General features: G+C 51.6%; 50 protein-coding genes, 1 tRNA gene and 2 pseudogenes (2 of these 53 cut by a window edge). 29 read left to right on the forward strand and 24 right to left on the reverse strand.

Translation table 11 applies throughout. From position 1 onward, the window contains the following. Positions 1-638, forward strand: the 3' end of a protein-coding gene (locus P0D43_RS03300) for a UvrD-helicase domain-containing protein (protein WP_394673231.1). 1,363 nt of this gene lie to the left of the window's left edge; only the last 638 of its 2,001 coding nucleotides appear in the window; its start codon lies beyond the left edge, outside the window; its stop codon occupies positions 636-638. Here P0D43_RS03300 and P0D43_RS03305 read toward each other — a convergent pair. The 3 genes from P0D43_RS03305 to P0D43_RS03315 all read right to left on the reverse strand — a co-directional run bounded on the left by P0D43_RS03305 (position 635) and on the right by P0D43_RS03315 (position 2,671). Further along, the gene (locus P0D43_RS03305; RefSeq protein ID WP_159569420.1) at positions 635-1,000 is read right to left on the reverse strand and encodes a response regulator; all 366 of its coding nucleotides are present in this window, start codon (positions 998-1,000) and stop codon (positions 635-637) included. The two genes, P0D43_RS03300 and P0D43_RS03305, sit on opposite strands and share 4 nt — an antisense overlap. A 38-nt stretch (positions 1,001-1,038) precedes the next feature. Further along, positions 1,039-1,701 (reverse strand): NAD(P)H-binding protein, encoded by a 663-nt coding sequence (locus P0D43_RS03310; RefSeq protein ID WP_394673232.1) that lies wholly within the window; start codon positions 1,699-1,701, stop codon positions 1,039-1,041. Positions 1,702-1,774: 73 nt separating this feature from the next. After that, a complete protein-coding gene (locus tag P0D43_RS03315; protein ID WP_394673233.1) occupies positions 1,775-2,671 on the reverse strand; it encodes an SDR family NAD(P)-dependent oxidoreductase in 897 nt (298 codons plus the stop codon). Positions 2,672-2,783: 112 nt separating this feature from the next. On the opposite strand from P0D43_RS03315, the gene P0D43_RS03320 reads away from it, so the two are divergent. Next, positions 2,784-3,461: a TetR/AcrR family transcriptional regulator gene (locus P0D43_RS03320; RefSeq protein ID WP_341237374.1), complete on the forward strand. Its 678-nt coding sequence runs from the start codon at positions 2,784-2,786 to the stop codon at positions 3,459-3,461. A gap of 65 nt (positions 3,462-3,526) precedes the next feature. Here P0D43_RS03320 and P0D43_RS03325 read toward each other — a convergent pair whose 3' ends face one another. Continuing rightward, on the reverse strand, positions 3,527-4,081 hold the full coding sequence (locus tag P0D43_RS03325) for a c-type cytochrome (RefSeq protein ID WP_394673234.1): 555 nt from the start codon (positions 4,079-4,081) through the stop codon (positions 3,527-3,529). 189 nt (positions 4,082-4,270) lie between these two features. Here P0D43_RS03325 and P0D43_RS03330 point away from each other — a divergent pair, with 189 nt between their 5' ends. From P0D43_RS03330 to P0D43_RS03340, 3 genes are read left to right on the forward strand one after another with little or no spacing between them, the layout of a single operon-like run. Beyond that, positions 4,271-4,831, forward strand: coding sequence for a cytochrome b (locus tag P0D43_RS03330; RefSeq protein WP_394673235.1), 561 nt, complete (start codon positions 4,271-4,273; stop codon positions 4,829-4,831). Positions 4,832-4,867: 36 nt separating this feature from the next. Next, positions 4,868-5,425, forward strand: coding sequence for a YceI family protein (locus P0D43_RS03335; RefSeq protein ID WP_394673236.1), 558 nt, complete (start codon positions 4,868-4,870; stop codon positions 5,423-5,425). 13 nt (positions 5,426-5,438) lie between these two features. Next, on the forward strand, positions 5,439-6,032 hold the full coding sequence (locus P0D43_RS03340) for a YceI family protein (protein WP_201301429.1): 594 nt from the start codon (positions 5,439-5,441) through the stop codon (positions 6,030-6,032). Positions 6,033-6,095: 63 nt separating this feature from the next. Here P0D43_RS03340 and P0D43_RS03345 read toward each other — a convergent pair whose 3' ends face one another. Further along, complete coding sequence (locus P0D43_RS03345; protein ID WP_394673697.1) at positions 6,096-7,094, reverse strand: TerC family protein; 999 nt, start codon at positions 7,092-7,094, stop codon at positions 6,096-6,098. A gap of 134 nt (positions 7,095-7,228) precedes the next feature. On the opposite strand from P0D43_RS03345, the gene P0D43_RS03350 reads away from it, so the two are divergent. Then, positions 7,229-8,113, forward strand: coding sequence for a LysR family transcriptional regulator (locus P0D43_RS03350; RefSeq protein WP_341237378.1), 885 nt, complete (start codon positions 7,229-7,231; stop codon positions 8,111-8,113). Between the two features lie 4 nt (positions 8,114-8,117). Here P0D43_RS03350 and P0D43_RS03355 read toward each other — a convergent pair whose 3' ends face one another. From P0D43_RS03355 to mmsA, 4 genes are all read right to left on the reverse strand, one after another. Then, positions 8,118-8,714, reverse strand: coding sequence for a CBS domain-containing protein (locus tag P0D43_RS03355; protein ID WP_159569442.1), 597 nt, complete (start codon positions 8,712-8,714; stop codon positions 8,118-8,120). Positions 8,715-8,990: 276 nt separating this feature from the next. After that, the gene (locus tag P0D43_RS03360) at positions 8,991-9,716 is read right to left on the reverse strand and encodes a triacylglycerol lipase (protein WP_159569444.1); all 726 of its coding nucleotides are present in this window, start codon (positions 9,714-9,716) and stop codon (positions 8,991-8,993) included. Between the two features lie 70 nt (positions 9,717-9,786). Continuing rightward, positions 9,787-11,976, reverse strand: a complete 2,190-nt coding sequence (locus P0D43_RS03365) for a cyclic nucleotide-binding domain-containing protein (protein ID WP_394673237.1) — start codon at positions 11,974-11,976, stop codon at positions 9,787-9,789. A 6-nt stretch (positions 11,977-11,982) separates the two neighbouring features. After that, a complete protein-coding gene (gene mmsA, locus P0D43_RS03370) occupies positions 11,983-13,167 on the reverse strand; it encodes a CoA-acylating methylmalonate-semialdehyde dehydrogenase (protein WP_394673698.1) in 1,185 nt (394 codons plus the stop codon). 162 nt (positions 13,168-13,329) lie between these two features. On the opposite strand from mmsA, the gene P0D43_RS03375 reads away from it, so the two are divergent. The 3 genes from P0D43_RS03375 (at position 13,330) to P0D43_RS03385 (ending at position 21,107) form a co-directional block, all read left to right on the forward strand. After that, positions 13,330-15,993 carry a penicillin acylase family protein gene (locus P0D43_RS03375; RefSeq protein WP_394673238.1) on the forward strand — a complete coding sequence of 888 codons (2,664 nt, stop codon included), beginning with the start codon at positions 13,330-13,332 and terminating at the stop codon, positions 15,991-15,993. Between the two features lie 130 nt (positions 15,994-16,123). After that, positions 16,124-19,495, forward strand: coding sequence for a CHASE domain-containing protein (locus tag P0D43_RS03380; RefSeq protein ID WP_394673239.1), 3,372 nt, complete (start codon positions 16,124-16,126; stop codon positions 19,493-19,495). 31 nt (positions 19,496-19,526) lie between these two features. Then, positions 19,527-21,107: an ATP-binding protein gene (locus P0D43_RS03385; RefSeq protein WP_394673240.1), complete on the forward strand. Its 1,581-nt coding sequence runs from the start codon at positions 19,527-19,529 to the stop codon at positions 21,105-21,107. A gap of 5 nt (positions 21,108-21,112) precedes the next feature. Here P0D43_RS03385 and P0D43_RS03390 read toward each other — a convergent pair whose 3' ends face one another. Both P0D43_RS03390 and P0D43_RS03395 read right to left on the reverse strand, forming a co-directional pair. Beyond that, positions 21,113-21,469, reverse strand: a complete 357-nt coding sequence (locus P0D43_RS03390) for an Hpt domain-containing protein (RefSeq protein WP_394673241.1) — start codon at positions 21,467-21,469, stop codon at positions 21,113-21,115. 34 nt (positions 21,470-21,503) lie between these two features. Beyond that, complete coding sequence (locus P0D43_RS03395) at positions 21,504-21,977, reverse strand: acyl-CoA thioesterase (RefSeq protein WP_341237392.1); 474 nt, start codon at positions 21,975-21,977, stop codon at positions 21,504-21,506. 77 nt (positions 21,978-22,054) lie between these two features. Here P0D43_RS03395 and P0D43_RS03400 point away from each other — a divergent pair, with 77 nt between their 5' ends. From P0D43_RS03400 to P0D43_RS03420, 5 genes are all read left to right on the forward strand, one after another. Next, on the forward strand, positions 22,055-22,864 hold the full coding sequence (locus P0D43_RS03400) for a YdcF family protein (protein WP_394673242.1): 810 nt from the start codon (positions 22,055-22,057) through the stop codon (positions 22,862-22,864). 14 nt (positions 22,865-22,878) lie between these two features. Further along, positions 22,879-23,880 carry an amino acid ABC transporter substrate-binding protein gene (locus P0D43_RS03405; protein ID WP_341237385.1) on the forward strand — a complete coding sequence of 334 codons (1,002 nt, stop codon included), beginning with the start codon at positions 22,879-22,881 and terminating at the stop codon, positions 23,878-23,880. A gap of 12 nt (positions 23,881-23,892) precedes the next feature. Beyond that, on the forward strand, positions 23,893-24,720 hold the full coding sequence (locus P0D43_RS03410; protein ID WP_341237386.1) for an ABC transporter permease subunit: 828 nt from the start codon (positions 23,893-23,895) through the stop codon (positions 24,718-24,720). After that, on the forward strand, positions 24,717-25,703 hold the full coding sequence (locus tag P0D43_RS03415) for an amino acid ABC transporter permease (protein ID WP_394673243.1): 987 nt from the start codon (positions 24,717-24,719) through the stop codon (positions 25,701-25,703). Before P0D43_RS03410 ends, P0D43_RS03415 begins: the two co-directional genes overlap by 4 nt. A gap of 112 nt (positions 25,704-25,815) precedes the next feature. Further along, positions 25,816-27,099: a triacylglycerol lipase gene (locus P0D43_RS03420; RefSeq protein ID WP_159569462.1), complete on the forward strand. Its 1,284-nt coding sequence runs from the start codon at positions 25,816-25,818 to the stop codon at positions 27,097-27,099. Positions 27,100-27,114: 15 nt separating this feature from the next. Here P0D43_RS03420 and P0D43_RS03425 read toward each other — a convergent pair whose 3' ends face one another. The 3 genes from P0D43_RS03425 to P0D43_RS03435 all read right to left on the reverse strand — a co-directional run bounded on the left by P0D43_RS03425 (position 27,115) and on the right by P0D43_RS03435 (position 31,485). After that, positions 27,115-27,681 (reverse strand): hypothetical protein, encoded by a 567-nt coding sequence (locus P0D43_RS03425; RefSeq protein WP_159569464.1) that lies wholly within the window; start codon positions 27,679-27,681, stop codon positions 27,115-27,117. A gap of 125 nt (positions 27,682-27,806) precedes the next feature. Beyond that, a complete protein-coding gene (locus P0D43_RS03430; RefSeq protein WP_159569466.1) occupies positions 27,807-30,659 on the reverse strand; it encodes a hybrid sensor histidine kinase/response regulator in 2,853 nt (950 codons plus the stop codon). A 49-nt stretch (positions 30,660-30,708) separates the two neighbouring features. Continuing rightward, positions 30,709-31,485, reverse strand: a complete 777-nt coding sequence (locus tag P0D43_RS03435) for a sulfite exporter TauE/SafE family protein (RefSeq protein WP_394673244.1) — start codon at positions 31,483-31,485, stop codon at positions 30,709-30,711. A gap of 119 nt (positions 31,486-31,604) precedes the next feature. On the opposite strand from P0D43_RS03435, the gene P0D43_RS03440 reads away from it, so the two are divergent. Beyond that, positions 31,605-32,513 (forward strand): LysR family transcriptional regulator, encoded by a 909-nt coding sequence (locus P0D43_RS03440; RefSeq protein ID WP_394673245.1) that lies wholly within the window; start codon positions 31,605-31,607, stop codon positions 32,511-32,513. Here the strand turns inward: P0D43_RS03440 and P0D43_RS03445 are convergent, their stop codons facing one another. Next, complete coding sequence (locus P0D43_RS03445; RefSeq protein WP_394673246.1) at positions 32,514-35,705, reverse strand: DUF748 domain-containing protein; 3,192 nt, start codon at positions 35,703-35,705, stop codon at positions 32,514-32,516. It lies immediately after the preceding gene. A gap of 50 nt (positions 35,706-35,755) precedes the next feature. Here P0D43_RS03445 and P0D43_RS03450 point away from each other — a divergent pair. Continuing rightward, a tRNA-Arg gene (locus tag P0D43_RS03450) sits at positions 35,756-35,831 on the forward strand. Positions 35,832-36,125: 294 nt separating this feature from the next. On the opposite strand, the gene P0D43_RS03455 is transcribed toward P0D43_RS03450, so the two are convergent. Next, entirely contained in the window at positions 36,126-36,368 is a 243-nt protein-coding gene (locus P0D43_RS03455) for a helix-turn-helix transcriptional regulator (RefSeq protein ID WP_159569474.1), read from the reverse strand. 213 nt (positions 36,369-36,581) lie between these two features. On the opposite strand from P0D43_RS03455, the gene P0D43_RS03460 reads away from it, so the two are divergent. The 9 genes and pseudogenes from P0D43_RS03460 to P0D43_RS03500 all read left to right on the forward strand — a co-directional run. Beyond that, the gene (locus P0D43_RS03460) at positions 36,582-36,788 is read left to right on the forward strand and encodes a hypothetical protein (RefSeq protein ID WP_159569741.1); all 207 of its coding nucleotides are present in this window, start codon (positions 36,582-36,584) and stop codon (positions 36,786-36,788) included. A gap of 9 nt (positions 36,789-36,797) precedes the next feature. After that, positions 36,798-38,279 carry an Arm DNA-binding domain-containing protein gene (locus tag P0D43_RS03465; RefSeq protein WP_394673247.1) on the forward strand — a complete coding sequence of 494 codons (1,482 nt, stop codon included), beginning with the start codon at positions 36,798-36,800 and terminating at the stop codon, positions 38,277-38,279. Between the two features lie 2 nt (positions 38,280-38,281). Continuing rightward, complete coding sequence (locus tag P0D43_RS03470; protein WP_159569478.1) at positions 38,282-39,436, forward strand: hypothetical protein; 1,155 nt, start codon at positions 38,282-38,284, stop codon at positions 39,434-39,436. Beyond that, positions 39,433-40,962, forward strand: a complete 1,530-nt coding sequence (locus P0D43_RS03475) for an AAA family ATPase (protein ID WP_394673248.1) — start codon at positions 39,433-39,435, stop codon at positions 40,960-40,962. The genes P0D43_RS03470 and P0D43_RS03475 overlap by 4 nt, the downstream gene beginning before the upstream one ends. Positions 40,963-40,965: 3 nt before the next feature. Beyond that, complete coding sequence (locus P0D43_RS03480) at positions 40,966-41,334, forward strand: hypothetical protein (protein ID WP_159569482.1); 369 nt, start codon at positions 40,966-40,968, stop codon at positions 41,332-41,334. A 4-nt stretch (positions 41,335-41,338) separates the two neighbouring features. Next, entirely contained in the window at positions 41,339-41,911 is a 573-nt protein-coding gene (locus P0D43_RS03485; protein WP_159569484.1) for a 3'-5' exonuclease, read from the forward strand. Positions 41,912-42,005: 94 nt separating this feature from the next. Then, positions 42,006-42,170, forward strand: coding sequence for an MbcA/ParS/Xre antitoxin family protein (locus P0D43_RS03490; RefSeq protein ID WP_371717161.1), 165 nt, complete (start codon positions 42,006-42,008; stop codon positions 42,168-42,170). Between the two features lie 78 nt (positions 42,171-42,248). Then, positions 42,249-42,698 (forward strand): annotated as a pseudogene (locus tag P0D43_RS03495) (cytochrome d ubiquinol oxidase subunit II); the annotation flags it as partial. Positions 42,699-42,824: 126 nt separating this feature from the next. After that, a pseudogene (locus P0D43_RS03500) lies at positions 42,825-43,277 on the forward strand (integrase core domain-containing protein); the annotation flags it as partial. A 265-nt stretch (positions 43,278-43,542) separates the two neighbouring features. On the opposite strand, the gene P0D43_RS03505 reads toward P0D43_RS03500, so the two are convergent. Beyond that, positions 43,543-45,171 carry a pilus assembly protein TadG-related protein gene (locus P0D43_RS03505; protein ID WP_159569489.1) on the reverse strand — a complete coding sequence of 543 codons (1,629 nt, stop codon included), beginning with the start codon at positions 45,169-45,171 and terminating at the stop codon, positions 43,543-43,545. After that, positions 45,164-45,634, reverse strand: coding sequence for a TadE/TadG family type IV pilus assembly protein (locus P0D43_RS03510; RefSeq protein ID WP_159569491.1), 471 nt, complete (start codon positions 45,632-45,634; stop codon positions 45,164-45,166). Before P0D43_RS03510 ends, P0D43_RS03505 begins: the two co-directional genes overlap by 8 nt. 555 nt (positions 45,635-46,189) lie before the next feature. Here P0D43_RS03510 and P0D43_RS03515 point away from each other — a divergent pair. Beyond that, positions 46,190-47,668, forward strand: coding sequence for an OmpP1/FadL family transporter (locus P0D43_RS03515; protein WP_236550829.1), 1,479 nt, complete (start codon positions 46,190-46,192; stop codon positions 47,666-47,668). A gap of 539 nt (positions 47,669-48,207) precedes the next feature. Here P0D43_RS03515 and tnpC read toward each other — a convergent pair. From tnpC to P0D43_RS03535, 4 genes are all read right to left on the reverse strand, one after another. Then, the gene (gene tnpC / locus P0D43_RS03520) at positions 48,208-49,830 is read right to left on the reverse strand and encodes an IS66 family transposase (RefSeq protein ID WP_201301507.1); all 1,623 of its coding nucleotides are present in this window, start codon (positions 49,828-49,830) and stop codon (positions 48,208-48,210) included. A 59-nt stretch (positions 49,831-49,889) separates the two neighbouring features. Continuing rightward, the gene (gene tnpB / locus P0D43_RS03525; protein ID WP_256366127.1) at positions 49,890-50,204 is read right to left on the reverse strand and encodes an IS66 family insertion sequence element accessory protein TnpB; all 315 of its coding nucleotides are present in this window, start codon (positions 50,202-50,204) and stop codon (positions 49,890-49,892) included. 20 nt (positions 50,205-50,224) lie between these two features. Then, positions 50,225-50,587 (reverse strand): transposase, encoded by a 363-nt coding sequence (locus P0D43_RS03530; RefSeq protein WP_159572444.1) that lies wholly within the window; start codon positions 50,585-50,587, stop codon positions 50,225-50,227. 194 nt (positions 50,588-50,781) lie between these two features. After that, on the reverse strand, positions 50,782-51,774 hold the full coding sequence (locus P0D43_RS03535; protein WP_159567877.1) for an AraC family transcriptional regulator: 993 nt from the start codon (positions 51,772-51,774) through the stop codon (positions 50,782-50,784). A gap of 133 nt (positions 51,775-51,907) precedes the next feature. Here P0D43_RS03535 and P0D43_RS03540 point away from each other — a divergent pair, with 133 nt between their 5' ends. From P0D43_RS03540 to P0D43_RS03550, 3 genes are all read left to right on the forward strand, one after another. Further along, entirely contained in the window at positions 51,908-52,966 is a 1,059-nt protein-coding gene (locus tag P0D43_RS03540) for a putative solute-binding protein (RefSeq protein WP_159567878.1), read from the forward strand. Between the two features lie 137 nt (positions 52,967-53,103). Further along, a complete protein-coding gene (locus P0D43_RS03545; protein WP_236550757.1) occupies positions 53,104-54,591 on the forward strand; it encodes an OmpP1/FadL family transporter in 1,488 nt (495 codons plus the stop codon). Between the two features lie 15 nt (positions 54,592-54,606). Continuing rightward, positions 54,607-55,641 (forward strand): hypothetical protein, encoded by a 1,035-nt coding sequence (locus P0D43_RS03550; RefSeq protein WP_159567879.1) that lies wholly within the window; start codon positions 54,607-54,609, stop codon positions 55,639-55,641. A gap of 75 nt (positions 55,642-55,716) precedes the next feature. Here the strand turns inward: P0D43_RS03550 and P0D43_RS03555 are convergent, their stop codons facing one another. Both P0D43_RS03555 and P0D43_RS03560 read right to left on the reverse strand, forming a co-directional pair. Next, a complete protein-coding gene (locus P0D43_RS03555) occupies positions 55,717-56,736 on the reverse strand; it encodes an AraC family transcriptional regulator (RefSeq protein WP_394673249.1) in 1,020 nt (339 codons plus the stop codon). Beyond that, positions 56,720-57,671, reverse strand: partial view of an aldehyde dehydrogenase family protein gene (locus tag P0D43_RS03560; RefSeq protein ID WP_236550758.1) — the 3' portion only. The gene runs 827 nt beyond the window's last position; only the last 952 of its 1,779 coding nucleotides appear in the window; its start codon lies off the right edge, out of view — the gene reads right to left on this strand; it ends in the stop codon at positions 56,720-56,722. The genes P0D43_RS03555 and P0D43_RS03560 overlap by 17 nt, the downstream gene beginning before the upstream one ends.

Consider the following 57,671-nt stretch of genomic DNA (forward strand, 5'->3'; position numbering starts at 1 on the left):
TCGGCACCTTCATCAACAAGCTGGAGTACCGCGCCCAGCGTGAACCTGCGCGCGATTTGCTCAATGAGTTGTTGAGCACCATCAAGTACGAAGAGTGGCTTTACGAGCAGCAAGACGAACGTGGCGCACAAAGCAAATGGCAAAACGTGCTCGATTTCGTGAAGTGGATGGGCGACAAGGGCGAGGAAGAAGGTTCGACCTTGCTGGACCTGACACAGAAAGTGGCTTTGATGACCATGCTGGATCGGCAAGACGATGGCACCCGGCCCGATGCCGTGCAGCTAAGCACCCTGCACGCAGCCAAAGGGCTGGAATTTCCGCATGTGTTTTTGCTGGGTTGTGAGGAAAGTATTTTGCCCAGTTTTGGCGACGGCGAAGGGCGCGAACTGACCGACGACAGGCTGGAAGAAGAGCGCCGCCTGATGTATGTGGGTGTGACCCGTGCACAGCGCAGCCTGAATATTACCTGGTGCAGAAAGCGCAAGAAGGCGCGTGAATTGGTGAGTTGTTTTCCGTCGCGGTTTATCAAGGAACTGCAACTGGAAACCGACAAAGACCTGCCCGATGACACACCCAAGATGACCCCGAAAGACCGTTTGAGTGCGTTGAAAGGGTTGCTGACAAAGGTCGGCGCTTAGTTTGCACCCAGCGCAGAATTTGCTTTCTGGATCAGCGCCTCGGGGGTAACCGGTTTCAGCAACCACCCCGCAAGGTTGAGGGCTTTGGCCTGTTTAATCATTTCTTTGTCGGAATACGACGTAATCACCACAATGGGTACCATGGCTCCGGTTTTTCGAATCCGGTTGCACAACTCAAGACCGTCCATACCGGGCATGTCGATGTCAGTGATGATCAGGTCGGGTGCGCCGTTTTCTACGATCTCTCGTATGCCTTCCTGAGCCGATGCCGCAGTGCGCACAACATGACCCGCTTGGGTCAAAATATGTGCGCAAACTTTTCGAATGGTGTTGGCATCGTCAATTAGAAGAATATTGGGCATGGTGTGATTTGGTTTGATGGTGATTTATTTTTTTACCATCATACCGTGCCAGATTGAAAAATCTCGGATTCCAGTACTTTTGTGCCCGGTTCGGCGTTTAGCGCTTCTATCAGCATTGTGCGTGCAAGCATGTCGACTTTCACACTGCGCAGGCGTTTGGGCAATAGCGGGTTGAGCATGCGACTGGCGATCAAACCAATTTCTTCACCCAGACGAAATTCCTCGCGCTGACCATTGAGCAGACCAGGGCGCGCAATCACAACACTTGGAATGTCCGCGTTTCGAACTGCCTGTTCCGCTTCCCCCTTGGTGCGCAAGTACAGGCCTTTCGCTTTGGGATTGGCCATCATGGCTGAGTTCAGTACGAAGCAGGGCACGGCATGCTGGGCGGCGAGTGCCGCAAATTGAGCCACCAGGGTGTAATCCACAAAACGGAATTGCTCCGCTGTTTTGGCCGCTTTGATGGTGGTGCCCAAGGTGCAGATGACTGCATCGGCTTGCCACCAAGGAGCCTCTTCAGGAATGGCGTTGAAGTCGATGACCTGGTTGAGTAACTTGGGGTGCGGTGTAATGGGTTTGCGGGTTAACGCAACCACCTTGCCTACATTCGGGTGCGCCAGCGCCTGCGCCAGCACGCTGTGACCTACAACACCGGTGGCTCCCACCAATAGCAGGGTTTTCTGAATGTTCGTCGAACTCAAATCAAGTCCCCAATAAAAAAACGCGGCAGTCTTAAGACTAACCGCGTTTTAATGTCAAAGTCCAAAGGCGTTGTTATGCGCTTTGGGTTTCCTTTTCAGCGGCCTTGCGTTTTTTGCGGGCAATTTGCTTGTCGCGCATTTTTTTCATTTGACTCACGATAATGGCTTGATAGCTTTCGGGCAATGTGCGCACCATGGCGTCCATGGCCACTGCGTCGGGGCCAACCAACACGCGGCGCTTGTTGCCTTTTACCGCCTTCAGGATAATATCGGCCGCCTTTTCAGCAGTGGTGATGAAGAATTTCTCAAAGAACTCTTTGCCCTGCTCGGAATCGGCACCGGTGAACTGTTCAATTTCAGGCGATGCGACGCTTTTGCGGGCAATGGCAGTTTTGATGCCGCCTGGGTGAACGCTGGTGGCCGATACGCCGCAATTCATCATGTCCAGTTCCTGGCGCAGGCTTTCTGTAAAACCACGAACAGCAAACTTGGTGGCGTTGTAGGTGCTTTGTGTGGGCTGTGCACACAGACCAAACAGGCTGCTGGTGTTGATAATGTGGCCGTTGCCAGATGCCTTCAGGTGTGGCAAAAATGCCTTGGTGCCGTACACGACGCCCCAGAAGTTGATGCCCATGATCCACTCGAATTTGTCGTAATCGATGTGTTCAACCGGCGTGGCGTAAGCGACGCCCGCGTTGTTGAAAATCAGGTTCACTTTGCCGTGGTCTTTGGCCGTTTGATCGGCCCAGGCATACATGGCTTCGCGGTTGGACACGTCGAGTTGCTGGCTGGTAACCTTGACATTGGGCGCGGCGGCTTTCACCAACTTCACGGTTTCGGCGAGGCCTTTGGTGTCAACATCGGAGAGGGATACGTGGCATCCGTCCTTGGCCAGTTGAAGGGCCAGCGTACGGCCCATGCCAGATGCAGCGCCTGTAATTGCGGCCACTTTGCCGTTGAATGATTTCATGTGTCGGTCTCCAATGTGCTGTGTTGTAGCTGTAATTTGACAATCGTGGTTGTCAATTTAATGTTGGGCCTGCATACTGTCAATGCCTATTTTTTGAGTATATCTTCCAATTATGAATGCGAAAGCACCCGAGCAAATTGCCAAAGCCGCAGGGCGTCGTTACCGTGGGGTGTCCAACGAAACCCGCAAGGCGGAGCGCCGGTTGAAACTGATTGAGGCTGGCATCAAGATGTTTGGTTCGACTGGTTACCATGCCGCCACGGTGAAGGGTCTGTGTCAGGAAGCGGGTTTGACCGAGCGCTATTTTTACGAGAGCTTCAGCAATGCCGAGGCCCTGTTCACTGCGTGCTACCTGCACATTACGGATACGCTGCGCGACAAGTTGCAGAAGGTGTTGTTGAGCACAGATGCAGACAATCTGGAGCAGGCCACCCGAACCGGCTTGACCGTGTTTTTCAGCCAGTTCAAGGAAAGCCCGCAGGCAGCCCGTATTTTGTTGGTCGAGGTGTTGACCGTGAACCGGCACCTGGAAGAGTTGAGCTTGAAAACCCTGTACAGTTTTGTAGAAATGCTGGAAACACTGGCCAAACCGCTGATTGAGCAGCGAAAGGACGGCGGCGTGAAGGGGCTGGATTCAACCTTGCTGGCCTCGGGCCTGGTGGGCTCAGTGCTGTATATGGCGGCCCGCTGGAGTATGGATGGTTGCAAAAAACCCGTGGAAGATGTGGTGGAAAATGCCATGCTGATTTTCCGTGGCGTGGGAGAAATGCTGTTGCAGTGCGACGATTGATGCGCTGAGCATGCAATAAAAAACCCGCCTTCAGGCGGGTTTTTTATTGGCGTTTCAAACGCGTTTTACTTGGCAGCTTCAGCGGTTGGTGCATCGGCAGCGGGTGCCTCTGCAGCAGGGGCGGCTGGTTCGGGTGCTTTGAAATCAGCGCCTACTTCTTTGCCCATGTAAGCCACAGCACGAGCCACTTCGATGTCATCAAGGTCAGCATTGCCACCTTTGGCTGGCATGGAGCCAATGCCGTTCACAGCGTTTTTCCACAAGGTGTCGAAACCTTTGCTCAGGCGATCGCCCCACTGGCCTTGGTCGCCAAACTTGGGGGCACCTGCTGCGCCGGTGGTGTGGCAGGCTGCGCAAGCAGCCGCATACACTTGTTCGCCAGTTTTCAATACTTTGGGCGCATTGGCGTCAACAAAGTCGATAGTGCCCACAGGTGCCAGGCGCTGCGCAACCGCTTCTTCGGAAAAAGCATTGGTGCCGGCTGCGGGCTTTTCGCTGCTGGTGACATACTTAGCCAGCAAAATAATGACGAAAATCGGGATGACAAACGCGGCAATCACTGTGTAGATAAGTTGCTTCGGTGTCTTGATTAGAAGTTCGTGTTCGTTTGAATCGCTCATACGACGTCCTGATTGAAAGCGCTGGTTGAAACGTAATTATTCGGGGCTGCACAATACGGGCTGATTAATGTTTAGGCCCTGCGGCATGTACGCAGCTTCAAAACAACTGTAAATTGTATCTTGAAAAAGGCTTTAAACCCAACTATTTATTGCTGAAAATGCAAGGCTGTATTGCAAAGGGATGAGATTTTGAAGAGCGCATTAAGCGAGAACCACCGATACGGTTTGCCCATGGTCGTGGTTCACTGGTTCATGGCGGTGGGCATTTTGACGGCATTTGGCCTGGGTTTGTACATGGTGGACATCCCGGGCATTACACCATTCAAGCTGAAACTTTTTAACTGGCACAAGTGGTTGGGTGTCACCTTGTTTGCTTTGGTGCTGTTGCGCATGGTGGTTCGAATGTTGTCGAAAACCCCCAAATACCCTGCGCATTGGGGGCACAACACGGTGCTGCTGGCCAAGCTGGGGCATTTGGCTTTGTATGTGTTCATGCTGGGCGTTCCGGTTTTTGGTTGCCTGTACAGCCTGGCCTCGGGTTACCCGGTGGTGTGGTTTGGTGTGATTGAGTTGCCTGTTTTGATCGAGAAGAACGCTGAACTCAAGGAACTGTTTAAAACCTTGCATGAACTTTCAGGCAAAGGCTTGGTCTTTTTGGTGGCGGGCCATGTATTGATGGCCTTGAAACATCACATTCTGGACCGGGACGGTATTTTGGGCCGCATGATCCCCGGAATGCGAGCCGATTAATCTGTACGATCCGATCCAGTACCCGCAGGAACCAAGATGATTCACCGATTTTCCACAGTGGCCGCTGGCCTGGCGTTGTCTGTTTTTACTCTGCCAGTGTTGGCCGCCCCGATTGATGCCGCGCAAAGCGAAGTCAAGGCAACATTCAAACAATTCAATGTGCCGGTTAGTGGCAATTTCAAGAAATTTAGCGGCGATGTGCAGTTTGACCTGGCCAAGCCTGCGGACACCAAAGCCATTCTGAGCGTGGACACCGCAAGTTACGACCTGGGGGACCCCGAGTACAACAAAGAAGTGGCTGGCAAGGACTGGTTTGATTCAAAAAACCACCCCAAGGCGACCTTTGTCATTACGGGCGTCACAGGCAGTGGCAATAATTTGCAGGCCACTGGCGATTTGACCATTCGAGGCATTAAAAAGCCCCTGAAGTTTCCGGTAACAATTAAAACTGCGGGCGACAAGCACACGTTCACCGGCAAAACCCAGATCAAGCGCCTTGAATACAAGGTGGGCGCAGACGGGGAATGGGGTGACACCAGCTTGGTGGCCGATGAAGTGACCATTGATTTCAAACTGGTAGTACCAGCCAAATAAAAAGGAGTTAGGGATGTTCAAGCAAGTATCGAAAACCGTGTTGGGCAGTGCAATTGCATTGGGTATGTTGGGTGCTGCGCATGCGGCGGTGGATACCTATGTGATCGACCCAAGTCACACCTTCCCTTCGTTTGAGGCGGACCACATGGGCGGGTTGTCACTGTGGCGTGGCCAGTTTGAGAAAACCAAGGGCATGGTGACCCTGGACCGTGCCAATAAAACCGGTACAGTGGACATTGAAATTGATGCGGCCAGCCTTGACTTTGGTCATGGCAAGATGAACGAGCATGCCAAAGATATAGACATGTTCGATGTGGAAGCCCACCCCACCATTACCTACACGGCCAGCAAAATGCGCTTTGAAGGTGACAAGCCGGTGGAGGTGTTGGGTAACCTGACTTTGAAAGGGATCACGAAGCCGGTTCCATTGAAGATCAACACTTTCAAATGCATTATGCACCCCATGAAAAAAGCGGAAGTGTGTGGCGCCGATGCGGTGGCTGAATTCAAGCGCACGGACTTCGATTTGGGCTATGGCGTGGACCGTGGCTTTTTTCCGGAAGTGAAAGTGTTGATTACCATTGAAGCGGTGAAACAGCCGAAGTAAAAATGGATTGAATGAAAAAAGCCGGCGCCTTTGTGGGGGCCGGCTTTTTTGTTTCAGCGACGGTTATTTGCTGTCAGTTGCATGTTCCAGTTTTTCATTTTTAGCCTCGCTCCGTGTTTTCCACAGCGAGAACACCACGCCACCTGCAATCAAGCCCAGGGTAATGCTGAGTGAAAAGGCGGGCGGGAACTTGCCGATGAAATTCACCAGGAAGATTTTGCTGCCGATGAACACCAGTACCATGGCCAAAGCGTACTTCAGGTAGTGGAAGCGGTGGATCATCGCGGCCAAGGCAAAGTACAGTGCACGCAGGCCCAAAATGGCAAAGATGTTGCTGGTGTACACAATGAAGGGGTCGGTGGTGATCGCGAAAATCGCGGGTACGGAATCGACCGCAAAGATCAGGTCGACAAACTCGATCAACACCAGCGCCAGTAACAGGGGTGTGGCAAAACGTACAACATTGCCGGTTTTGGGGTCGGCTTCGTTCACAACAAACGCGTTGCCACGCAGGCCTTCGGTCACGCGCATGCGTTTGCGCAAAAACTTCAGGATCGGGTTGTTTTCAATGTCGGGTTTGCTGTCGGCCATGAACCACATTTTGATACCCGTGATCACGAGGAAGGCGCCGAACAGATAAAGCACCCAACTGAATTCTTTCACCAGCGCAGCGCCCAGACCGATCATGATGGCGCGCAATACGATTACGCCCAAAATGCCCCAGAACAACACGCGGTGCTGGTACTGACGGGGAATGGCGAAGAACGAGAAAATCATGGCGATGACAAACACGTTGTCCATCGACAGTGATTTTTCAATGGCGAAACCGGTGAAGTAGTTCATGCCGCTTTCTGAACCCAGGTACCACCACACCCAAGTACCGAACAGACAGGCAGCGGTGATGTAGCCACCCGAGAGCAGCAAACTTTCCTTGACCCCAATTTCGTGATCATCCTTGTGCAGCACGCCAAGGTCGAAGGCGAGCAGCGCAACCACAATACCGACAAACAACAGCCAAATCCATGCGGCTGTGCCGAGAAAGTCGGTGTGCATGAATTCCATTAAAACGTCCACGTTGATACTCCATAAGGGTTGAATTGAACACGGCGCCATGGTGTATCAGTTGTGATTTCGGAAAAACCAGTATTTAATGAACTGTTGATTCGGTTTTTACGAAGTTACTTTGTGGGGCTTGCATGACTTTGAACTATCGCCATTTGCATTATTTCTGGATGGTGGCCAAAGAGGGCGGTTTTGCGCGGGCTGCCGAACGCATGGACATGGCCATTCAAACCATTAGCGCCCAGGTGCGCGAGCTGGAGAAGGATTTGGGCCACCAGTTGTTAAAACCCGAAGGGCGTGGCGTGTCACTGACCGAGGCGGGGCAAGTGGCTTTTGCCAAAGCGGAGGAAATTTTCCAGATTGGGCAAAGCCTGCCTGAGCTGGTGCGGGCGGTGGCGAGCAAACCTGTACGGCGTTTCAAGGTCGGCCTTTGCGACGGTATTTCAAAACTGGCGGTGCATGCGCTGCTCAAGCCGGTGTTGAATACGGAAGACTTGCACCTGACTTGCCACGAGGGCGAGCCCGAGCAGTTGCTGGCGGAATTGGCCCTGCATCACCTGGATTTTGTGTTCGCTGGGCAGCCACCGCCAGCAAACCCGAATTTGCGCATGCAAAGTCGCCTGCTGATCAGTTCAGAAGTGGACTGGTACGGCGCATCAAAGTGGGTGAAAAAAGGTGCATTGACACATTTCCCGGAATGTCTGCATGACCTGCCGGTGTTGCTGCCCACCGGTCATTCAAGGCTACGTGTCGATTTGAATCACTGGTTTGAGCAGTTGGGCATTGTGCCGCATGTGGTGGGTGAGTTCGAGGACAGTGCTTTGATGTCGGTGTTTGCCGCGCGGGGATTTGGGGTTTTTCCGGTGAGCCGCTTGGGCGTTTACGACACAGGCACTTTAAGCGGCCTGCGATTGCTGGGGCAGTGTGATGACCTGCACGAGGAAATTCATGGGGTGTGGAATGTACGGGGAATCGACCACCCCTTGGTGGTCGAATTGTTGAACAGGCTTGGTGATTGAGCCGTTAAGCCGCGGCCACCGCCGCTTCAATTTCAGCAAAGGTGCTTGCTTTAACTGGGTCCATCACTGGAATTCCCATTTGACGCGCAATTTGCGTGGATGAAAACAGGCCCACTACGCGCATTTTGCCGGTGCGGTTGTCAACCACCAACGCATGTTGCCGGTTGTGTTCACGCAGCGTAGCGATGATGTGGCCCACTTCCGCCCGGGAGACGGCACCGAACTCAAGAAACTCGAGATCGGGCAGCTTCACCATGACATCGTTCACCGTGAGTTCAGGCACGTTGCGGTTGCTTGACGAAGCTTCCTTGATGGCTCTTTCGCCAGCCAGGTCGTTTGCGGTCAGCAGGCCCTGTAAATGCCCCAGGCTGTTGCGCACAAACAGAAGTTTGACGCCACACACAATCATGGTGGTGCGAGCTTGTTCCAGTGTTTCCGAGTCGGAAATGCTGACAGGGTGCACTCGCCGCAGATCGGTCATGGCGTCGAAGGCGGGAGAATCGGCGGTCAGCTTTAGAGGGCGACTGGGATCGCTCACCGTAATCATGTCGGTGGCGCCAGCGCTGATGTGTTCGAGTGATTGGTAGTGTTGTCTGATCATGTTGAACCCTTTTTGACACACAAGTGGCGTTGCATCCGCAGCCTGAGAGCTGGCGGGTGAGTTTGCAGGACGGACCGCATGCAAAAGGGGGGTACAGGCACAAGGGTTTGTTGCCTTGTGTCGTGGCAGTGCTAGCACCGTCCACTAATAATTTAGTCTACGCTGCTCGCAAAAAGTTTCAAGTCAGTAAAAGCCCGGAGGACACAATCGAATACCCACCTTTTCCGCAGATGAAAGGGCTCAAGTTTTTGGAAAAGGTGTTCAGCCTTGCGGGGCTTACTTCAGCGGGGTGCCAAGTGCATAAGGCAGAAGGTTCATCACTTCCTTGCTGACACCCATGGCCAGGTGGGGGGTGTCAATTTCAATGTGTTCAACATTCGGGCTGAAGCGATCAATGCAGGCTTGCCAACTCACAATGGAGTCTTTCTTGCAGTACAGGGCCACAATGGGGCACACAATGGGGTGCTCAAAGCGTTTCAGGGTGCTGTTCTCGATCGATTCCACATCCAGCCCGCGGATGTCGTAAAGCGTTTTCACGGCGGTGTATTTGGGGCCGCCAATCACGGGGCTGCCAATGGTCACAATGCGGCTCACGTTTTGTTGCACTTCGCGCGCCGCCTCGCGCGCCAGGTAGCCACCCAGGCTCCAGCCCAGCAGTTTGATCGGGGCTTGGGCCTGCTCGGAGTGTTCTTTGATGTCTGCAATCACCTGTGGCAGCAGCTTGCCTACTTCGCCGTGGTTAAAACCAGCCGACCAATGCACTGTTTTGTAACCCAGGGAATCAAGATAGCGTTTGATGAACGTCATGCTGCTGGAACTGGCACCAAAGCCCGGCAGCAGCAAGATGGTTTGACCTTGCCCCACATTCTTGCGGGCCAGGAAACGCCAGCCCACAGCCAGTTTGGCAGCTTCAAATGGGGTTTTGGCCTCGCCCAACAACAAGCTTAGTTTGGGTTTGCCAATGGTGTTGCCGTAGCGTTTTTGAAATTCTGCTTTGTTCATGGGGTGTTACAGGGTTGTGCACACCCGAGAAAATACGGCAAGCCGGGGCTGCGCACAAAGAGGAATTCCTCTATTGCACCAAAGCAAGGCTTTGGTTGGCCAGGCGAATTCGCAAGGCCAGTTCTCTGGACAGGTTATTTTGAAGGGTGTGACCCAAGTCTGGCGCCCGGGCAAGTAACTGCTCGAATTGCGCCGTGGGTAGAAAAAGAAGCGTGCAATGGCTGTCAGCGCGCACTGTTGCCGAGCGAGGCTTGCGATCAATCAGCGCCATTTCCCCGACCATGCTGCCGGGGCAGAAGCGCATTAGCCTTTCATTGCTGTGGCCTGTGTGGTGCCAGGCGCTCAGTTGTCCTTCCAGCAACACGTACAAGCCACAAGGCTCGGTGCCTTCGCTGAACAGGGTCTGGCCAGCAGGCAGCACGGTGGTGTTCCAGTGGGCAGAAAAACCGGCGATTTGATCCGGGTTCATGTGGTCACACAGGTGGCTGTTTTTCAAAGCATCTTCGGCGCTGCAACTTGCCTGTTCAAGCGCAAGGGGTGCCAGCAGCTGGTTTTCAATGTGCCAGAAGGCATCGTCGATGTGGCCTTGCGTGGCAATACCCAAGCGGCCAAGGCAGCTGCGCAACAAGGATTCACCGCCCATGGCTTGTTCATGGGTGGGCAACACGGCAACGGTGCGCACATGTTGCAAACCTTGTTTCAATAGCCTTTCGAGGCAGTCGCAGGCGGTGTCGTCGATGTAGCGCAAGTGTGTGAAATCGAGGACAACAGACTGCGCGGGAACAAGTTCGTCGTGCAGGCGAATGGCAATGGCTGGTGCATTTCCGAAAAACAGATTGCCTTCAAAGAGAACCCAGGCCAAATGTTCAAAGGCCGTATCAAGGTGTTGGCGGTGCGCGCGCGGGCGCATGCTGCGCGAACGTGCGGCGGGCTTGAACTCGATGTTGCGCAACCCGCTGCCCGATTGTTGTTGAAGAAAATAGGCGGCCACAAACAGCACGCCAACCAAGGTGCCAATTAACAGGTTGCTGATGCCGGTGACAAACACCATGCAAAGCACCACCCACACGGTGAATCGTTCGGTGGGCGCCATTTGTTTGCGTGTGGAGGGCAAGGCAAACCGTTGGATCAATCGAAGTGTGCTGCCCTGAATCAGAAACAGCGAACTGACTGCCACGGCGGTGGCCAGAATGTGCAGTGGCAACTGCGCGAGAATTGGCCAGGTGAATATCAATAGCAGGGTAAGCACACCGACGTACCACGCTTCGCTTTGACGGCTTCTCGCACCCATGCCCAGGCCTGCATTGCTTCTGGAAAAATAGTTGGAACTGGGCAAGGCCAGCGCCAGACCACACAACACATTGCTGATCGCCAAAGTGTTCAATTCTTGCCGTGTGTTGTGGCGTGTGCCCAGGGTTTGGTCCACTTGCAACAGTGATTGCATGCTTTCCAGCACCACCAGCAAAGCCAGTACCGCAGCCCCCACCAACACCTGGAGCAGCAGACCCGGGGTGCTAAGCAACAATGCGACAATTGCCTGAATGCTGTCCGCAAAGCCCGGTGTTTGCAGGGTTTGCAACAGTGGGTGGCTCGGCATGGCAGCCACGGTTTGCACGGGCAGTGCGCCTGGCCAGGTCCACAGCAGCATGGCATTCAGCGTAAAACCGCAGGCCAGGCCGTAGACCAGGCCCAAGGGGTTGGGCCGTATGGCGCGGAAGTACAGCAGCACGCCGACTGTAATTGCCGACACACCCAGTGCCATGGGCGAGAAAAGTGCGGGTGTGGCCGCCGCCTGCACAGCGGTGGTGTACACCGCAAAGCCCATCATGGCTGGCAGCAGTTTGTAGGCCGAAAACAAACCCAGCGTGGTGTTCATTCCGATCAGGACCGGCGCGGGAAGAAACTGCATCAACTTGCCTACACCCTGTTGCTGGGCCAGTGCAATCAGCAGGCCAGCCAGCGCGATTTCAAGCGCCAGCAACAACATCAACTCAAAGTGATTGGTGGTGATTTGTAAAAAACCAAGCAGGGACCCGGCAATAATCAGCGCGGTTGAAGAACGTGGGCCTCCGAATTGAACGGGTGCCTTTCCCAGGAGGGCACCCAGTACACCGCCAATCAGGGCACTGGCCAGGCCAGCGTAAATGCCGTAGGCCAGGCCGGCTTGCCCCAAAGGAGCAAAGGCCAGCATGCCGTAAACAATTGCTTGAGCGTATCCACCGAATGCGACCAGTGCGCCCGCTTTGAGTTCGGTATTCAAGCGGTGTTATTTCGAGGTGGGCATCGCGAATTCTGCGCCTTTCTCGATGCTGTCCGGCCAGCGCTGCATGATGGATTTCTGGCGGGTGTAGAAGCGCACGCCTTCTTCACCGTAAGCATGCATGTCGCCAAACAGGCTGGCCTTCCAGCCACCAAAACCGTGCCACGCCATGGGCACCGGAATGGGCACGTTAATGCCAACCATACCAACCTGCACTTGGCGGCCAAATTCACGGGCCACGTTGCCGTCGCGGGTGTAGCAACTGACGCCATTGCCGTATTGGTGGCTGTTGATCAACTCCAGGCCTTCGGCAAAGTTGCCCACACGCACGCAGCCAAGTACCGGGCCAAAAATTTCTTCCAGGTAAATGCGCATGTCGGGCTTTACGTTGTCGAACAAGGTGCCGCCGGTGTAAAAGCCGTTTTCGAAGCCTGCGGGTTTTTGTCCGCGACCATCGACGACCAGTGTGGCGCCTTCATCCACGCCAATCTGCACGTAGTCTTCAATGCGCTTGAGCGCCTCCGAGGTCACGATTGGACCCATTTCGGCGGACAAGTCCATGCCATCAGTCACTTTCAGGGTTTTCAGGCGGGCCGCCAACTTGGGGATCAGCCTGTCGCCCACGTCGCCCACCATGACCGCCACGGAAATGGCCATGCAGCGCTCGCCTGCGCTGCCGTAGGCGGCACCGATCAGTGCGTCGGTCACTTGGTCCAGGTCCGCATCGGGCATTACGAGCAGGTGGTTTTTTGCGCCGCCCAAGGCTTGCACGCGCTTGCCGTTGCGTGCACCAGTTTCATAAATGAATTTCGCAATTGGAGTAGAACCCACAAAGCTGAGTGCAGCCACGTCGGGGTGGTTCAGCAGGGTTTCAACGGCCAGTTTGTCGCCGTGTACCACGTTGAACACGCCATCGGGCAGGCCTGCTTCTTTGAACAGCCTGGCCATGAAGTTGGCGGCGCTGGGGTCGCGTTCGCTGGGCTTGAGAATGAAGGTGTTGCCGCAGGCAATCGCCACGGGAAACATCCAGCAAGGCACCATGCAGGGGAAGTTGAATGGCGTAATGCCTGCGGTGGTGCCATTGATGAAGTGGGCGACAGTTTGATCGTTGTTGTAGGGTTGCATGTGTCTGGGCCTGCTGGTTTGCTTCTGAAGCTGACTATTGTCGCGCAAGGCGGGGCTGGGTTGAATCGGTGCTTACACCAAGCTTTTGATTTTTTAGGCAATGCCCGCAAATTACTGCAGTCGTGTCAGTAAATCCCTGATTTTTAATCCAATTGTTGCTATTGGCAGTACCAATAGCATAAGGCTCGCCACCAAGGCAGGCCCAGAATTAAAGCAGAGGAGACAGCGGTGATTAAAGGCTTGAAGAACAGGGCCGCGTTGCGGCGTGGTCAATTGTGGGTTGCAGCCAGTGCTGCGGTGCTGGTGTTGGCGGGCTGCCTGGGCAGCAGTGACAACGCGGTTACGGGATCGGACACCCGCACCAACCCGAATGAAAACCCCAACCTGAAATACGATGTCAGCATTACCCGAACCACCTACGGTGTGCCGCACATTCGCGCCAAGGATTACAGCAGTTTGGGTTATGGCCAGGGTTATGCTTTTGCGCAAGACAACCTGTGCGTGTTCCTTGAAGATTTGCTGACTATTCGCGGTGAACGTTCACGCTTTTTTGGCCCGGATGGCACGTACACGATTGAACCCAATGGATCGACAGCCAACAACGTGGCCAGTGACTTTTTCTGGAAAAGCCTGTTTGCTTTTGAGGAGGAGGGCGCCGATGGTGTAACCCGCAATGCCTGGCAGCGCACACGCGACAAGACCATTCCCGATTTTCAGAATGTGGTGGCTGGCTATGCCGACGGTGTGAACCGATACATTGCGGAACTGAAGGCCGGTGAACATGAGTATGAGCAGGCCGATGGCAGCAAATTGCCCGCACATGCCGCCTGTTCCGATGCCGAATGGCTGGCCCCAATTACGGCTGACGACATGTACCGCCGATTTGTGCGCCTGGCCGTGTTGGCCAGCAGTTCGGTGTTTGTAAGCGAAATTGGCAATGCCCAACCCCCCGCTACATTGCCCGTGGCCAGTGCAAGCCCTCAAAAGCTGGGCCGCAGTGCCGCCCAGCAGGTGGCTTTGCTGAAGGCCAATCCCAACCCCTTCACGGCGATGCAGAACAAAGACCACTTTGGCAGCAATATGTACGCCTTTGGCAAGGATGCAACTGCGAACGGCCAATCGTTGGTCTACGGCAACCCGCACTTTCCGTGGAAGGGTACTGAGCGCCTTTACCTGAGCCACAACATTCTGGAAGCAAATGGCGAAAAAACCATGGATATCATGGGTGTGGGCCTTTACGGCGTGCCTGCGGTGTTGATTGGTTTTAATGAACATGTGGCCTGGAGCCACACGGTGTCAACCGCCTTTCGATTTACGCTGTACCAGTTGCAAATCAACCCGGTCAACCCCACCCAGTACCTGTACGAGGGCGAAATGCGCGACTTGATCGCATTGCCCACCGAAATTGAAGTGAAGCAACCCGATGGCAGCATTACCACCATGCAACGCACCATGTACCGGAGCCACTATGGCCCCATGCTGGTACTGGAGGCCAGTGGTGTGCCTGTATTGGGTTGGAACCAGTTGATGGCCTTTACCCTGCGCGATGCCAATCTTGAAAATGATCGCCTGATTAATCAGTTTGCCAAGTGGAACCTGGCCAAGTCGCTGGAGGAATTCATTGACTTGCATGCCAGCGAACTGGGTGTGCCTTGGGTGAATACTGTGGCCAGTGGGCCAGGCAAGCCTGCGTACTATGGCGATGTCACCGTGGTGCCGCATGTGACTGATGAAAAAGTTGCGGATTGTGCCGCCGAGCCATTCAACTCTGTGGTGGGTCAGCTGTCGCCCGGTTTGCCTGTGTTGGACGGATCCCGCGAAGCCTGCGAGTGGGGCAGCGACCCTGATGCACCTGCGCCTGGTATTTTTGGCGCGGGCAACCTGCCCACACTACAGCGCGACGATTATGTAACCAACTGCAATGACAGCCATTGGCTCAGTAACCCACGCCAGCCACTGACCGGTTTCAATCGCATTATTGGCGATGAAAATGCAGAACGCACTTTGCGCACCCGCTTGTGTACCCTGCAAGCTGAACGCCGCTTGGGCGGTGCCGATGGCCTGCCAGGCAATCGCTTTACGCAAGACAATCTAAAAGAAATTGCATTGGGCAGCGAGATTTACTCAGCCACTTTGGCCAAGCAATCGGTGGTGGATGCGTTGTGCCAGGTGCCGGTGTTGCTGAGTACCGGTTTGATGCCAGTGCAAACTGCCGATGCCTGTGCCGCGTTGGGTGCCTGGGATGGCAGGGCCAACCTGGACAGCAAAGGCGCGCACCTGTGGCGTGAATTCTGGCGCCGTGCCATTGCAAACCCCGGGGGCCTGCCCGTGGGTGCACCGCAACTGCATTTGCCTTTTGATGTGCCAGTGCCTTTGTCATTGCCGACCAATTTGTGGACCAATGGGTTCAACGCTGCAAATCCGTTGAATACACCGAACACCTTGAATCTTGCCAATCCCTTCACTTCTGCCGCATTGGCGGATGCCATTCTGGCGGTGCAGGCGGCGGGTTTCGCGCTGGACGAACCATTGGGCAATATTCAGAAATCAGGCGTGCAAGCGAGTGCCACGCCAATTTTCGGCGGCACAAGCCCGGAAGGTGCATTCACTATTGTGAGCACCGAACCCGGTCGCCTGAATTCAGAAGGCTACAAGGTGACTTTCGGCAACAGCTACATTCAGGCGGTAACCTGGGATGACAAAGGCAAGCCACAAGCCGATGCCATGTTGACTTATTCACTGTCGACTGACCCGGCCAACCCGCATTTTGATGATTACACCAAAGCGTACTCCGAGAAAAACTGGGCACGGTTGCCTTATACCAACGCGCAGATTCAAGCCGCTAAGGTTGGTGAAACCAAAGTGCTACGCCAGCAAAGGGCGTCAAACTGAGCATGCCATAAGTGTTAAATTGGCAACAATTGTAAAGTAACCGAATAAGGGGCTAAAACCGCCCTTTATTCGCGCATGCGGCTTGCTCCCATCGATGCAACATCGAGTTGTAAAATGGGGAACGTTCGCGATGAAACAGTTCGAGTCTGGCACCGGGGCCTACGCCTCGGCTTCGGTTGGCCGCAAACTTGAGAAGCTGGAGAAAAGAGACACACTCAGCCTCGCCGGGTTTGCTTTCCTTTGTGCTGCTTTGTCCTTCGCACTTGGGCATACCTACGCAACGAGAAATGCACAAAGCGTTGAAAATTTGTTCCACAGCAACATTGCTGAAGTGCGATCGCTGGTCGTACAACGCATGCAACTGTACGAGTACGGCGTGCGTGGTGCACGGGGTGCCGTGGCCTCTGTGGGGTTCGATCATTTCACGAGAGCACATTATCTGAAATATGCTGCCAGTCGTGATTTTGATCGCGAATTTCCGGGAGCTCGCGGATTTGGTGTTATTTATCGCGTACCGAATTCGCAGTTGGCTCAAGTTGAAGCGTCGCTACGCGTTGAATATGACCAAAATACGTCCGTAAGATCGTTGGGTGAACATGAAGGCGACAAATACATCATTCGCTACCTTGAGCCCTATGCAAGAAACAAAAGCGCCATCGGCCTTGATATTGCGTCTGAAATTAATCGAAAAACTGCCGCCGATTTGTCTGCCATTTCAGGCAAAGCCACATTGACGGGTCCAATTACCGTATTGCAGGCACTGGAAAAAAAGGATTCTGCCTTCCTGCTTCTTCTTCCAATTTACGACACACCAAATAGTAACGATGCAACGGCGCAAGCTAAGCCGATGCTGAAAGGTTGGGCTTATTCGGTACTGGTGTTCAATGAAATTATCCAGCACGTGAATTTTGCTGCCAATCACCTGGCTGTTCGCTTGACCGATGTGACTGATGCAAGCAATTCCGAGCCCTTTTACAGCACCGATGGGTGGCATGTTGCCAGCCATGAACTGAAAGATTCAATTGAGTTTCAAGTGCATGGCCGTACCTGGCGAATGGAGGTCAGTGCCATGCCATCCATTTACCTAGAGCCTCAACCGTACAACATGGGCTTTACTGGTTTTCTGCTTGTACTTGTTAACTTCAGTTTGTTTGTGGTGGCCTACTTGCTGCTAGTGGCCAAGCAACGCTCGGTAATTGAGCAGCGACATCAACTGGCACTGACCGGGTCCATTATTGAAGCCTCCTCCATGGGCTCTTTACTTGTTGACTCCGAGGGGCGAATTGTCCGCCTGAACCGACGGATTGCAGAGATGTTCGGGTATGCCGAAAAGGAACTTCTGGGGCAGATGGTTGAAATGCTTGTGCCCACTGAAATACGCGCGGTACATGTCAAAAACCGTGAGGAATACGATGGTCGGTATCTACAAATGGCCAACCAACGGCAAATTTTCGGTCTGCGTGCAAATGGAGAAACATTTCCTCTCGAGGTCACCCTGAACAGTATTCATGTGAATGATAAGCGGTATGTGCTGGCCGGGATCAGCGATATCACAGAGCGGGTTCGTTTTCTCTCCAGAATTCAGGAAAGTGAGGCAAGCTGGCGAGGTTTGGCCAATTCATTGCCGCAGTTGGTGTGGACCATGAATGCAGAAGGACAGGTGGATTTTCTCAGTGATCAATGGGGCGCGCGACCAACAACAGAACAGCATGCGGATGCACAATTCCACAGCAGTATTCATCCCGAGGACTGTGCGCGGGTTATGGAAATGCTTGCGCAGGCCATGCAAAATCGCACAAGTGGCCAAACCGAATGTCGATTGAAGCGACTTTCTGATGCGGACTATGAATGGTATGACATGCAACTGGTGTCTTTCAAAGATGACGCCGGTCATGTTTTAAAGTGGATTGGGTCGAACACCAACATCCAGTTGAGGAAAAAGGCAGAAACGGAAATTCTGGCTTTGAATACAGGCTTGGAGTGCACAGTGCAGGAACGCACCGCTGCGCTGCAAAAAGCACAGCAAAACCTGAGCGACATCCTCAATTCAGTACCCAGTATGATCGGGTATTGGAATCGACACTTGAGCAATGAATTGGCAAACCGACCTTTGCAGGAATTCATCGACAAAGCCAGACAAATTCAGACAGATTCCGAGAAAGGAAACCTGTTTGAGCAGTTGTTTGATATCAACAGTATTCATATTCAGGCGGCACTCTCAGGGCGTCCCATCCGATTTGAACAGCAGGTTTGGTTGAGCACCGACATGCCAAGTTATTTTGATATTCATTACATACCGCATCAGACCAATCAGAAGATCGTGGGCTTGTATGTGCTGATGCAAGATATTTCCGAGGCCCGTCGGGCGCAACTGCATGCCGAATTGATTTCACGGCAAAAATCATCGTTTCTCGCGGTGATGAGTCATGAAATCAGAACGCCCTTGAATGGCATTCTTGGTTTGGCTGGTCTGTTGGCTGAAAAAATTCAGGATGAAGAACTGAAAAAAGATGCCGTATTTTTGCGAGGCAATGCGCAAACACTCACGGTGATTCTCAATGACATTCTGGATATATCCAAGGTTGAAAGCGGCAAGCTGAAGCTGGAGCATGTGGCATTTAATCTGAAAGAGCAGGTGGATTCGTGTTGCATGCTGCATCAAATTCCAGCACAGGAAAAAGGCGTGGCGTTTAAAGCCCACTACACTGGATTCAATGCTGAAACAACTTTGGCGGGCGACCCAACTCGCCTGCGGCAGGTGCTTCACAATTTGCTGTCCAATGCAGTCAAGTTCACATCAGCAGGACAGGTGTCGCTGAAGGTGGACTACCGGCGCGGCAATGATGAAGTCAATGTGTTGTGTGTCGAGGTGGCCGATAGCGGCGTTGGAATTCCGAAAGAAAGTCAAGGCAGTATTTTTCAGCCTTTTTACCAGGCGGAAAGCTCCACATTCCGAAAATTTGGTGGAACTGGCTTGGGTTTAAGCGTGATCAAGGCGATTGTGAGTGCCATGAGCGGTAAGCTGTGGTTCAATTCCGAGCCAAATGTGGGCACCACTTTTTTTGTCGAAGTTCCTCTGGAAGAGTTACACATTGAGCGACCACTTTTCAGCAAGGACAATTCGGTTGGCTTTGTATCTCCACGCCATATCTTGATCGTAGATGACATGCCCCTGAACCTGAAGGTTTTGAGGAAGATACTGGAGCATGATCAACACCGGGTGGAGCAAGCCAGCGATGGGCTAAGCGCATTTGAATTGTGCGAAACAACAAAGTTTGATTTGATATTTCTCGACATCAGCATGCCGGGCATGGATGGCTATGAAACCGCACAGAAGATTCGCGGGCAAAGTGCCTTGAACAAGTTCACCCCAATTGTGGCCTTGAGTGGGCATGCGTTTGATGAAGATATTCAAAAATCACTGGCCTGCGGCATGACCGCACACTTAAGCAAACCAATTGATGTAGACAGGATACGCCAGAGAATTTTTGAGTTAACTTGAAATACACACCTATAACTGTCGGTAGATACAAATGAATAACGTGACCGAGTACCTGCCGCATGGCTTTTGCATTGCATGGAATCCGCAACTGCTGGCCATGCATGTTATTTCAGACCTGCTGATTGCAATCGCCTACTTTTCGATCCCGATCGGTATCGTCTATGTGGCCAAGCGCCGACCCGATGCGGTGTTACAACCCGTTTATTATTTGTTTGCGGCATTCATTCTTGCCTGCGGCGTAACGCATGTCATGGGTATTCTTACCCTGTGGGTTCCGCTGTATTACACCCAAGGCATTACAAAAATGGTCACTGCCCTGGTGTCAATTGCCACGGCAATTTACCTGCTACCCAAATTGAAGCACATCATGGCTTTGCCCGATCTGGCCAAACTGACCCAGATCAATTCTTCCTTGGCGCAAGAAATTGAATCGAGACGACAGTCTCAAGAACTCGCGCTTCAGGCCCAAAAAACGCAAGCGGCCTTTCTGGCCAATATGAGCCATGAAATTCGAACGCCAATGAATGGGGTATTGGGCACAATCGATCTGTTGCTCGACACGGAATTGAAACCTGAACAACACCAACTTGCTGCGGCTTCCAAGCGCAGTGCTGCTTCATTGCTTGGCTTGCTCAACGACATTCTCGACATTTCAAAAGTGGAAAGCGGACAGATGACTTTGCGCAACAACCCGCTTGAACTGGCAGAGGTGTTTACCGATGTTGAAGCGGCATTGACCTTTGAAGCACAAAGCAAAAACATCGAATTACACTGCCCTGCCGAGGCTGTGCCTGATGTCACTTATCTGGGCGACTCCGTGCGACTGCGGCAAATTTTGCTGAACCTGGTGGGCAATGCCATCAAGTTTACCGATGTGGGCCATGTGAAAGTGACCTGTCGGGAAGTGTCCCGAACCGGGCAACAGGCTGTGCTCGAATTCACCGTGAAAGACACCGGTGTGGGTATTGCTCCCGAGCATCAAAAGAACCTGTTCAAACGTTTTACACAGGTAGACAACTCCAGCACAAGGCGCGCGCAAGGCAGCGGCCTTGGCTTGGCTATTGTGAAAGAACTGGTGGAGCTTATGGGGGGGCAGGTGCACATGCAAAGCAAGCCGAATCAGGGAACCGAGGTGGTATTCACTTTGAAGCTGGCAGTGCAATTACCGATTGATTCTGCCACAGTGGAACCCGCCGCTGGGCAGATTTTTGCGGCACCCGCCGTTGCGAAATTTCGCGGAATAATACTGGTGGTTGAAGACGCTGCCATGAATCAAATGGTGGTGTGCAAAGTGCTGGAACGCCTGGGCCTGGAGTCCAAAATTGCCAACAACGGGCAAGAGGCGCTTGACCTGCTTGCGAAAGAATCATTCGACCTGGTGCTGATGGATGGACAAATGCCGGTGATGGACGGTTACGAAGCCACTAAGCTTATTCGAAGCGGTACAGTGCCCGGCATTAACAAAAACATACCCGTGGTGGCGCTGACCGCCCATGCTATGGTTGGAGAGGACCAGAAGTGTCTGGATGCCGGCATGAACGACTACCTGAGCAAACCACTTGAACGCGACAAGTTGATTAAGGTGCTAGGCAAATACCTGAAGCAGGTTTAACTGTTTCAGGTGGGTTGAACACATTGGCGAAGCGCCAAAATTTGGCGGGCAATGTCAGCCAGTTCGTCAACCGCTTGCTGACAGTTCACCAAGTCGTTTTGTTTGGCAGATTCTTCAAGCCGTTTGACCTGTGGCGAGAACCTTAGCAGCCCCAGGTTTTGAGCAACACCCTTGAAGTAATGTGCCTTGGTGGCCAGGTTGGCGAAATCGCCTTTCTCGACTTGCGCCTGAAGGTTTGCGCGCTCGGCTGTGAACTCGGCCAAAAACATGTCGAGAATTTCCAGCAGCAGATCGTGATCATCACACATGCGATCCAGCGTGGTTTCCAGATCGATTTCAGATGACAAGCTGCTCAGGTTCATTGGCAAGAATTAATGTGTGAGATTACCGATAAGTTTACTTTAAATTATTCATTCGCTCGTCATGTTCTTTGCGCAGCGTTTTGCGCAATTCTGCGTTGGCATGGCGCTTTTTGTCTTTGTCTGTTCGGGGTTCCAGCTGGGGTACTTTGCCGGGCGTGCCATCGGCATTCATGGCCACCATGGTGAAAAAGCAGCTGTTGGTGTGGGTGGCAATGCCCTTGTGAATGTCTTCGGAAACCACCTTGATGCCCACCTCCATCGAGGTGTTGCCGGTGTAATTCACACTGGCTAAAAAAGTAACCAGTTCGCCCACGCGAATGGGCTGTCGAAACAGCACCCGGTCAACCGACAACGTGACCACATACATGCCTGCATAACGGCTTGCACAGGCGTAAGCCACCTGGTCGAGCAATTTCAGAATATGCCCCCCATGCACTTTGCCGCTGAAGTTGGCCATGTCGGGGGTCATCAGCACGGTCATGCTGAGTTGGTGGTTGGGAAAGGGCATGGTGGTGCGCGCGCAGGAGTGGTCGAAGAAAACAGTGTAGCGCGCTTGCAGGCGCGGTGACACGTCTACAATGAGCCTTGGATTCATTTGCGGAGAATGCTTTGGCTGCAGAGCTGACCAAGTACGCCATTTGGCTGCTAAGCCCCCTGGGCCTGTGGATTGCCCTGTCGATGCTGGGCATGTTGCTGCCCAGCCCCTGGCGGATGCGTGCGGTGGTTTTGGCCCAATTGCAGTTGCTGGCGTTCAGCTTGCCCTGGGTTGGCGAAGCCCTGCTGGGCCCGCTGGAAGATGAAGCCTTGGTGATGGAAGCCAACCGACCCCTGCCCGCACAAGTGGACGCCATTGTGGTGCTGGGCGGCGGGTTGGAGGGCCGGTACGACGGTGTGCGCGCATTGCCCGATTTGAACGATGCAGGCGACCGGGTGTGGCAAGGCGCACGGCTGTACAAGCAGGGCGTGGCCCCACGCCTGGTGCTAAGTGGCGGGCAGTTTGGTGCAGACCCGCGTAAAGAAGCCGAAGCCCCCGGCATGAAAATGTTCATGTTCGACATGGGTGTGCCAGAAAACGCCATGTTGCTTGAAGGCAGTTCGCGCACCACATTCGAGAATGCGCTGCGCACCCGCGAATTGCTGGGCGAAGGCGCGCGCAATATTGCACTGGTCACCTCGGCCTTTCACATGGGCCGCGCAGTGTTGTGGTTTGAAAAGGCAGGTTTCACCGTGTACCCGGTGCGCACCGACATTCGTGTGTTGAACGAAGCGCGTCCCTTCTGGGAGTGGTTGCCCAAACCGCAAGCCCTGGATGAAAGTACTATTGCGATTAAAGAGCACCTGGGCCGTTTGCAGTTGAAGGCCAGTGGTGCGTATGAATCGGGGGGCAGCCAGTGAAAGTGTTCAAGCACATGCTTGTTGTGTTAACGGGGTTCATGCTTGCGGGTGCGGTACAGGCGGGCCCGGTGCTTGAATCGATCAAGAAACGCGATACCGTGCGCTGTGGGGTCAGCAGTGGTGTAGCCGGTTTTTCTGCCTTGGGCAGTGACGGGCAGTGGCGCGGGCTGGACGTGGCTGTGTGCCGTGCCGTGGCCGCAGCCGTGTTGGGCGACGCACAGAAAGTGCAGTTCACGCCGCTTAGTTCGCAACAGCGTTTTGCGGCTTTGCAGGCTGGGCAAATCGACATACTTTCACGCAACACCACCTGGACATTAAGCCGCGATGCCGGTTTGAATGCGCACTTTGCCGCGATCACTTATTACGACGGGCAAGGCATTTTGATGCACAAGCGCTTTGGCGTGAAAAGCGCCAAAGAATTGAAGGGCGCGGAAATTTGTGTGCAGTCGGGCACGACCAACGAGAAAAACCTGAGCACCTACCTGGGCACGCAAGGCATCACGGCCAAGGCCATTGTGTATGACAACTTCGAGGCCGCCTACAAAGCTTTTTTCAGTGGACGTTGCCAGGCATTTTCAACCGATGTATCGGCACTGATTGGTTTGAAAAGCAGCCAGAGCGGCAAGCCCGATGACTACGTGGTGCTGCCTGAAGTGTTTTCCAAAGAACCACTGGGTCCTGCCGTACTGCGCGGGGACGATGAATTTTTCGCCATCGTGAAATGGGTGGTGTTTGCCATGATCGAAGCCGAAGAACTGGGCGTGGGAAAAGCCAATATTGAACAAGCGTTGAACAGCAATAACCCGGCCGTGCAGCGCTTGCTGGGCGGTGCGGAAAATCTGGGAAAGCCCTTGGGTTTGCCGCGCGATTGGGTGCTTAAAATTGTGCAGCAAGTGGGCAATTATGGTGAGGTGTTCGAGACCAATTTGGGCAAGCAATCGCCTTTGAAACTGGAGCGTGGTTTGAACGCGCTGTGGACTGAAGGTGGGTTGATGTATGCCCCGCCTTTGCGTTGAAGGTGCGAACCGGTGAACTTTGAATTCCTTACGGACCCCGCCGGTTTTGGCCTCAGCGAAGGCTGGCTGCAAGTGGCTTTCAGTTCACCCTACTGGCAAATACTGTTGGCGGGTTTGCTCAACACGTTGAAGGTCGGCTTGCCTGCCCTTGTGCTGAGCACTTTCCTGGGCCTGTTCATTGGCCTGGGGCAATTGGCCCAACATCCGCTATTGAAAGGTCTGTGCAGGGGCTATATCAACCTGTTTCGCAATGTGCCTTTGTTGCTTCAACTGTTGGCCATTTACTTTGCCATTACCCAGTTTTTGCCCATTGCCAGCCAGGCCTGGTCTTGGGGCGACTCGGTGTTCTTAAGCAAAAGTGGTTTGGCTTTTCCCGCATTTTCCGAGGCACCTGTGCGCGGGCGTTTTTCGATCGAGGGCGGCTGGGTACTAAGCCCGGAATATTTGGCCGTGCTGCTGGCACTGGTGGTGTACACCGCTGCCTTTGTTGCCGAGATAGTGCGTGCCGGTGTGCAGGCCGTGAAACCTGGCATGCGGCAAGGTGCTTTGGCTTTGGGCCTGAACACCGCCCAAACCACTCGCTACGTGGTGTTGCCTTTGGCCTTGCGCGTGGTGGTGCCGTCATTGTCCAACCAGTATTTGAACCTGCTGAAAAATGCATCGCTGGGTGTGGCTGTGGGCTATCCGGAATTGGTGTCCGTGGCCAACACTGCAATTAACCAAAGTGGCAAGGCTGTGGAGTGCGTGCTCATTATTCTGGTCACTTACGCCCTGCTGAGCGCTGTCGCTGCGGGTTTAATGAATGTGCTTAACACACGTGTGAATCGGGGGGCCTTGTGAACCCTGCCGTGTTGTTCAATCGTTTTTTGTGGGTGGCCCTGCCATTGCTGTTGTTGCCGCTGGCCTGGGCGCTGGTCGACTGGGCCTTGCTTGGCGCAGTGTTTCGCCCTGATTTGCAAGCTTGCCAACAAGCTGCGGGGCAAGGTGCCTGCTGGGGCGTGGTGGCAGAAAAATGGCGGCTTAATTTGTTTGGCCGTTACCCGATAGAAGAACAATGGCGCGCAGCCACGGTGCTGGTGCTGTGGTCGGTCTTGTTGTTTGCAACCGCCGCCCGAATTTTCAAGCCCAACACAGCGTTCACCTTGTGGGCATTCGCAGTGCCCGGCAGTGCGGTGTTGCTTTATGGTGGCTTTGCCACAATGCCCACGGTGCCCACCAACTTGTGGGGTGGCCTGCCACTTACCTTGATATTAAGCACGGTGGGGTTTGGCTTGGCATTTCCGCTGGCGCTTTTGCTGGCCTTGGGGCGGCAATCTGCATTTGCACCCTTGCGCAGGTTTTGCATTGCTTACATTGAGGTGTTGCGTGCCTTGCCGCTGGTCACCGTGCTGTTTCTTGCCGCGTTTGTTTTGCCCTTGTGGCTGCCGGGCGAGGGCCTTGATTTGTTCACGCGGGTGCTGCTTACCATCGCCCTGTTCAGTGCCGCATATTTGGCTGAAGTGTTGCGCGGTGGTTTGCAGGCCGTGCCAGCTGCTCAGGGGCAGGCCGCCAAAGCATTGGGCCTGAATGTGATTCAGCGCAATGTGCATGTGGTGTTGCCGCAGGCCATACGCGCATGCCTGCCCAGCCTCACCAACAGCTTCGTGACCTTGTTCAAAGAATGTTCGCTGGTCACCATTGTGGCCTTGTTTGAGCTGACTGGTTCGCTAAGCCTTGCCCTGGCGGGCGATGTGCAATGGCGCAGCTTTTATCTGGAAGGTTATTTGTTCATCGGCTTGGTGTACTGGGCCTATTGCTTTGGTCTGTCGAAAACGGTCAAATAGAAAACAGGATTGCTCTCGTTAGAATTGAATTTCTAGCGCAAAAAATACATTCAGTGTACATTTGTACACTAATAAATCAATCCACACTCGAATTCCGATTCGGAGACACTGCATGAGCAAGAAAGAAGATCCCAGCACCGGCGAGAAACTGGAAGGCACCCTGATGTTTGTGGGTGACACCATTGCGCAAGCCACCACCCGGGTGCATGAATTCCACCGCGCCATCAGCGACATGCCATTCAAAGCTGTGGGTGCGGCCACGCTCAATGCCAGCAAGCCGGTGGAATCGGTTCACAATGAAATTACCGATCTGGTGTATGGCGCAGTGCGCGAAGCGGGCAAAGGCGTGTTTTCCGGTGCGGCCTGGGTCGTGCGGCAAGCCAACCAAAGTTTGGCATCGCCACAAATTATTGATCAGGCCATGGGTGGCGAGTTGATGGACGATGTCGACCACTTGCCAGTGCCTGTTGCACCCAACGCAAAAACCGACAAGCGTGTTTCTGCCATTTCAAGCGCAATCAATGGTGTGTTTGGCGACCACTTGGCAGCCACACGCAACCCCATGCAAGTGCACATGAATTTGTACGCCAACGGGCAGGCCTTGCAGCCCGATCAGGCCGCTTTGCTGGCCCAGTTTCCCGATGCACATAATCATTTGGTCATTTTTGTGCATGGCCTGTGCTGCAACGAAGACAGCTGGCAAATGTATTACAACCCCAGCGAACCTGCCACCCGCCCTTATGGCGACAAGCTGCAAGACGATTTCCCGGTCACCTCGCTTTATCTGCGTTACAACACGGGCCGCAACATTGATTCCAATGCCCGCCAGTTCAAACGCATGTTGAACAAGCTGGTGCGCAATTGGCCTGTGGCGGTGGAAGGAATTACTTTGGTGGGCCACAGCATGGGCGGCCTGATCAGCCGCTCGGTGGTCGAAGCATTGACCGACGACGACATTATTTTGAAACGTGCCATTCGCGACGTGGTGTGCCTGGGTTCACCCCATGCCGGTGCGCCACTGGCCCGCCTTGCTGCTGCAGGCGAGCAATTGTTTGGCAAATTTGAATTGGCCCGCCCCATTGGGCGGGTTCTGGGTGTGCGCTCACGCGGCATTCGCGATTTGGACTACGGCATGGGCGCGCTGCAAACCCGCGATGGGCAAGAAGTGATGTTTCACTTGGTGGGTTCCACCATTGGCGATCACACTTCGTCCTGGCTCAACACCACAGTGGGCGACGGTTTGGTGACACCCGATTCCGCCCTGGCCGACGACACCGGCAAGGCACAACGGGTGACCTTTGCGCAAAAACATCACATGATTTTGCTCAACGATCCTGACGTGTTTCTTGAATTGAAAATGGTGCTGCGCCAGCACCTGCGCCCGCGCTTAGGGTGAAACCTGGCGGCGCGATTAAAAATTGTAGGTCGAGGTTTTGCTTTCCTGCAAAAACACGCGTTGTGTGGTCAGCAGGTAGTTCACCAACAGGTCGGCATACGTGCGCTTGAACTTCGATTCACGCATGCCCGTCTCCACCAGGTTCAGGCCGTAGTATTTCAGGGCCAGGTGGGCTTGCTGGCATTCTTTGGTCCAGCAATCCAGTGGCTCAAGAATTTGATTCACCGCGTCTTGAAAACCCGTGGTGAAGTTCAGGAAGTCTGCCTCATTCATGTCTTCAACCAATTCCAGCGCATTGTGCTCGGCATGCATGTGCTGTGCATGGGCACCATTGCGTGGTCGGGTTTGAAACACATTGAGAAACTGAAACAGCAGGGGTTCGGGCAAATGCGAACTGGGCACCCCGTACAACAACTGCACACGGCTTAAGTCGATTTGCAACTGCATGGCGAACAGGCCGCTGATGTTGCGAGAACTCAAGGCCCAGCAGGCACCCAGCGTTTCAAAAAACACCTCGCGCTCGAAGGAGTATTTTTTGTAAGGGCTGCTGTGCAACACTTGGTAGGGTGCTCGAATGGTCATGCTGTATCCAATGCCTTGCCGTTCATCGTTTATGTATTGTCGTCGGCAAATTACGGATATGGCATCGCATAGGTGAGGGTTCACCGTTTACGGGGAGGTTCACCATTTCAGGGGGTAGGTTTCCCCTAGGTGGGGGTGGTGTTCTCGAGTAGTTCGGAATACTTCTTCACCAACGCGGGCCACACAGTTCGAATTTGGTCCAGCACTTCTTGGGCGTCGGTGGTTTGGTTGTTCAAGCCCTGCTCAAATTCCCTGAACACTTGGTGTAAGGCTTTCTCGCCCAGCAAGGCGAGCAGGCTGACCATGGAATGTATTTCACGCACAAAGGCCACTTCGTCCATTTGGTCCAGGTGGCCACGCAACTTGGCGGGCAGGTCGGCACAATGTTGAATGAACAAATTGGGCAAGGCGGGTGTTGCAGGCAATATTTCCGGGGCTGACGGGCTGGTGTGCAGTAAATCAGCAAGCGTGAGGTACAGCACGCCGGCTTCCACGGGTTTGGCGATAAAGTCGTCCATGCCCAATTCAAGGCAACGGGTGCGTACTTCAGAAAAGGCGTGCCCGGTCAGGCCGACCAGCGGGGTGTCCATCCAGCGGGTTTGGTCGCGCAACCATTCTGTGAACTCATAGCCATCCATCACCGGCATTTCAAGGTCGGTAATGATGACGTCAAAGTGGGGTGCGTCATCGGGGTCGAGCAATTCCACACCCTCTTGCCCATGCTCGCACAAGGTGACCTGCATGCCAGCGGCCTTCAGGTATGAACTCACCAGTTCCTGGTTCACTGGGTGGTCTTCCAGCACCAACACCCTTTTGCCTTGCAGGGTTTCGGGATATTCCCGCACAGCGTTGGGCTTTTCTACAAGCTGAAAATCGGCCCTGGGTGCCGCGCAGATGTCTTGCATCAACACAGGGTGGGCAAGGTGCACCAATTGTTTGGTCAACTCAGTGGGCAGCAGTTGCAACAAGGTGCTGTCGGCTGACAGCAGGTCGCGATCAATGGCCACTAATCGCAAGGCCGGGTTGCTTAAGTGCGCCAGCAGCTCGGCAGGCAGGGGGGCGCCAAGGTCGAGCAAATCCGACTGCAGCAGTACCCAGTCGCAGGTGTTGTCGTTCAAATGTTGTATGCATTGGCCCAGTGTGCTCACCACCACCGCTTCCATGCCGCTGGCATTGAGCACCGACATTACGCAGTCGGCCACCGGGCCGGGTTGGTGCAACAGCACGCCGCTTTGGTAACCCAGCGGCAGGGGTTCTATCAGAATATCGCTGTCGTACATCACCGGCACCGAGAACCAAAAGCAGCTGCCCACACCCGGTGTACTTCCCACTGAAATTTCGCCGCCCATGCGAATCACCAATTCACGGGCAATGCTCAAGCCCAAGCCCGTGCCGCCATACACACGGCTTATGCTGGAGTCGCCTTGCGCAAACTTTTCAAAAATGCGTTCCACTTGCGACTTGCTCAAACCCGAGCCGGTGTCGTGCACTTCAATTCGCAAATCAAGCCCCGTGTCCGAGCGGGTTTGCAACCTTGAATACACCCGAATTGAGCCGCTTTCCGTGAACTTCACGGCATTGCTCAGCAGGTTGCTCAGCACTTGCCGCAGCCGGGAAGGGTCGCCCACCAGGCGTTGGCCCAACTGGTTGGAGTAACCCGGTGCAACTTCGTTTAACAACATCAGTTTGCGACTGGCCGCCTGGCTTTGCACGGCGAGAAATGAATTGGCCAGCACTTCATCGAGCGTGAACGGGATGTGCTCGAACTCCACCATGCCAGCCTCGGCCTTGGAGTAATCCAGAATGTCGTTGAGCAAGCCCAGCAGTGATTTCGCTGCGTCTTGCACCTTCAGCAGGTAGTTGCGTTCCTGCTCGGGCAAATCGGATTTCAAGGTGAGTGCGGTCATGCCCAAAATGGCATTCATGGGCGTTCGGATTTCATGGCTCATATTGGCCAGCAACATGCCGCGTGCTTCCACCTGGGCCTCGGCGCGTTCCCGCCCCATTTTCGCTTCCAGCGCAATCAACTCGGCAGACCGTGCGGCATCGCCTTGCTCCAGTTCGCGTTTGAATGAACCAATCATCAAGGCGAAGCCTTTGACCAGGTTGCTCATCTCGGTCACAAAGCGTGGTTCAGGCAAGGTTACGCTGTAATTGCCCTGTGCAATTTGCTTGCTGACTTTGTTCAGGTCGCGCAGCGGGGCCACTACAAATCGTTGCAGCACTGCAAGGCCCAGCAGCGCCATTAACGTGACCAGCAAACCCAGATACAGGTCGAAATTTGCAGTGGCCTTGATGTTGTCGGTCTGCTCGGCAATCACGGTTTGAAAGCCCAGTTCCACGGCGCGAATTCGGCCTTGAATTTCAGCGCGAATGGCATTGCTCATGCCCAGGTATTCTTCGGAGAACAACATTTGAATGGCCAGGTCGTCGCGCACCGGGGCTTCCGACACATACTTGCTCGCTTCGGGGTCGTAAAGCCCTTGTGTCAAGGCAAATACAATTTGCTCGCGTTCGCGCAGCTTGCGGCTCAACGCCAAAATAGTGATCACCGAGGCTTTCACATCGTCGCTCAGGTTGGGCGCTTCATTTTGTGGGGCGAGCAGGCGGCTTTCCAGTGTTTCGCCTTTTGCCAGGATCAGGGGCACTGCCTGGGTGTTGCCTGCAATCAGTTTGCTCCAGTACACATCGTCGACAGGTCGGGCGTACTTGCGTACACCAGCATGTGCATCCAGCAGCTCGTAGTAATTCACCAGGTGTTGACTGTTTTTGCTGACCACAAAGGCGGCCACCAACGTTTGCAGCGCATCGAATTCCGATTGCAGCAGGCTCAATTCATTGATGGCATTGAGGCGGGCAGTCAGCAGCGCTGTTTGCGAGGTTTGCAATTGGTCGGCGCGCTCGCTCATCCACACATTGGAGGCAAGGCCAAGCAAAGTAGCAAACAACACAAAACGAAACAGGGCCGCCAGCTTCATCAAGCAAACAAGGCAAGTGTGGACAAGCCCCTATTCTTACCGGAAAAGCTTAGTGCGTGTGTAGTGATTGCAAAATCAGCCAAAACGCCGCAACAATCATGACCGCTGCAAAGCTTCGGCGCAGGGCTTTTTCAGGCAGGTAGTGGGCAATGGCCACCCCGGCAGATACCGTGAACAGGCCACCAAAGGCCAGCGGCAAACCCAGTTCCCAGTTCACGCGGTGGGCGTTGGCATAGGTGGTCAACGCCATCACTGAGCTTGGTGCCACCAGCGCCAGCGACAAAGCCTGTGCCGTGGTTTGGGTGTGCTTGAACACGGTGGTCAGCATGGGCGTGGCCACCAAGCCACCCCCCATGCCCAGCAACCCCATGCTGGTGCCGCCCAGTACGCCCACAATGGGCATGGTGGCTGTGCGGGGTTGGTCAGAGCTATTTGAATTTGCGCTGGGGTTTTTCCGCAGCAACAACATGCGCAGGCCCACTGCCAAAATGAACAGGTTGAATATCCAGTGCAGCAGGTCTTGATCCAGGCGCACAGCCAGTTTGGCGGTTAGCCAGGTGGTCACTGTGGCGGTAATGCCAATGGCAGCCACGGCCACCCAGGGCAGTTTGTGGTGCTGGTTGTAACGCCACCAGACAATCAGCAAATTCGGCACCATCAGCACCAGTGCGGTGCCTTGTGCCAGGGCCTGGTCCATGCCAAACCCAATAATAAAAAGGGGGACAGCGATAATGCCGCCCCCGATACCAAACAGTCCACCAAAGAAACCCAAGGCAGCGCCCAACGACAAAACAAGGAGCAAATCAGGAAGAGCGAGCCAAGACATGGGGTGTGGTGTGCTGGTGATGTGGAAGCGCCCAGTGTATTCATTATAAAAATATCTACAATGATTCAATATTTAAAATATTATTAACAAATACGCACGAATCAATGTAAGAGTTCTTTTTGAAGCAATTGTCCGATCTTGCCTTTTTCAGCGAATTGCTGCGCCATGAAAGTCTGGCCAGTGCCGCCATGGCCTTTGATGTCACACCGCCTGCCGTTAGCCGTCGCCTGGCTGCATTGGAAAAGCGGCTGGGTGTGCGCCTGCTGCACCGAAGCACGCGACGCATTGGTTTAAGTGCCGAGGGCGAACGCTATTTGTTGGAAGGGAGCAATATTCTTCGTCAAATTGACGTGCTGGAAGCCACCTTGCGTGCCGGGCAAGACACCCCGCGTGGCCTGCTGCGGGTGAATGCCAGTTTGGGTTTTGGCCGCAAACACGTGGCCAATGTGGTGTCGGCTTACCATGCTGAATTTCCGGCCGTGGAAGTGATACTGGAATTGACCGACCACCCCATTGATTTGATCGAGGGTGGCTTTGATTTGTCGGTGCGCTTTGGGGAGCCGCCCGACCAACGATTGATTGCCCAGAAGCTGGCCAGCAACCGGCGCATATTGTGCGCCGCGCCTTCGTATTTGGCGGTGGCCGCTGGCGAGTTGAACACGCCTGCCGACCTGACCCGCCACGATTGCCTCGTGATTCGGCAAGAGAACCACACCTTCAACAACTGGCAGTTGCGCAGCGGCAAGCAGGAAACCACCGTGAAAGTACACGGGCCAGTGAGTTCGAACGACGGCGATGTGTCTGTGCAATGGGCCCTGCAAGGCAAGGGCGTGTTGTTGCGTTCTGAATGGGACATTCAGCAAGAACTAAAAACAGGCGCGCTGGTGCGCGTGTTGACCGACTGGGCGGGCGCACCGGCCGACATATTTGCCGTGTGCCCCTATGCCAACCCCATGCCCGCCAAAACCCGTGAATTCATTCGGGTAACCCGCGAGGTGCTGCCCAGCAAGGCGGGGTTTATTGTTTAGTTATTTGTTCACCGCCACACCCAATTCCATCGGCACGGTTTTTTCATCGCTTGCTTTGGTTTCTTTGGGTGCATCGGTTTTTACACGTTCGGCTGGCACGCCAGCAGCAGCAAGCCCAGTGCTTACCACTTGTTGGCGCTGCGTGGCCAGGGCTTGCAATTGCGCGGTGCTTACGTCTTCCGAGTCTTGCAGTTTTTGAGCAAGCACTGCATAAAAGTTTTTGTCTTTCAGTGCGTTCACTTCAGAATCGCTTAACTCGCGCGTGTCTTTAAACAAGTTGGTAATTTGCCCCAGCGCTTTGCCAGCAAGGCCTTGTTCAAGCTTGCCCGGGTTGGCTGTTCTGAAGCCTGTTTTCAGCGAGGCCAATTCACCGCCGCTGAACCGTTTCTCAAACAGGGCTTCCAGTGCTTCTTGAGTGGTTTCACTGTTCAAAGCCAAGGGGCCTGGGTTGTCACCGGCTTGCAATTTCTCGCCAGCTTGTGTGGCCACCGCACGGCGCATTTGCAAATTTTGAATGGCTGTTTTGTCGGCAGGTGCCCATGTGCCTTGTACGGTTAGCGCCAGGTTCGGGCGGGTGGTTAATGCTTCGCCCAGTTTTTTCAGGCCTTCACGTTGTGAGGGGCTTAGCGTGTTGGCACCCGCGGTGAATTCAATCTTGCCCAGTTCATCGGCATCGCTACCGCCAAACAAGGCGCCCAGCGCGCGAAAAGGGGCGGTCACAATTTTGGTGAGCACATTGCCAAGGGCCTTCCACACAATGGCCCCGTAGCTGAATTGCGGGTCGTTCAAATCGCCGGTAATGGGCAATCCCAGATCAATGCGGCCGTTGCTGTCTTCCAGAATGGCAATGGCCAACTCCAAAGGCAGGTCTCGGCCTTGCGGGCTTTGTACGCGCTCACCCAGTTTCAGCTTGTCCACAATCACTTGGTTGGTGCTGTTCAACTTCTGGTTTTCGATTTGGTAATTCAGGTTCAGCGACAACTTGCCCGATTCAATTTTGCGGTTTGCAAACGTGCCGGAGTACGCGGTCAGGTTGCTCATTTCGACGTTGCTGAATTTCACCGCAATGTCCATGTAAGCGGTGGGATCAAGCAGGTTGACTGTGCCTTGCGCATCGGCCTCGCCGAATTCGTCTACTGCACCTTTCAGGGCCAGCTCACCGCGTGTGCCGGGCTTGTTCGACAAACCATTGGCCACACCTTCAAGGCTGTGAATGCGTGTGCCAAACGGAATGAACAGCGATTCGTCTGCAAAGTCCAACTCGCTGTCGGCAATCGCAAAGCGATCAATGTTCACTGCAAATGCAGGGGGCGAGTTGTCGGAGGATTTTGCGGGTGCAGTTGTTTGTTCCGCTGCAGTTTTCGGTTCTTCCTTGTTCACCAAAATACGGCTGATGTTGGTCGATTTGTCTTTCGCAATCAGCAGCGCAGTGTCCAGCCCTTCAAGTGTTAACCGTTGAATGTTCAAGCCTTGGGCATTCACGCGCAGGCCGGGTGTAAACAGCTTTTTGAATTCCAGAAACGAGTTTTTCGTGCCGGTTTCATTCAGGCGCAAACTTGCCACGGTGAGGCTGCCCACATAGCCTTGTTCCTTGGCGTTGTAGGTGGCTTTGCCTTTGGTGTAAATGGCACCGTTTGCAAGGTCCAGTTTTGCAAACTGACCGATGAAAGGCTGCGCGGGTTTCAGTGCCAGAGCATTTACTTCCACATTCATTTGCGTGGCGGCGGTGCTGGGGTTGATTGTGCCGTTCACTGCAATGCTGCCGCCACTGGCTACATTCAGGCTGGCTTTCAGGGGCAGGTTTTTCGAAAGGTCTTGCGTAAGGCCGCTTGTTGAAACCGCAATGTTGTTCAGGCCAATGTTCAGCGCAGGGCTCACGGTTTGGTCTTGAATGTTGGCTTGAATGCCAGAAAGGTCGATGGTGTTGACGGCATACGTCCAAGGTTTGGATTCATAGGCAGTTTCGTTGTCTGCCTCAGCTTGTTTTGCCGCTGGCTTGGCTGGGGGAATCCAGTCGTTAATCGCCGCCATCAAATCAAGCTCGCCCTTGGCGTTGCGCTTCACATTCACTTGCCCGCCTTGCACAGTGGCGCTGTTTACCTGTGCATGCTGCTCATTCAAGTCCACCGCAATGGGGCCCACTTCAATGATGTTCAGGCCAATGGCTTTGGCCTTGTTGCCGTGGTTCAGTTGCAAGCCTGCCAGCACAATGCCAGCCAACTCGGCCTTGTTGGTTTGCAAATCAAAGCTTGCGTTGTTGATGTTCAGCTTGTCGAATTGGGCTGCTGCGGCCGCGCCTTGTGGCTTGGCAACAATGTTGAATTCGCGCACTTCTGCATTGATGTTGTTGATCAATACCTTGGGCGGAATTTCCTCGCTGGCGTCTTTCAGGTTTACATCAAAATTCAAAGCCAGGTCGGCACTGCCAGCCGGTGGGGCTGTGGGTAGCAATGGGGCCAGCAACGGTCCCAGCTTGGCAATATTCAAACCTGTGAGTGAAAACTCACCCACCGCAGAAGGGTCGGCCAGTTGAATTTGCGCGCGTAGTTTCAACTCAGCATCCAGGCCGGTGACTGCATTCAGAACAAAGTCACCATCGTTTTCTGAACGGGTGGCCAGGTCGCGCAACTCCAGGTTCAGCGGCGTGATGGTGGTTTTCAGGCCATCGGGTTTGCGGCGGTCTTCGAAATTTACCGCTGCATCGGAAATCAGCAGGTGGCTAAGCAAAAAGGCCGGTGGCTCGGTGTTTTCTTCTTCCTCGGGCTCGTCGGTTTTAAAGGCATCCAGCAGGGCGGTGAAGTTGTTCTTGCCCTCGGGCAGCAGGGCCACATTCAGGTTCAGGTTTTTCAGGTCGATTTGATCCAGCGCAATTAGCCCGGTGAACAGGTCGGTGCCCGACACATCGACAAACAAATGCTCGAATGACACAAGCTGCTCGCCTTCCGGCGTGGCCAGGTTCAGCTTCGGGATTCGCACGGTCAGCTTGAAGGGGTTGATCTCGGGCAGGCCCATGTTCAACGCATGGCCCGAACGCTCAAGCACCTGTTTTTCAGCTTGCCAGTGCACCAGGCGTGGCAGGCCAGCCCACGCAAACAGATAGAAGAACACAACGATGGCAAGTGGAATCAACAGCGCTTTGCTGCGCAAGATTTGAGCGAATTTCATTTTTAGAGTACGTGGAGGTGCTGACATACCGCCAGTATCCTAGATCCCAGCGCTGGTGTACACTAACGCCTTCTCGCGCGGCTGTAGCTCAGTGGATAGAGTATTGGCCTCCGAAGCCAAGGGTCGTGGGTTCGATCCCCGCCAGCCGCGCCACTTCATTTTCCTTCAAAAGCGTCTCCAGCCGGGGTTCTTGCGAATTTGAGTCAATTGAAATTCCAACGGGCCCAAAAATTTTGTGACCATGTTGTGACTACATTGTGACCAAAATTATGGTCACAAGCTTTGCGAGGAGTATCGGCTTGCAAACTGGTCACGCTTTGGTCACAAGCTCAGCTTTCTCAAATGCATCTGACGAGATTTCTTTATCTCGTGTTGCCAAATTGTCAGATGCTAATTGAGTTAAATCAGCTTCATTCAATTCAAAAAGATTGTCGGCAAATTCAGCGATTATTGATTCGTCGATTCAATTTCATCCGTCACAAATTCCGCGATTTCATCTAAGCGGCAGTTGAAGTATTTGCATAAGCGATCCAGGTTGTCCGTCACTGTGTTGTATCCACGATGGTGCAGCATTTTGGATAGCGTTGCTCTGTTTATAGAAGTTGCCTCTGAAACCTCCTTGAGAGTCACTCTCTTGCCCTCTTTGAATTGCTTTTCTGCCATTCGTTCCTGTAAATAAAACCTGATCATTGAAAATATCTCCTTATGAAGGTCAATTTTAATTGACATTCGTTGAGTTGTGGTGTAAATTTAAATCAACGTATGTAATTAATACGTGACATTTGAAACTCAAAAGAGGAATTGCCCATGAACACAAACTTTGCTGTCAAAACTTTTGGTAAGACCAAACATGCTCCAGCAGTGCAGGTACCTACTGCAAGTGACACTGCGAAAAATTCCGAGGTGACTTATCTAACCACTGAAGAACTTTCCGCAAGAATTAAATATGACGTTCGAACCATTCGCGATCGTCTGAAAGATTCTGTGTTGCTTGAGGGGCGTCATTACATTCGTCCGTTTAATGGCCGAAAAATTCTTTTCATTTGGGAGGTCATTCAATCCGACATGATTCGATTTGCCCAACTGAATAACAGTTCGCCAAGGATGTAAGGAGGCGTCATGGGAATTATTCGCGCAAGAAAAGAGACGGGCAATCTTCAGATTGATTTCTATTATCGCGGCATGCGCTGTCGGGAACAAACGCAGTTCAAAGACGAACCAAAAAACCGCAAGAGACTTGAAGCTTTATTAAAAAGTATTGAGCTTGAAATCAAGTTTGGCACTTTTGAATATCGACGTTATTTTCCTGAAAGTAAATTACTGAGGAAAATCGAAGCCCTCGAAACTCAACAATATCAACCCGCCTCGCCAATGGTTTCCGTTCCAATGGCCAACCAATCGTTGCGCCAAGCGATTGAGAATATTTCTTCAGCGGGTCATCCCACCTTCACTGAATTTGCTCAGAAATTCATTGAAGAAAATGAGTCGCTTTGGAAGCGCTCGAACATTCGCACCAAGCGCGACATCTTGGAAAAGTGGTTGATCCCACAGTTTGGAAAGAGGGTGATCAGCAGTATCACCAAACAGGACCTTCTGGAATTTCGCTCAGTTCTCGCCAAAGCCCCGGGCAAAAAACCAGGAACAACAATGTCAGCTTCACGGATCAATCATGTGATGACGTCTGTGAAACAGGTCTTAGATGAAGCCGCTGATCGATTCAACTTTACCACTCCGTACCAGAATATCAAACGGATGCGGATCAAAAAGACGGATGTCACGCCCTTCACCATTGAAGAGGTGGAGATGATCATAAAGTTCTGCCGCGAAGATTTTCGGGATTACTTCACGGTGAAGTTTTTCACGGGCATGCGCCCGGGAGAAATTCATGGGCTGAAGTGGAAGTACATCGATTTTGAAAAGCGACTGATCACCATTCGCGAAACCATTGTGGATGACTATGAGGAAACGCCAAAAACGGCCGATTCCAACCGAGATATCCAGATGGCACCACAGGTGTATGAGGCTCTCAGAACCCAATGGGAAGTCACTGGCAAAAAGTCGCCCTATGTATTTGCCAACGGCAACGGTGGGCCGCTAACCAACAGCAATATGAGTAACCGGGTGTGGTATCCCATGCTGCCCTCACTGGGGTTAAAACTTCGTACGCCGTACCAAACCCGGCACACCTTCGCCACGTTGATGCTGGCCGCAGGTGAATCACCAGAATGGATTGCATTTCAGATGGGACATTCGTCCACAGAAATGCTGTTCAAGGTGTACTCACGTTACGTACCCAATTTGACCCGTCGTGATGGCTCAGCGTTTGAGCGGATGTTGGCTGCGAACTTGGGGCCAGGTGCGGCTCCTCCTGTAGTTGCACCTGTGGTTCATTCGCCTGCGGCGGCGGTGCCGAAGACAGCCGTGTCGGCGAAAGCACAGGCGGATAAGGCCTCAAATGTCCCGGCTCCTGAAGTTACGCCCGCCGTCACACCCGTCATTACACCCGCAGTCGATGTAAACCCAGCTTCCAAAACTGCCATTCAAAACCCCTGGCTGCAGATGTTTGAAAGCTACCAAAGTAATAACCCACAAGGAGAATAACAATGAAAATCCATAGACTTGTACCCAGTTTTGATAGCCGCAGCACCCAGGCCCGAATCTACAAAGCACATGACGCCCTTGGGTCCCGAATGCGCGATGTGGCCATGCCCGAAAGCATTTATATCCGTCGCAATCAGGGTTCGCCATTTAAAGGTGCATTGGAAGGGTTGAATGAGCCGCAGTTTGCCAAGTATGGATCAGATATCAGTGTGTCCAAACGTGGCTTTATCGCAGAGAACACTTATGAAGATGGTGTGAATTACGCCAAAGTGGCATTGCCTGTGTATTGCTCACTGCGCAAAAGCTACAAAGGCATGTTGTTTGTCAATCTGGCACACCGGGGCGCTGACACACTTAGCGATTACAGTTCGCTTGAGATTGACACACGCGTGTTGGATTGTGCAATGAAAGTCGGCGATTACTACTGGGTCACCACAATGATCCCATCGCACAGTGGCTTGGATTGCAATCCATTTGACTACGCCCAGGCAGTGCTTCCGGCCACCTTGCAGCAATCTGGTGGCGATGAGGTAATCGACACTTCAAGCCTGTGTGGATTTCTCAGCGAGGTGTTTCGATTTCTTAACCCCGAAGACCGCGCGCTGTATCTGGAAATCATGGGGCAGGGCAAGCGCTTCAACAAATTCCTGAAATATGCAGCTTCCACACGCAGCCACCACAACCAAGAGCATGGGTTGCTGTTGCACACCGCAGAGACTGTTGCAAATGTCCTGCTCAAGGCCTTAGCCACAACGCCAGAGGAACGTGCATCTAGCAAGCCACCATTCGATTTGAGTCTTACTCTTCTGGCCGCTCTGTTGCACGATGCGGCCAAGGTCGATGAGTACTACCGCTTGGCTCCCCATGTGTATTCAACCAACTTGAATTGTGAACTCTTGGGGCATGAACAAACCATGCTCAAGTGGATTGCGGTGGCCTGCGTTGTATCTGGATGTTATCCAACCGATCGTGAACTACAACTGGAGCATGCCATCTGTGCTGTCAAAAAACAGCACGATCAATCTGGGGCTCGAAAACGCAAAACACCAGAAAGTTTTGTATTGCATGAAGCCGATTGCGCCAGCGCGCGGGCTTTCGACAAAGGCGAGACCAGTGTCTTGCTTGCCCACCAATTTGCTCAGGGAGAAGCAGCATGAGTAATAGACGTTTTAGAGATGGTACAGACAGGGGTGCTCGTATGTTGAGCGAAACAATGAGATCACAAATTTTCCGCGAATCAGATACAGATCCGATCTGGAATGAGTATGTGTATGTGGGTGCAGCCAATATTCTTGTCCCCCGTAAACGGAAAGAAGAAACGTTGGACAAGCTGCGCATGCTGGAGCGTGATCGGTTTGTAACACAACTTTCAAGCCCAGATTTTCAACAAGATCTTTGGGACTTCGTGGACTCTGAAGAGTTTGAGTATTTGAGAAAGAAGTGGCTAGCAAATTCGGAGAATAGTGACCATCGTGCCTTTAAAGATCAAATCGATGAAGAAGTTCATGTGCTGAAGGTCCTGAGCAATGCTGAGGATTTGAAAGCCCCCAGTGATTCCAAAACTTTCCTTTCACACGTCGAAAGCTGCATGAGCGATATCGATGAATACAGTGCGATGCATGAGGGAACGGTTCGATTGTTCACTGCGAAATCAGTCATGAACTTTGTTGAAGAAATTGGTGAGGACAGCGATCGTATAGCGCGGGCATGGCGCATGTTTGTCCACATGGCCAAATTCAACGGATTCAGAAAAATTATCAAGCAAAGCATCGAGCTTGAGGAAAGGTTGAAGTTGCTTCGTGAGCAATTTCCAAATTTCGCGCATGTGGTTGATCACGTGATTGGACAGTTGCGCGTATGGCCCTTGAAACAAGAGAATAAACAGCGGCTCAAACCCCTTAATCTTAATGGTCCCAAGGGAACGGGCAAAAGTGCTTTTGCCAAGGCATTGGCTGAGGCACTTAATACCCGCTATGACTATGTGAACATCGCCTCCACATCCATGGGGGGAGTGTTAACGGGTATCAGTAACAAATGGGGTAATGGGCAAGCAGGCCTGATTTTTTCATCAGTGGCCAGAAGTGAAACCGCATCGCCTTTGATCTTGCTCGATGAAATTGATAAGGCCGACAGGAACTCTCAATTCCCAGTTGAGGGCGCGTTGCTGGCCTTGCTTGAGCCGCAAACATCTCAGGAATTTCACGATGAATTTGGCAACCTTCAATTTGATGCGTCACGGATCATCTACGTGGCCACAAGCAACGATGCAAGCTTGATTTCGGATCCGGTCAGATCGCGCTTTGACACATTCGAGATCAGTTACCCCAACCGAAATCAGCGAGAGGTGATTATCAGCAATATGCTGAGAAAGTCTTATATGAACATCCGATTTTCGCCAGCCGCAATCAGTTTGATGGCTAGCCAGGATGTTGATCTGCGTAACTTACAGAGCCTGCTGGACAAAGTAGTTAGGCAACACGTTGATACCGTAATGAATCAAATGGTACCAAGCAGCGCCAAGGCGTCAAATGGCATTGAAGGTGAACACGCTACACAGCAGGCCAATGAGGGGGTCTCCTCTTCATTGCACGGTGAGCAGGTTATCGACGAATTGACGGTACGGATTTGTTTGCAGGACCTGGGTTGCAAGACCAAAGCCCATTTCGGGTTTGTGGAGGTGTAAGCCATGACACTGATTAAATACTGTGAAGATGGCATTCGTCACGTGGACTATTGGTCCGTGCTTAAGGTGATCAATGATCATGAAGTGACCTACCGCTTGTTGTCGTCTACCGTTGATGACGATGTCTTTGACCGGTGGCGATTGAATTCCGGGATTATTGATTTCACCCTCGAACAGGGGTTTGTGGACTTTCATGGATACTCAGGATCAGTGTACCGATGCAGGCTTAAGGATGAGATGCTCAATCCGATCATGGCCAGTATGTTGGCTCAATGGCAAGACAGATTTGAGAACCCAAACTATTCAATTAGAGCCATCGGCTTTGATCAGTTTGTGACCGAGTGGGAAACCTACAAATTAAAGTGGAATTGAAAAGATGGACACACAACAAGAAGAAATCACATCGATTCCCAGAGCCAATGTTTTGGTGATTGATTTAGAGGCAACGTGTTCAAACGATGAATGCATCACTGGCTCGAATATGGAAATTATTGAGATTGGTGCATGTTGGGTAAATCCTGAAGGGGAGATTCTCGACACGTTTCAAAGCTTCGTACGCCCTGTGGTCAATAGAATTCTGACACCCTTCTGTACCGAGCTCACTACCATCACGCAGGACGAAGTGGATGGGGCACCAACCTTCGATCAAGTGGCTCCTCTACTTCAAGAATTCGCTGTCAAGTATCTTGAGGAGAACAGCATTTGGACGAGCTGGGGCAATTACGATCGAAGCCAGTTTGAGCATGACTCGGCTCGCCACGGTGTGGAAAATCCCGTGGCTCATCTTCCGCATGCGAACCTGAAAAAGATCTTTGCCAAGAAGCGAAAGATTAAACGGGTAGGAATGATGGGTGCACTTCAAATTGCTGGGATTGAGCACACGGGAGCGCATCACCGGGCACTGGATGACGCGATCAATATTTCGAAGTTGCTAAGGGTGGTTTTGTAATGGCCACCAAGCGGATGCCTATCTTTAACCAAGATTTCCGTTTGGAAATTTCGCCGGATACTCCATGAAAAGTTATCAATTCTCAGCTCTGCGCATGGCGCTCGTGGTGTTTGGAGATACCAGAAAAGTGAGGTCTTGGATGCATAAACCGAAAAAGGCTTTTGGCGATAAAAGCGCCTTTGAGGTCATGGAAACTGCTGAAGGATGTGAGCGAGTCAAGGAACTTCTAAACCAAATAGATCATGGGCTTTGTTCCTAGATTTAATTATTCGCATTCAGTGATTTATTAATCGTCCTAACTTAATCCAAGGATGATTCGAACTCAGCGGCGTGGCGTCTAAGTGAGATCAAAGCAGACTGTATTGGTGTACATCTAATTACCTGGGCGCGCAGAAGTTTGTGGTTGGCTGGCGTGGGTATTGCAGCCATTTCACTGGTAACACCTTTCATCAGCACCCGTATTTTCGAAAAGTGGTTTGCCGTCAATTACTTCTTTTTATTGATGCCTATTCCATTGGCAACCCTTGGCTTGTTCTTTATCGCGGATCGCACATTGCGTCGCCTGCCAAGCCGGTTGAGTTCGGGCAATGAGTACGGTGCATGGGTGCCGTTTGCATGCGCGGTCGGTGTGTTCTTCCTGTCGTTCCATGGCCTGGCCTACAGCCTTTTTCCCCACCTGGTATTGGACAAAATCGATGTATGGCAAGCCGCAAGTCACCATGATTCATTGGTGGTGATCTTCTGGGGTGTTGACCTGCCCCGGATTTTTCGATCCAACGTTACTTAACTACAATTGTCTCTCAACGCAGTGAGAGACGAAATGAAACGAGCCCGATTCAGCGATGAACAGATTGTTCGAATCCAGAGAGAAACTGATAAAGACACCGTAGTGGAAGTGGCCAAACGCCACGGCGTAACCGTTGTGGATGAATACACTCAGGAATGTTTGGCAATCGATGTGGCTGGCAGCATTCGTTCGAAACGAGTCATTGATGTGCTTAGTAGGCTGATCAGTGTGCGAGGAGCACCCAAGTACCTCAGGAGTGACAACGGTCTGGAATTCGTGGCTACCAAGCTCTTGGAATGGGCTGTGCAAGAGAAACTTGAAAGCGTGTTAATTGATCCGGGCAAACCATGGCAAAACGGTACCAACGAAAGCTTCAACGGTGAATTCAGGAATGAATGCCTGTCGATGGAGTGGTTTCGAAATCGACTTGAAGCACGGGTAATTATTGAAGACTGGAGACAGCATTGCAATGCAGTCAGACCGCACTCCAGTTTGAACTACCTGACTTCGAATGAATTCGTGGCAGGATTGAAAAGCGATTTACCAACCGAGACCAGAAAGTTAAGTTCTCAGTGGTAGGAAATTCCAGGGCAGGTCACTAGGAACATCACTCCTCGACAATTTTTCTGAATTCAATCCGAAGAAAAGTCGGATCATTAGAAATCAGATGGAACAGGTGAACTAAGTGAAACAGACAACGACTCCCACCGATTCAAGTCGCGCAAAGGTCGTTCTAAGCGAACTGACAAAGGGGAAAATATTGGACTCTCAGCGGTGGAAAGTATCGAGTGCTGATTGACACTTTAAAAACCTCGGGTGGTTCACCAGTAGATCAAACCATCAATTAACGGGTCAAGACCACGCTTTGACAGTCCATGGAATCCACATTCACAGTTACCGTATTTAAATCGACACCCAGTACCTGTAACAAACCATCGAGAATATTGCCTACCAGTCCGAGGATCGGGCTTAACACGGGATCAAGCGCTTTGAGCAACACATCCACTAATCCGTTGACAGTACCGGTGATTAAAGGCCCTAACAGTGGCAGATCAATACCTAAGTTTAACTCGATATTCTGCAACAAATTGCTCAGCGTTTCACCCACGCTTAAATCGATGATTTCACTAAAGGGCGCAACGCCATCGAAACTGTATTGAACGGGATCAGAGCGTAAGCTGATTTCCGCAGCCAAGGTAACACCGGCATTCACCAAACCCAGAAGATTCACATTTAGAATATTTGCGGGCGCGCCACATTCCAGCGACCCCACGGTGGTGTTCAAGTTACTGGCACTGTCAGAAATACAAACTTCGGTCAAGGCAGGGACCACTGTCATCACCATATTGTTGGTTGAACGGGGATACCTGCATGTCAGTTCATTTACCTCGGCCAGGCCACCTGCCACACGCAGTTGAAGCCCCAAATCAAGCGCACTCAAATTAATCAGTGGCAAGTTAAGATTCAAAAGCTGGCGAACACGCACATCCAACGCCACCTGCGCTGTTCGGCCAGTGGCGATTGGGTCTTTGTAAGGCATTTTCCGGCCGACAAATATCTGTGGGGCTTCCAGAATATTCACTCCTACATCCAGATTCAGTAATCCCGATGAAATGGGCAGCACATAACCTACGCCTTCAACTGCGTTAAGCAAAGTGACTTGCGCCAACTGACCCAGGTTAACGTCCAATGTAGTGTTGGTTCGGCCCGATAAATCGAGAGCCAAGATATCGCCCACAGACACATTGACATTGTTCAAAGGTCCACTCAAGGCACTCAGAACGCCTCGGACTTCCATTTTGTCGGCTTCCTCCGCGTTGCCCAGCAACAAGGCCTCTTGCAGCAAACCCAAAGCCGAAATCTCTAGCGACAACAACTCATTAACACTAAGAGCGTCTAGGCCAATTGCCAAATCCAGTAAGTCCACGCGAATGTCGCTGCCCAGCAAACTGCCCCACTGGGCCACATTCAAATTGATTGCACCGCCACCCAGTGCGGTCAGCAAGCCATTCAACAGAGCAGATTGATTGGTGTCTAGGCTGAGCAAGCCACTTGATACAGATCCCACCACAGTTGGCGCCACTGTGGCCTCAGCCAGCACTGTGACTTCACGATTTGGCAAAAAAACCAGCAAACCATTGACCGGTCGAACAATAGTGACCCTGCTGGTAATGGAGTTGTCGCAATCATTGGTGGGTGCATCGTCAATAATGCACTCAATGGTCAAATCGTCGTCTTCGCTCACACCGTTGGCCAGGGCAATGGCCTGCGCCTCGGCAAACTCGGGGCCATTGGACATTTGACGGGCAGCAGTCAAGGCAACCAGATCAGCAACACCTTGCAAGCGGGTTTTTTCCCAAGCTATGTGCCCCACCGCCAAAACACCCATGGCTCCAAGACTCATGGTGAGGACAAACACCGTCAGAATTGAATAGGCGCCGCGTTGTGATTGCTGTGAATTTAGCTTAACCATCGTTCGGCTCCACACGTGTAGTGGACTCTGCTGACAAATTCTCAGGCAAAGGAATGAAGAAGGAGTTTCCGACCAGGGGGTTACTGCTGTAGTTGGGATAATCAAGACGTACCCGCAGGCAGGTTGAATCGCCGCAAGCAAAGGAATTTACCGAGGGCACCACGCTTTCCCGAAATGAGCCGACGTAAGTTGGTAACAAGTCTTCCAGAGCGTCTTGCGCAAAGCTTTCATAATCACCAACTGCAAACCCGCTGCGGTACACCGTGGCTTGTCGCGCCGCTTCACTGGTGGTGTTGTTCATGATCAGCATGGCTCCCAACAACACCGAATACTCGACAATCGCGAAAATCACAGCCAGCAAAATGGGCAGTGTCAGCACAAGCTCAATCATGAGCGCGCCTCGCTGACGTAATTTGGACAGGGTTTTCATGATGGGATTGTCTTTGTCGAATGGGTTAGTCAAAAAGTGTTAACCAAAACATTACCTAATCACTTTGCCATTCAACACTGAAAACAATAGGAAAAATAGAGTAAATTTTACCCCCTTATTTGTGTAAAAGAAAAATATTCCAGTAATGTTTCAGAAACATAGATCTTATAGCGACCCAAGATCGAGACCCAATCACACAATTGAGCAGTGCTCTCAATACTAGTAGTTTATGTGCTTTTTACTTACAAATTACTGCTTAGTTGAGGATTGAAAAAGTACAAATACTGAATTGGGCCCAAGTTTTGTCTCTGACAGATATTGAGCTTAACTTTTACCACCAGACGTGTGTTGTCGACCACAGACGAAGTTAACCTCCTTAGCAGCTTGACAAAAATCAATTGAACGATTGGTTGAATTCGGTTTACATTTTCAGTACTATCAATGTTAATTGTTGTAAACATAGCTTCTTTTCTCACGTATTGTTTCGTTGGAAAGTAAGTAAAATTTCTAAAAACAACCAGTAAAACTCACGACAATCAAAGTCGGGCGCACAGCGACCCTGCACAGTCGGAGCGAGGAGACAGACCAATGGTGTTTTTTCAGCAAAGCTCCCTTCGGAGAGCGTGTGCAGTCGCGTTTTCAGTAATGGCGTTTTCACTTAGCCATCAAACTTTTGCGGGTGGTACAGCCAACGACAACCAAAGTGCGATGGGGATCGCCACTGCGGGTGCAGGCCAGGCGGCGGAGGCTTCAGATGCCTCTGTGATCTTTTTTAACCCGGCTGCGCTGACACGTTTCAAGCGCATTGAAGTTTTGAATGTGGCGAGTATCGCCACTTTTGATAACGACTACACCTCCAGACAAAACAATGACGGTCCGCCCACGGATAACGGGCGTGAGGGCTCAGCCGGCGAGTTTTTTTCCAGAAAAGATGGCACTGACTCTGCATTGTTTATTCCTGGATTGTTCGTGGCCATTCCGGTCAGCCCCAAGCTGGTAGTGGGTTTCAGTGCATCGGGCTCACATGGCCTCTTAACCCGTTATCGGGAAGATTTTCCTGGTCGAGGTGCAGGTCGCGAAAGCGACCTGAAGATAACACGCTTGAACTTGGGCTTCGGCTATAAGCTAACCCCGACTCTGTCGATTGGTGCCAACGGCTCTTATGAACGTTATTTTCAATCAATCAAAATTCGTTTGAATTACCGAGATGCAGTAAGCAAGTTGGGACCTCCTGGAACGACCGCACTTCTCGATACTTTAAACGCGTCAGGGCTAGCGCCCCCTATCCCAGGCGAAACGGACGCGAAGTTGAGGATCTTGGGTTGGGCCTTAAATGCCCAAGCTGGTCTGCTGTGGGAGCCAACGGATCGCACACGAATTGGTGCCTCCTATCGACCAAAGACACGCTTCAATGGCAATCAAGGGGAACTGACCATCAATGAAAATGCAGATACGGCGGCCTTCCGCGAGTTTCTAAATGGCGGTTTGATTGCGATTGGTGGTCCGCTGCTTGGGGTGAACGGCCCGCAAGCGGCTGGAGATCTAGAACCACAGCAGCAAGCTAGACAACGCACAATTTTTCCAGATGAGTTCCGTATTTCCCTGTTTCACCATTACAGCCCGAAACTCGACTTAATGGCCACTTACACATATCAAGATTATACCGAGACATTTTTACGCTATGAGCGTGTGAGTAATGGCCGTGTCATTGAAGACTTACCTCAAGATTTCAAAGTAGCTCAAGCGTATAGAATCGGTCTGAATTACAAACCTTACAAGCGACTAACATTGCACGCTGGCTATGGTATGGAAAATGGTGTGGTCGGCGACGATCTACGCGTTCCTATATTACCTGATAACGACCGTCGCTTTTACGGACTTGGGGCAAGCTTTACACCAAGCAGAGATACTACGGTCACTCTGGCTTTCGGTATCATTGATGTGGACGCAGGTCAGGTAGGAAATAATACTCAGGTCACTCCTATTGAAGTGTCTGGCGGGGAATTCAAAGGCATCGCTGACCTGGATGCCGAATTCTTTTCGCTAGGCTTTACCCAAAGATTTTAAGAGATGTGGTCCAGCACAACTGAACAGTTTAGATATGTATAAATTGGGACATAAAGGTATGTATGCAATTTACGGGTTGTACCGGGATTCCCCATTCATGGATACGCGGCAGTCGTGTCGCGAGTTGATCCCGCAAAACTACGCAGTATGCATACGACACTTGCGAGCCCTGAAGCTCAAAATGGATCTTTCGGTTTTGGCTCCGTAGTTAGGCACCAACCGGCGCGAAGCCCTCCATAAGGTGTTTTCTCCTTGTTGCGCAGACTGGTGATTCGTCGCAGCAAACGGGTTTGGGCACGGGGCAACACAAACATACTTGTGGCCCGAGGGAACACACAGCAGGGTCTTTGGGTACCATGCCTGCTAGTTACAAGTGATAGGTTGTATAGGAGTCGCTACACAACCACGTTTCGCCGCAATCGGCTTTTCAACTAAAACTGAAAAAATACGGTGGGTGTTATTTCAGAATTTAGTGATCATGTTCATGACGAGCTGGACATCCTCTTGTACTACGTAAGCCCCCAGCAAACCCGTCTTGATTAGTTCGCTGGTTTCCAGTTGTGCGGCAGCAATTCATTGATCCTGCTGTACGGCTGCGTGGGCAGGCGGTCCATCACATCCTTTAGATATTCCAGCGGGTTCAGGCCATTGAGTTTGGCCGATTGCACAAGACTCATGATCGCTGCATTGCGTTGGCCTGAGCGCAGGCTTCCGGCAAATAGCCAGTTCTTGCGACCCACTGCGATGGGGCGAATCTGGTTCTCCACCCAGTTGTTGTCTATCGGCGTGTGTGGATCACCCAGGAATGTGGTGAGCGCATCCCAGCGTTTCAAGCTGTAATCAATGGCCTTCATCGTGCCCGACCCGTCGGGCACCTTGATCTTGTGGTCGAGCAACCATTGTCGAAGTTTGTCCATCAACGGTTTTATATCTGCTTGCCGTCGATGTCGTCGCTCATCAGGTGGCATGTCTTGCAACTGTGCTTCAACTGCATAAATGGCGTTGAATTGTTCCAGGGCGGCTTGGGCAATGTGGCTCTTGTTGGCAGCAAACAGTTCGAAGAACTTGCGCCGCGCGTGCGCCATGCAGCCTGCTTCCGTAATTTGGTTGTCTTTGATCAGGGCTTTGTAGCCTTGGTAATCATCACAAATCAGCGTGCCACTCCAGCCATCCAGAAAGGCCTTGGCATGTTGACCGCTTCGACCTTCTGCAAAGTCAAACACCACTGCTTTGATGTCAGCATGTTGCGTAGTGGCATAGGCCCACAAGTAGGCTTTCTTGGTGGTGCTGTTTTTATCCTTGGCCGCTCCGTTCAGCATGGTGATGGGTGTTTCATCCGCATGCAGCACGCCTTGTTTCAGGATTTCTGTGCGCAATGCATTCACTAAGGGCTGCAAAGCTGCGCCACACTGGCCTACCCAGGAACCCATGGTGCTGGCCGATAGTTTGTAGCCAGTGCGGTCAAACATTTGTTCTTGCCTGTACAGCGGCAAGTGGTCTGCAAACTTGTTCACCAGCACTTGGGCCAACAAGTTGGTGGTGGCCATGCCCTTGTCGATCACATGCGCGGGCACTGGGGCTTGAATCAGGGTTTCGCACCTATCACACACCCACTTGCCACGGATGTGGCGCTCTACGCTGAAGGTGCCAGGGTGGTGGTTCAACTTCTCAGAAACATCTTCACCAATCCGCTTTAACTGGCAGCCACATTTGCACAGGGTTGAATCAAGTTCATGGCGAATTTCTGTACGGGGCAGCTCGGGTGGCAGCGCTTTGCGCTTGGGCTTGAGGTTTCTGCTAACGACTTCTTTGTCTTGCTCGGGCAGCTTGTCCAGTTCTTCCTGCTCAATCTGAGCAGTGTCGCCGTCGATTGTTTCATCAAACAAGTGCCGTTGTTCAACTGTCAGGGATTCAGCCTTCTTGCTGAACCGGAACCTTTTGTGAAGCGCCAGTTCGAGGGTGATCTTGGAGATGACAGCGTCTTTGTACTTCACCACCACCTGAAGCTCGGCGTTCACAGCCTGAAGATTTATATTGCTAGCTCGAAGCTCAAGGGCCTCCACCTGCAATACCGAGTTGGCTTTGATTTGTCCCAGTAGCATCGCCTGCAGTTGGTCTGCGTCCATCTTGGCAATCTGTTCTGGCGTGGGGCTTGAGGTCATGACGCAGATATTGCCACACACCATCCACGCCAACTATTGGCAATCTTGCCAATTGAAATTCAGAGATATTTGATGCTGGAATATTCGCCGAGACGCTGCCAGGGTAGCCCTACAATCAGCGCGTTGAATTGTTCAGTGGACAGCGTGACCGATGAGCCTAAATCAGCACTCTTGCCCCAATTAAAACTACCTTTGTGCAGCCTGCGGCTGCACAGCCAGACTCCAAAGCCGTCATGCACAATGACCTTCATTCGATTGGCACCACGGTTTGTAAACAAATAAGCGTGGTGGGCCTGAGCAGCACCAAACACGGCAATGATTTGATTCATCAAAGTGTCCATGCCACAACGCATGTCGCAGGGTGCGGTGCTCATCCAGATTGCGTCCACACGGATCAACGCAACACCTCGCGAAGCACTTGGCCAAGTTCAGTGATCTGCAATGAATCCAATTTAAACTGAATGTGGAGATCACCGCGAGCGATGTTGACTTCGACGCGTTGGCTGTTGCTCGCTGGCGTGTGAGTGTCACGAACGACGCTGGATTCAATTCGAACAGGAACAAAAGCTGGCGGGGTGATCAAAGCGCCAGACTCTTTGACCCACCGACGAAGCAGGTTAGGGTTCACACCGTGCGCCACGGCCACGCCGGAAACTGAGGCGCCAGGTTCAAGCGCAAGCCTGACCAACTTCGATTTGAATTCAGGTGCTCGATACACACGAACGGGACGTTTCGGGGTAGTTTGAAGTGCACTCATGGTGTCCACCAAGAAATGGAGTGGACACTATGGTCGCCGTTCAGAACCAGTCATTTCAAGATGGGTTTGCTGGGGGCTTACTGTACTACCAACATCCAGAGGTTTGAAAGTTTGCTCTAAGTGAGGACATCTCTATTCATCTTATTATTCTAGGATAACTAACGATTCTTGTAAATTTAGTTGAACCTACCTACTCAAATAGTATTTTTGCGAAGAGCTAGAGGAGAGCGCCCAAAGTGACGCTTGCAGAATCTGACTAAAGTGGCCTGTTCGGAAAATCCTACCATCGAGGACAGGTGAGTCATAGGAATTTCCGTCTCGGTGAGATATCGGAGCGCTTCTTGACAAATGATCTGTGTTTTTATTTGATCGAAAGAGGTGCCTTCATCAGACAAATGCCGTTGCAAAGTTCTTGGGTGAATCGCCAACAGGTTAGCAACGGCAGATTTGTTGCACACTGTTTTCCCAAGTATTTTTTTGATTACTTGGGCTGTCCTCGCTGAATAAGTTCCACGGAGGCTTCGGAAATTGGTTTGAATGTGTAGGTCTACGATGTGACTAAGCTCAATATTGGGCTTATCGAGCCGAGTTTCCAGAGTCGAATCACTTAAGAGTAATGCTGCTCTGTCATGATCAAACTCAACAGGAGCACCAAAGAATCGATTGTAAACTTCATGGTGATTTCTTGGGCTATGTGGCAATATTGCTTTGATCAATTGATAATTTTCACCTGCTAGAATTTTTATAAAACGATGAAGATTGCTCAGGCAAATGTCTAGGGTTTGTGCGTGAAGCGTTGGTTTTTCCAGATTAATCGAAATGCTTATCCAAGTACCTGATGAAGATCTTTGGGTCATTGAGGGCTCTGGAAAGCTGTCAATCGCAATTGCCGGACTCATAACGTCAATATGTTTCGCTGCGTACTCTACCGCTTGACGTACTGTGGGCAAATTGCTGATTACCAACGAAAGCGGGCCTAGAATACTTATATCGTGATACGGCGACATGTTCAATCCGAGGCAAGGAAGATTCTTTGCTCTAGCAGCGTATTCGAGCATTTTGGCAAAGTCATCCATCGAGATGAACTCGTTGTCCTGATTCGCAAAGTCCAAGTTGAGTCCAAACTTCGAGGCAATTTCGCGAGCATCACTACCACCGCTGTTTAATACCTCGAGAAATCCCAACATGGCAGTCGATCTAAGCAAAAGTCGCATTTGTCTCCAAAGGTCAAAAAATAGTCTCTTATAGTCAAGAGTATATGTTTTTACCAATGTAATAATCAAAATAAATATTAAAAAAAATCATATGGAGACAACTTCGATGAAATTCATTACTCAAATCAATGACAAGAAATTTTGGATGATTTTGCTTGCGAGCTCAATCAGCGCTTCAGTTAACGCGCAACAGGATAGTCAAAAGTTGTGCGTATACGATCTTCTAGGAGCGGCAGGAGATATTTTTGCCATGGCTAAAGATTACGAGGTTGCGTCCAAAGCGTGGGGTGGAAATGTCAAAATTCATGCCTACACGGACGAGCGAATTGCGACCCAAGACTTCATTGCTGGTGAGTGTGACGCAGTATTTGCAACAGGTTTCCGCACTCGCCAATTCAATTCTACGACGGCGGCAATTGATTCTCTAGGAGCATCCTCAATCGTAAAAGACGGCAAGGTGGACATGAATGCCAGTTATGAAGTTGTACGTCGTGCAATTCAAGTATTCTCGTCGCCCAACTCCACAAAAATTGCGACCAATGGAAAATTCGAGATCGCTGGAATCATTCCCTTCGGTACAGCTTATCCGGTACTTAATGACAGAAAAATCCAGACAGTCGAGGATCTTGCTGGAAAAAAGATCGCTGCTTTTGATTACGACAAGGCTCAGGCGGTCATGATTCAAAGGATTGGAGCTCAGCCTGTTTCCGCGGATATTACAAACTTTGCAAGCAAATTCAATAACGGTATCGTTGACATGATTGCAGCGCCTGCAGCTGCATACAAGCCACTAGAACTCTATAGAGGTATTGGTAACAAAGGGGCTATAAATCGCTTTCCAATTGTTATATTAAGTTATCAAATGGTCATTAACACCAGCAAATTTCCTGCTGGCTTTGGACTTGAGTCGAGAAAGTATTGGCTCGGGCAATTTGAGCGTGCCTTGAAATTGATTGTTCGGGCAGAGCAAACAATTCCCGAGAAAACATGGAGTGACCTTACTCCTGAAAACATGATTAAATACACGATCATGTTGAGAGAAAGTCGAGGGTCAATCGTAGAGCAAGGTATCTACGATAAGCAGGGCTTGGTCATCATGAAAAAAATCCGATGTAGTGTGAATCGTGCGGATTCCGAATGCACTCCTGACAGCAAGTCGTTCTAATTTTTGATTTCCCGACCTTCACGGACCAGCCGCTAAAAAATAGCCGAGATCTTTTGGCTTTTAACTTCTCACGAAAGTTTAGCGGCTCTAGAACATCTCCGAGATTCAAATCGGCTACATCAAATGGCATATACAAAATGAGCAATAGAATGCTGTGTAGTGCAGCCTTGAAGCCGCTGACTGTCGGTGCGTTAGCGGCAATGCAAATTTATCTTTTAATCTGTAACAAAGCCTATGCAGGAGGTACCGCATTTGATGCTACTTCCATCAGTTCGATGGGAAGCGCAAATGCGGGGATGGCCGCCGAAGCGGGCGACGCATCTGTTCTATTTGCGAACCCTGCGGCATTGACTCGACTTAAAAGAGCTGAAGTCGTACTAGGCGCAGCGTTTGTGGGGATCAATACGTCTTACATATCCGGCCAAACGCCTGATGGATCTCCTACGAACAGTGGCACAAGCGGTAGCGTAGGACAAGAATTCAACAGGAAAAAAGGATATGACTCGACAGCACTTGCGCCTAATCTGTACGTGGCAATTCCAATTACCGAAAAATTAGTTGTTGGCTTTGGCGGGGGGGCCTCTCATGCGCTAATTGTTCGCTACGATGAAAACTTTCCAGGACGCAATCAAGGCCGTGACATTGACTTTAAAGTTAGCCGGGCCAATGTCGGGTTTGGTTATAAGCTCACTCCAAGCCTATCAGTTGGGGCCAACGGTTCCTATGAGAGATATTTTCAATCCCTCAAACTAAAGCTGAATTACCGGGATGCCGTTGACGGTTTATTGGACAATGGGTCCACATTGCTGGATGGGCTTAATGGGCTTGGGCTTGCGCCGCCGATTCCTGAAGAAGCAGATTTAAGTCTGCGGATGTTCGGCTGGGCCTTCAACGCACAGGCAGGTGTGCTTTGGGAGCCCACCGAAAATACGCGAGTTGGTATTTCTTACCGCCCAAAGACCAATTTCACCGGTATGCGCGGAAAACTTAAGATACAAGAAACTGCTGAGGGAGCTGAATTTAGGGAATTCCTAAACGGAGGACTGATTGGTGCGACAGGTCCTATCCTTAATGTGAATGGACCTCAAGCTGCGGGAGACCTGCTTCCTGAGCAACGAATCAAGCAAGATATCACTTTGCCCGACGAACTTCGCTTCAGCGTTTTCCATCATGCGAGCCCCAAAATTGATCTTATGGCCAGCTATACACGTCAGGACTTTTCGGTGACCAAGCTTGAATTTATACGAGAGTCGAACGGACGTGTATTGCAAGACATTCAACAAAACTTTGTAGTCGCAAACAGTTACAGGCTGGGGTTGAATTACAAGGCCTTCAAACGTCTCACATTAAAAGCTGGCTACGCAGTTGAGAATAGCGTAATTGATGATGAAACTCGAATTACGCTTTTACCTGACTCAGACAGACAATACTTTGGCTTGGGAGCACAATTCGAGTTGCGAAGAGATACCACACTGAATGTCTCATATATGAAACTAGACCTAGAGCCTGGTTCCACTGGCGCGAATGGGCAGGTCAACCCTGCTGAGGTTAGAGGGGGTGACTTTCAAGGTACAACAAAACTTGATATCGACTTTTTTGGTGTAAGCGTCACAGAACGATTCTAAAGGACAATCATTAAGATGATTAGGATACAAGAACTGAAAAACAAACTCTTAGCCATTGGAAGCGCAGCAATACTGACAGGCTGTTCTAGTATTCAAGGTGGAATCACAAACTTTGCTATTGGTATCGTGGAAGATCGAGTTGTGCCACCTATTCTTGAGCTGAATGATGTCGATATGGGTTGTGAGTTTGCCACAAGTGACTTCCCGTTAATTTCAAGTGCCACGAGAGCGTTTTACGGCGATCCAGCATTATTAGAATCATTGTTGTACACCACATCTGCAGTGTGTTCTGAAAAGCGCTCTGTAGATGAGGAGCTTCGATATCTGCGAGCCACACGTGCTAATCAAATTTCAGATGCACAAGACGCGCGAATCGCACAAAAGCGACTCCTTGAGATTACCGCTAGACGACAGTTCTCAGCATTTAAAGTTATGCGCAACCACCTAGAGAGAAAATATGATTTCCAATATGGTGGCGAAACCTGCCCTGAGTTCGAGCGGGACTATGATGAGCTTACCTACATTTTAGGAACAGTAGCTGGATTGCAGGCGGTGATAAATGATATTGCGGCGCAGCAAATGGTCGGCGTGCCGACTGATATTGCCCCTTTGTCTGAGCGCGCCTTGAAATGTGTTTCTAATACAAAGTGGTGGGGCGTTCCCTTGGCAGCAAGAGCTGTTGTATGGAATATTTTGCCTGGTGGGGCTGAAGGTAAAGACGTTTGGGGTAGCTTTAACCGTTCAATGTTGATCGGTGAGAGAAGTGGTGTTCGATTGGCGCATGTAATGTACGCAATATCGGCACAGGCGGCGGGGGATGAACAACGCTTTAGGGACGCGACAAAGCGTTGGGCTAGATCGCAAAATTTCAAACCTAGCAAGCCATATCGCTTGGTAGAAGATATATCAACACTTACGATGACCAATCTATCAGATCGATATTGGTCAGCAAACATCGGCACACGTACACCGATTGCTTCGATTGGGGATTACTGGGATGAATCACAACCTGCTGTCCAAGGTATCGATTTGGACGATTTGCTTAAATGAAAGCTCTTAAATACTGCAGCTTATTTGATGTAAGGTTTATTGGTAATGTCAGTTTTGTAGTCTCAGATTTTACAATTAGGATGGTGGAAAACCATACCAGCGGGTAAACGCCCTCCTAAAATTTGCGATATCTCCATAACCCAATAGATAGGCTGTTTCTTTTACACCCAAATGCATCATCTTCAGGTACTCATGAGCAAGGCGGCACCGAACGTTGTTCAAAATATTTCGATACGAGGTTTTATCTTCCCTTAGCCTGCGGTGAAATGTGCGAGGTGTCAAATTCAACAACTTTGCACACATATTTTGATTGGGAAACTCTCCTTGTTTGCTTTCCAACAACAACCTTTCAAGACGGCTCGCAATCGACTGATTGGCGTCAAGGCGCTCCAAGTCGCGCTGACAAATCGACAGCGCTTCGGACATAACTAGCGCATCGCGATGAATCAGAGGGCTCAAAACTTCCGAATAATTGAGAGCAATGCCTGTCCACGATTGCCCGTAAAGCACTTCGCAACCAAGTAATTCAAGAGCTATGCCTGCATGAGCAGGTTCAGACATCGAAAATAAAATTTTTTTACATGGACTATTGTTTGGCTCTGTTGCATCAATCACATTTTTGACGGTGCCCAATGCAATTTCAGCAACGACATTACCAATATCTCCTAGGCCTAGTATTGGCTCAAACACTACCCGAAATTCATCATTTACTGTTTCTGATCGTATGGTTAACAAGGATGTTCGCAGCGGTACATACCGCTCCACAACTTGCATAGATTGTTGTATCGTATTCGCTGACACTGCAGCTAAACCAACATTACCATGCGCGCTTGGCAGGAGGTTACAGCCCAACCTTAAGCCTAGTGCACCGTCTCCTGTTAGCTCAATGGCCTGTTTCAGCAATGCACTATAGGTTGAAATAGATACTTTGTAACCGGGTTTGGTCAAGCAAGTTACATCAAGCCCAACACCTGCAAGCCAACCGAATACGTCAAGCCCTTTATTTTTAAGTTGCTCGGCGATCTGTGGAATGTAATGAATTACTGTGTTTCCTAAATTAGTTGGGGTAGGGTAGGAGTTATCCTTTGAGCGCATTGATGAAAATTCCCGGTATTTTCCAAATCGAAGGGCGGTAATAAAAATAAGTTAACAACCGTCCAAGAGCGTGTTGTTTACGGTTTGTGATGAACCACGGCGGTCGAGGTAATAGACTAAAATTCAAAGACAATAAATTCCTCGGAAAAGGGCGCCAGGGGGCTTGAACAACCGTTTTTTCAGTACGCTCGAGCATCCAGGTGTTGTGCACCGTGCCAATGCCTGATCCTGGTTCTTTCAAACTGGCCCCGGGAAAGGCACCCCAAGGGCAGGCGTTGAGAAGAAAGGCTAATCCAGTCCACGTATTAATCGCGATGGTGCCATAGCGAAGTTGGCCCAGAAGCGATTCGAATTTGTCACGCCCAATTTTTTTAATGGTCGCAGGGTGAATTACGATGTTTGCCCCCAAAGTACCGTTTAATTTTTCATTCGCGAAATCAATGGCTGAGGCCAAGTAGGCTTTTGGGCATTCACCTGACAAATATTTGATCGTGAAGGCAGGAGCAAACACCTCATTGTTGGCTAGCCATTCAGATTCGCCCTGATCAAAGTCGGCCACCAAAAAGGTCAGCCTTCCAGATTGATCAAAAGACTCTATGCCACCATGTGCTCGAAAATCAGCGCAGCGCTGTTGACTGCCAGGATAATATCGCTCACGCCCACCATGGGATGTCATGATGGACTTTAGCTCACGAAGTAGTACCTCTGTTCCTTCCCACCCCTCTGGCACTATGAGCGTTTGCATGGCTACGCAGTTGTAGCCGGAATTCTGCATTTTTTGTGTTGCAATCTGCTCAGCCTGAAAGCGAATATCTGCTTTTGTCCATAGACCAGGCACGACAATGGTCGGGCAGACTGCACCTAACTCGGAAGTAATACGACGGGTATTACGTGGTTTACCGTTTTTTCTGTTGGTGTTTGCTTCCGTCCCCTCA

Source organism: Limnobacter sp., assembly GCF_043511195.1.
GTDB lineage: Bacteria > Pseudomonadota > Gammaproteobacteria > Burkholderiales > Burkholderiaceae_B > Limnobacter.

Excerpts from the sequence above, each read along its gene's own strand:
- P0D43_RS03485 (WP_159569484.1), top strand. The coding sequence starts at position 41,339 with ATGGACACACAACAAGAAGAAATCACATCGATTCCCAGAGCCAATGTT.
- P0D43_RS03385 (WP_394673240.1), top strand. The coding sequence starts at position 19,527 with ATGAATAACGTGACCGAGTACCTGCCGCATGGCTTTTGCATTGCATGG.
- P0D43_RS03550 (WP_159567879.1), top strand. The coding sequence starts at position 54,607 with ATGATTAGGATACAAGAACTGAAAAACAAACTCTTAGCCATTGGAAGC.
- P0D43_RS03470 (WP_159569478.1), top strand. The coding sequence starts at position 38,282 with ATGAAAATCCATAGACTTGTACCCAGTTTTGATAGCCGCAGCACCCAG.
- P0D43_RS03455 (WP_159569474.1), bottom strand. The coding sequence starts at position 36,368 with ATGATCAGGTTTTATTTACAGGAACGAATGGCAGAAAAGCAATTCAAA.
- tnpB (WP_256366127.1), bottom strand. The coding sequence starts at position 50,204 with ATGAGCACCGCACCCTGCGACATGCGTTGTGGCATGGACACTTTGATG.
- P0D43_RS03320 (WP_341237374.1), top strand. The coding sequence starts at position 2,784 with ATGAATGCGAAAGCACCCGAGCAAATTGCCAAAGCCGCAGGGCGTCGT.
- P0D43_RS03545 (WP_236550757.1), top strand. The coding sequence starts at position 53,104 with ATGAGCAATAGAATGCTGTGTAGTGCAGCCTTGAAGCCGCTGACTGTC.
- tnpC (WP_201301507.1), bottom strand. The coding sequence starts at position 49,830 with ATGACCTCAAGCCCCACGCCAGAACAGATTGCCAAGATGGACGCAGAC.
- P0D43_RS03535 (WP_159567877.1), bottom strand. The coding sequence starts at position 51,774 with ATGTTGGGATTTCTCGAGGTATTAAACAGCGGTGGTAGTGATGCTCGC.
- P0D43_RS03335 (WP_394673236.1), top strand. The coding sequence starts at position 4,868 with ATGATTCACCGATTTTCCACAGTGGCCGCTGGCCTGGCGTTGTCTGTT.
- P0D43_RS03505 (WP_159569489.1), bottom strand. The coding sequence starts at position 45,171 with ATGGTTAAGCTAAATTCACAGCAATCACAACGCGGCGCCTATTCAATT.
- P0D43_RS03475 (WP_394673248.1), top strand. The coding sequence starts at position 39,433 with ATGAGTAATAGACGTTTTAGAGATGGTACAGACAGGGGTGCTCGTATG.
- P0D43_RS03380 (WP_394673239.1), top strand. The coding sequence starts at position 16,124 with ATGAAACAGTTCGAGTCTGGCACCGGGGCCTACGCCTCGGCTTCGGTT.
- P0D43_RS03315 (WP_394673233.1), bottom strand. The coding sequence starts at position 2,671 with ATGAAATCATTCAACGGCAAAGTGGCCGCAATTACAGGCGCTGCATCT.
- P0D43_RS03395 (WP_341237392.1), bottom strand. The coding sequence starts at position 21,977 with ATGCCCTTTCCCAACCACCAACTCAGCATGACCGTGCTGATGACCCCC.
- P0D43_RS03490 (WP_371717161.1), top strand. The coding sequence starts at position 42,006 with ATGGCGCTCGTGGTGTTTGGAGATACCAGAAAAGTGAGGTCTTGGATG.
- P0D43_RS03540 (WP_159567878.1), top strand. The coding sequence starts at position 51,908 with ATGAAATTCATTACTCAAATCAATGACAAGAAATTTTGGATGATTTTG.
- P0D43_RS03390 (WP_394673241.1), bottom strand. The coding sequence starts at position 21,469 with ATGAACCTGAGCAGCTTGTCATCTGAAATCGATCTGGAAACCACGCTG.
- P0D43_RS03430 (WP_159569466.1), bottom strand. The coding sequence starts at position 30,659 with ATGAAGCTGGCGGCCCTGTTTCGTTTTGTGTTGTTTGCTACTTTGCTT.
- P0D43_RS03345 (WP_394673697.1), bottom strand. The coding sequence starts at position 7,094 with ATGGAATTCATGCACACCGACTTTCTCGGCACAGCCGCATGGATTTGG.
- P0D43_RS03445 (WP_394673246.1), bottom strand. The coding sequence starts at position 35,705 with ATGTCAGCACCTCCACGTACTCTAAAAATGAAATTCGCTCAAATCTTG.
- P0D43_RS03555 (WP_394673249.1), bottom strand. The coding sequence starts at position 56,736 with ATGCGCTCAAAGGATAACTCCTACCCTACCCCAACTAATTTAGGAAAC.
- P0D43_RS03425 (WP_159569464.1), bottom strand. The coding sequence starts at position 27,681 with ATGACCATTCGAGCACCCTACCAAGTGTTGCACAGCAGCCCTTACAAA.
- P0D43_RS03355 (WP_159569442.1), bottom strand. The coding sequence starts at position 8,714 with ATGATCAGACAACACTACCAATCACTCGAACACATCAGCGCTGGCGCC.
- P0D43_RS03465 (WP_394673247.1), top strand. The coding sequence starts at position 36,798 with ATGGGAATTATTCGCGCAAGAAAAGAGACGGGCAATCTTCAGATTGAT.
- P0D43_RS03305 (WP_159569420.1), bottom strand. The coding sequence starts at position 1,000 with ATGCCCAATATTCTTCTAATTGACGATGCCAACACCATTCGAAAAGTT.
- P0D43_RS03515 (WP_236550829.1), top strand. The coding sequence starts at position 46,190 with ATGGTGTTTTTTCAGCAAAGCTCCCTTCGGAGAGCGTGTGCAGTCGCG.
- P0D43_RS03405 (WP_341237385.1), top strand. The coding sequence starts at position 22,879 with ATGCTTGTTGTGTTAACGGGGTTCATGCTTGCGGGTGCGGTACAGGCG.
- P0D43_RS03420 (WP_159569462.1), top strand. The coding sequence starts at position 25,816 with ATGAGCAAGAAAGAAGATCCCAGCACCGGCGAGAAACTGGAAGGCACC.
- P0D43_RS03530 (WP_159572444.1), bottom strand. The coding sequence starts at position 50,587 with ATGAGTGCACTTCAAACTACCCCGAAACGTCCCGTTCGTGTGTATCGA.
- P0D43_RS03480 (WP_159569482.1), top strand. The coding sequence starts at position 40,966 with ATGACACTGATTAAATACTGTGAAGATGGCATTCGTCACGTGGACTAT.
- P0D43_RS03435 (WP_394673244.1), bottom strand. The coding sequence starts at position 31,485 with ATGTCTTGGCTCGCTCTTCCTGATTTGCTCCTTGTTTTGTCGTTGGGC.
- P0D43_RS03360 (WP_159569444.1), bottom strand. The coding sequence starts at position 9,716 with ATGAACAAAGCAGAATTTCAAAAACGCTACGGCAACACCATTGGCAAA.
- P0D43_RS03350 (WP_341237378.1), top strand. The coding sequence starts at position 7,229 with ATGACTTTGAACTATCGCCATTTGCATTATTTCTGGATGGTGGCCAAA.
- P0D43_RS03340 (WP_201301429.1), top strand. The coding sequence starts at position 5,439 with ATGTTCAAGCAAGTATCGAAAACCGTGTTGGGCAGTGCAATTGCATTG.
- P0D43_RS03325 (WP_394673234.1), bottom strand. The coding sequence starts at position 4,081 with ATGAGCGATTCAAACGAACACGAACTTCTAATCAAGACACCGAAGCAA.